This window comes from Chitinophaga pinensis (assembly GCF_007896845.1).
GTDB lineage: Bacteria > Bacteroidota > Bacteroidia > Chitinophagales > Chitinophagaceae > Chitinophaga > Chitinophaga pinensis_C.
In genome coordinates this window covers 115,344-173,014 of the sequence record NZ_VOHS01000002.1, presented here as the reverse complement: position 1 = coordinate 173,014, position 57,671 = coordinate 115,344, and the positions used below count along the sequence as shown (strand labels likewise).

The 57,671-nt window shown below is 45.5% G+C and carries 44 protein-coding genes (1 of these 44 only partly in view); 21 read left to right on the top strand and 23 right to left on the bottom strand.

From position 1 onward, the window contains the following. Window positions 1–77 precede the first annotated feature (77 nt). The 6 genes from FEF09_RS02640 to dprA all read right to left on the bottom strand — a co-directional run bounded on the left by FEF09_RS02640 (window position 78) and on the right by dprA (window position 9,721). Window positions 78–2,726, bottom strand: a complete 2,649-nt coding sequence (locus tag FEF09_RS02640; protein ID WP_146303549.1) for a PKD domain-containing protein — start codon at window positions 2,724–2,726, stop codon at window positions 78–80. Between the two features lie 2 nt (window positions 2,727–2,728). Continuing rightward, window positions 2,729–3,121 (bottom strand): alpha/beta fold hydrolase, encoded by a 393-nt coding sequence (locus FEF09_RS02635; protein WP_186774171.1) that lies wholly within the window; start codon window positions 3,119–3,121, stop codon window positions 2,729–2,731. Next, entirely contained in the window at window positions 3,114–3,512 is a 399-nt protein-coding gene (locus tag FEF09_RS02630; RefSeq protein ID WP_186774170.1) for an alpha/beta fold hydrolase, read from the bottom strand. Before FEF09_RS02630 ends, FEF09_RS02635 begins: the two co-directional genes overlap by 8 nt. Window positions 3,513–3,555: 43 nt before the next feature. Next, a complete protein-coding gene (gene lnt, locus FEF09_RS02625; RefSeq protein WP_146303546.1) occupies window positions 3,556–5,172 on the bottom strand; it encodes an apolipoprotein N-acyltransferase in 1,617 nt (538 codons plus the stop codon). Between the two features lie 282 nt (window positions 5,173–5,454). After that, window positions 5,455–6,927 (bottom strand): IMP dehydrogenase, encoded by a 1,473-nt coding sequence (guaB, locus tag FEF09_RS02620; RefSeq protein ID WP_146303545.1) that lies wholly within the window; start codon window positions 6,925–6,927, stop codon window positions 5,455–5,457. A gap of 1,681 nt (window positions 6,928–8,608) precedes the next feature. Beyond that, entirely contained in the window at window positions 8,609–9,721 is a 1,113-nt protein-coding gene (gene dprA, locus FEF09_RS02615; protein WP_261387300.1) for a DNA-processing protein DprA, read from the bottom strand. A 55-nt stretch (window positions 9,722–9,776) separates the two neighbouring features. Between dprA and FEF09_RS02610 the strand changes: the two genes are divergently transcribed. Then, window positions 9,777–10,595 (top strand): 5'-nucleotidase, lipoprotein e(P4) family, encoded by an 819-nt coding sequence (locus FEF09_RS02610; protein WP_146303543.1) that lies wholly within the window; start codon window positions 9,777–9,779, stop codon window positions 10,593–10,595. Window positions 10,596–10,788: 193 nt separating this feature from the next. On the opposite strand, the gene FEF09_RS02605 is transcribed toward FEF09_RS02610, so the two are convergent. The 4 genes from FEF09_RS02605 to pckA all read right to left on the bottom strand — a co-directional run bounded on the left by FEF09_RS02605 (window position 10,789) and on the right by pckA (window position 16,165). Further along, window positions 10,789–12,633, bottom strand: a complete 1,845-nt coding sequence (locus FEF09_RS02605) for an OmpA family protein (RefSeq protein ID WP_186774169.1) — start codon at window positions 12,631–12,633, stop codon at window positions 10,789–10,791. A gap of 129 nt (window positions 12,634–12,762) precedes the next feature. Next, window positions 12,763–13,392 (bottom strand): 7-carboxy-7-deazaguanine synthase QueE, encoded by a 630-nt coding sequence (locus tag FEF09_RS02600; RefSeq protein WP_146303541.1) that lies wholly within the window; start codon window positions 13,390–13,392, stop codon window positions 12,763–12,765. Window positions 13,393–13,522: 130 nt separating this feature from the next. Beyond that, on the bottom strand, window positions 13,523–14,407 hold the full coding sequence (gene folD / locus FEF09_RS02595) for a bifunctional methylenetetrahydrofolate dehydrogenase/methenyltetrahydrofolate cyclohydrolase FolD (RefSeq protein WP_146303540.1): 885 nt from the start codon (window positions 14,405–14,407) through the stop codon (window positions 13,523–13,525). 156 nt (window positions 14,408–14,563) lie between these two features. Then, complete coding sequence (gene pckA / locus FEF09_RS02590) at window positions 14,564–16,165, bottom strand: phosphoenolpyruvate carboxykinase (ATP) (RefSeq protein ID WP_146303539.1); 1,602 nt, start codon at window positions 16,163–16,165, stop codon at window positions 14,564–14,566. 491 nt (window positions 16,166–16,656) lie between these two features. Here pckA and FEF09_RS02585 point away from each other — a divergent pair, with 491 nt between their 5' ends. The 5 genes from FEF09_RS02585 (at window position 16,657) to FEF09_RS02565 (ending at window position 21,800) form a co-directional block, all read left to right on the top strand. Continuing rightward, complete coding sequence (locus FEF09_RS02585; protein ID WP_146303538.1) at window positions 16,657–17,949, top strand: aminopeptidase P family protein; 1,293 nt, start codon at window positions 16,657–16,659, stop codon at window positions 17,947–17,949. A gap of 82 nt (window positions 17,950–18,031) precedes the next feature. Next, window positions 18,032–18,805 carry a CDP-alcohol phosphatidyltransferase family protein gene (locus FEF09_RS02580; protein WP_146303537.1) on the top strand — a complete coding sequence of 258 codons (774 nt, stop codon included), beginning with the start codon at window positions 18,032–18,034 and terminating at the stop codon, window positions 18,803–18,805. Between the two features lie 48 nt (window positions 18,806–18,853). Beyond that, on the top strand, window positions 18,854–19,099 hold the full coding sequence (purS, locus tag FEF09_RS02575) for a phosphoribosylformylglycinamidine synthase subunit PurS (protein ID WP_146303536.1): 246 nt from the start codon (window positions 18,854–18,856) through the stop codon (window positions 19,097–19,099). A 107-nt stretch (window positions 19,100–19,206) separates the two neighbouring features. Next, window positions 19,207–19,875, top strand: a complete 669-nt coding sequence (rsmI, locus tag FEF09_RS02570; protein ID WP_146303535.1) for a 16S rRNA (cytidine(1402)-2'-O)-methyltransferase — start codon at window positions 19,207–19,209, stop codon at window positions 19,873–19,875. Window positions 19,876–19,913: 38 nt separating this feature from the next. After that, window positions 19,914–21,800, top strand: a complete 1,887-nt coding sequence (locus FEF09_RS02565) for a M1 family metallopeptidase (protein WP_146303534.1) — start codon at window positions 19,914–19,916, stop codon at window positions 21,798–21,800. Window positions 21,801–22,245: 445 nt separating this feature from the next. Here the strand turns inward: FEF09_RS02565 and FEF09_RS02560 are convergent, their stop codons facing one another. The 5 genes from FEF09_RS02560 to FEF09_RS02540 all read right to left on the bottom strand — a co-directional run bounded on the left by FEF09_RS02560 (window position 22,246) and on the right by FEF09_RS02540 (window position 25,456). Next, on the bottom strand, window positions 22,246–22,455 hold the full coding sequence (locus FEF09_RS02560) for a hypothetical protein (protein WP_146303533.1): 210 nt from the start codon (window positions 22,453–22,455) through the stop codon (window positions 22,246–22,248). Between the two features lie 38 nt (window positions 22,456–22,493). Beyond that, window positions 22,494–22,892, bottom strand: coding sequence for a hypothetical protein (locus tag FEF09_RS02555; RefSeq protein ID WP_012794486.1), 399 nt, complete (start codon window positions 22,890–22,892; stop codon window positions 22,494–22,496). An 11-nt stretch (window positions 22,893–22,903) separates the two neighbouring features. Next, entirely contained in the window at window positions 22,904–23,461 is a 558-nt protein-coding gene (locus FEF09_RS02550) for an RNA polymerase sigma factor (protein ID WP_146303532.1), read from the bottom strand. 134 nt (window positions 23,462–23,595) lie between these two features. Beyond that, on the bottom strand, window positions 23,596–24,219 hold the full coding sequence (gene rsmG / locus FEF09_RS02545; RefSeq protein ID WP_146303531.1) for a 16S rRNA (guanine(527)-N(7))-methyltransferase RsmG: 624 nt from the start codon (window positions 24,217–24,219) through the stop codon (window positions 23,596–23,598). Window positions 24,220–24,322: 103 nt separating this feature from the next. After that, entirely contained in the window at window positions 24,323–25,456 is a 1,134-nt protein-coding gene (locus FEF09_RS02540) for a glycosyltransferase (protein ID WP_261387299.1), read from the bottom strand. Window positions 25,457–25,650: 194 nt separating this feature from the next. On the opposite strand from FEF09_RS02540, the gene tgt reads away from it, so the two are divergent. The 12 genes from tgt (at window position 25,651) to FEF09_RS02480 (ending at window position 43,890) form a co-directional block, all read left to right on the top strand. Then, window positions 25,651–26,781, top strand: a complete 1,131-nt coding sequence (gene tgt / locus FEF09_RS02535) for a tRNA guanosine(34) transglycosylase Tgt (protein ID WP_146303529.1) — start codon at window positions 25,651–25,653, stop codon at window positions 26,779–26,781. Between the two features lie 22 nt (window positions 26,782–26,803). Next, complete coding sequence (locus tag FEF09_RS02530) at window positions 26,804–27,883, top strand: LptF/LptG family permease (RefSeq protein ID WP_146303528.1); 1,080 nt, start codon at window positions 26,804–26,806, stop codon at window positions 27,881–27,883. A gap of 147 nt (window positions 27,884–28,030) precedes the next feature. Continuing rightward, window positions 28,031–29,398: a citrate (Si)-synthase, eukaryotic gene (locus FEF09_RS02525; protein WP_261387298.1), complete on the top strand. Its 1,368-nt coding sequence runs from the start codon at window positions 28,031–28,033 to the stop codon at window positions 29,396–29,398. Window positions 29,399–29,498: 100 nt separating this feature from the next. Further along, a complete protein-coding gene (gene recG, locus FEF09_RS02520; RefSeq protein WP_146303527.1) occupies window positions 29,499–31,610 on the top strand; it encodes an ATP-dependent DNA helicase RecG in 2,112 nt (703 codons plus the stop codon). Window positions 31,611–31,917: 307 nt separating this feature from the next. Next, on the top strand, window positions 31,918–35,550 hold the full coding sequence (locus FEF09_RS02515; RefSeq protein WP_222596910.1) for a PKD domain-containing protein: 3,633 nt from the start codon (window positions 31,918–31,920) through the stop codon (window positions 35,548–35,550). 4 nt (window positions 35,551–35,554) lie between these two features. Further along, window positions 35,555–36,580 carry a PorP/SprF family type IX secretion system membrane protein gene (locus FEF09_RS02510; protein WP_146303525.1) on the top strand — a complete coding sequence of 342 codons (1,026 nt, stop codon included), beginning with the start codon at window positions 35,555–35,557 and terminating at the stop codon, window positions 36,578–36,580. 185 nt (window positions 36,581–36,765) lie between these two features. Then, the gene (locus FEF09_RS02505; protein WP_146303524.1) at window positions 36,766–37,347 is read left to right on the top strand and encodes a hypothetical protein; all 582 of its coding nucleotides are present in this window, start codon (window positions 36,766–36,768) and stop codon (window positions 37,345–37,347) included. Window positions 37,348–38,096: 749 nt separating this feature from the next. Further along, window positions 38,097–38,795, top strand: coding sequence for a TIGR00730 family Rossman fold protein (locus FEF09_RS02500; RefSeq protein ID WP_222838171.1), 699 nt, complete (start codon window positions 38,097–38,099; stop codon window positions 38,793–38,795). Between the two features lie 36 nt (window positions 38,796–38,831). Beyond that, window positions 38,832–39,476 (top strand): O-methyltransferase, encoded by a 645-nt coding sequence (locus FEF09_RS02495; RefSeq protein WP_146303523.1) that lies wholly within the window; start codon window positions 38,832–38,834, stop codon window positions 39,474–39,476. 85 nt (window positions 39,477–39,561) lie between these two features. Beyond that, window positions 39,562–41,313 carry a glucosaminidase domain-containing protein gene (locus FEF09_RS02490; protein WP_186774168.1) on the top strand — a complete coding sequence of 584 codons (1,752 nt, stop codon included), beginning with the start codon at window positions 39,562–39,564 and terminating at the stop codon, window positions 41,311–41,313. 22 nt (window positions 41,314–41,335) lie between these two features. Continuing rightward, the gene (gene hpt / locus FEF09_RS02485) at window positions 41,336–41,884 is read left to right on the top strand and encodes a hypoxanthine phosphoribosyltransferase (protein ID WP_146303521.1); all 549 of its coding nucleotides are present in this window, start codon (window positions 41,336–41,338) and stop codon (window positions 41,882–41,884) included. Window positions 41,885–42,123: 239 nt separating this feature from the next. Further along, complete coding sequence (locus FEF09_RS02480) at window positions 42,124–43,890, top strand: von Willebrand factor type A domain-containing protein (RefSeq protein WP_146303520.1); 1,767 nt, start codon at window positions 42,124–42,126, stop codon at window positions 43,888–43,890. Between the two features lie 6 nt (window positions 43,891–43,896). On the opposite strand, the gene FEF09_RS02475 is transcribed toward FEF09_RS02480, so the two are convergent. The 3 genes from FEF09_RS02475 to FEF09_RS02465 all read right to left on the bottom strand — a co-directional run bounded on the left by FEF09_RS02475 (window position 43,897) and on the right by FEF09_RS02465 (window position 46,772). Continuing rightward, window positions 43,897–44,844 carry a class I SAM-dependent methyltransferase gene (locus tag FEF09_RS02475; protein WP_146303519.1) on the bottom strand — a complete coding sequence of 316 codons (948 nt, stop codon included), beginning with the start codon at window positions 44,842–44,844 and terminating at the stop codon, window positions 43,897–43,899. Window positions 44,845–44,961: 117 nt separating this feature from the next. After that, window positions 44,962–46,128, bottom strand: coding sequence for a molecular chaperone DnaJ (gene dnaJ, locus FEF09_RS02470; RefSeq protein ID WP_146303518.1), 1,167 nt, complete (start codon window positions 46,126–46,128; stop codon window positions 44,962–44,964). Window positions 46,129–46,193: 65 nt separating this feature from the next. After that, window positions 46,194–46,772, bottom strand: coding sequence for a nucleotide exchange factor GrpE (locus FEF09_RS02465; RefSeq protein ID WP_261387297.1), 579 nt, complete (start codon window positions 46,770–46,772; stop codon window positions 46,194–46,196). A 147-nt stretch (window positions 46,773–46,919) separates the two neighbouring features. Between FEF09_RS02465 and FEF09_RS02460 the strand changes: the two genes are divergently transcribed. Beyond that, entirely contained in the window at window positions 46,920–48,092 is a 1,173-nt protein-coding gene (locus FEF09_RS02460) for a class I SAM-dependent rRNA methyltransferase (RefSeq protein ID WP_146303517.1), read from the top strand. A gap of 84 nt (window positions 48,093–48,176) precedes the next feature. Here FEF09_RS02460 and FEF09_RS02455 read toward each other — a convergent pair whose 3' ends face one another. The 4 genes from FEF09_RS02455 to FEF09_RS34485 form a co-directional block, all read right to left on the bottom strand. After that, window positions 48,177–48,527, bottom strand: coding sequence for a T9SS type A sorting domain-containing protein (locus FEF09_RS02455; protein ID WP_177222872.1), 351 nt, complete (start codon window positions 48,525–48,527; stop codon window positions 48,177–48,179). 138 nt (window positions 48,528–48,665) lie between these two features. Beyond that, window positions 48,666–49,136: a redoxin domain-containing protein gene (locus tag FEF09_RS02450; RefSeq protein ID WP_146303515.1), complete on the bottom strand. Its 471-nt coding sequence runs from the start codon at window positions 49,134–49,136 to the stop codon at window positions 48,666–48,668. 66 nt (window positions 49,137–49,202) lie between these two features. Then, complete coding sequence (locus FEF09_RS02445; protein WP_186774167.1) at window positions 49,203–50,234, bottom strand: PorP/SprF family type IX secretion system membrane protein; 1,032 nt, start codon at window positions 50,232–50,234, stop codon at window positions 49,203–49,205. 58 nt (window positions 50,235–50,292) lie between these two features. Further along, window positions 50,293–55,167 (bottom strand): PKD domain-containing protein, encoded by a 4,875-nt coding sequence (locus FEF09_RS34485; RefSeq protein ID WP_146303513.1) that lies wholly within the window; start codon window positions 55,165–55,167, stop codon window positions 50,293–50,295. A gap of 247 nt (window positions 55,168–55,414) precedes the next feature. Between FEF09_RS34485 and FEF09_RS02435 the strand changes: the two genes are divergently transcribed. Continuing rightward, window positions 55,415–56,056 carry a rhodanese-like domain-containing protein gene (locus tag FEF09_RS02435; protein WP_186774166.1) on the top strand — a complete coding sequence of 214 codons (642 nt, stop codon included), beginning with the start codon at window positions 55,415–55,417 and terminating at the stop codon, window positions 56,054–56,056. Here the strand turns inward: FEF09_RS02435 and FEF09_RS02430 are convergent. After that, entirely contained in the window at window positions 56,051–57,568 is a 1,518-nt protein-coding gene (locus FEF09_RS02430; RefSeq protein ID WP_146303511.1) for a carboxypeptidase M32, read from the bottom strand. The two genes, FEF09_RS02435 and FEF09_RS02430, sit on opposite strands and share 6 nt — an antisense overlap. A gap of 44 nt (window positions 57,569–57,612) precedes the next feature. On the opposite strand from FEF09_RS02430, the gene FEF09_RS02425 reads away from it, so the two are divergent. Continuing rightward, a protein-coding gene (locus tag FEF09_RS02425) for a Nif3-like dinuclear metal center hexameric protein (RefSeq protein ID WP_146303510.1) crosses the window boundary here: on the top strand, window positions 57,613–57,671 show its beginning. Its footprint extends 1,036 nt past the window's final position; only the first 59 of its 1,095 coding nucleotides appear in the window; the start codon lies at window positions 57,613–57,615; its stop codon lies off the right edge, out of view.

Genomic DNA, 57,671 nt, shown 5'->3' with positions numbered 1-57,671 from the left:
AGTGTACACGCGGGTTTTAGAACTATCTGTAGAATAGTTCTTTACAATTGAAAGTATGTAATTAGATGTAGATTTTTCTATCTGACAAGCGTTACTGTACCTTTTCTTACCACGGTTTCATCATTGACATTTTTACCCTGAACTACCCAAACGTATGTACCAACGGCGGCCGGTGTGCCATTAAAATAGCCATCCCATCCCTGCATATACTTGTCAGTGCTATACATCAGTTTTCCCCAGCGGTCATACACCCTGAAAAAGTCCATTTGTACAATACCCACAGGTAGCGGTCGGAATATGTCGTTCTGGCCGTCCCCGTTAGGTGAGAAGCCGGTCGGAACATAGATGTCCGGTCCTGCGATGAAGCGTATTTTGATGTTATCCCTGCCCACGCAGCCTTCAGCCGTGTAGACGGTTACGGTATAAGTAAAATCGTGGTTGATGGTAGTGGTGGGATTATAGACATTCGGGTTATCCAGTCCGTCAACCGGCGTCCATATATAAGAGGTACCACCAGAAGCATTCAGCTGGAATGGCTGGTTCAGCATGGCAATGGTATCATTACCGGCAAAAGCAGGCACCGGAGGCACGACATTGATCTGTACGGTATCATAGATAGGTTTAGGGCAACCCAGTACATCCGTAACGGTAACAATATATTGTGTCGTGTCTGTTGGTCTTGCAGTGGTGGTCGAATTTCTGGGGCTACCCAGTGTATTGGTGGGCGTCCATTGGTAGCTGCTACCGCCTGATGCCCGCAGGATGACCTGTTCCCCATAACAGATGGTAGTATCTTCTCCTGCATAAGCAGCCGGAGGATCTACAACAGCTAGTTTTACATTATCAAAACCGCCACAACTACCCAATTCGCCACGTACGGTGTAAGTAACCGTAGGAGCCAGAGGCACGATGTTGAGAATGAGCCCTTCTCCGACTTCTGCATTGTTGGCGGCATTGTACCACGTAAGCGGGTAATTACCGTCAGGGAATGCACGCAGATGTACTTCATCGCCGGTACACACGGTACTGTCGGCAATGGTCCTGATGATAAGCGTATCTCTTACATCTATCGCCACCTGTTTGGAATTGGTACAACCTGTCGCATCTGCAAATGTTACTGTATAGGTGGTATCTCTTTTAGGCGATATAGTGGGTGTTGCCGTATTGGCATTGGTAATATTATAGGCCGGTGTCCAGGTGTAGGTACCATTTACGACATTGCCATCTACCACGCTTTCCGCAAATAACTGTAAGGAGTTGCGGATACAGAGCAGGGTATCTGGTGTGGATGTTAATGGCGGCTTATCATATATAATGATGTTGGTAGTATCAAAACGTTCACAACCCTGTAATGTCTTTATCTGTAGAATCACATCGTAGTTGCCTGGGCCAGGATACTGATAAGTTGCATTCTTCTGGAGGGATGTGTCTTCCTCGGTAGCTTCATTACCAAAATCCCAGCGATAATAATTGATGGCATCAGTAGTGCTGGATGTTGTTGAGCGATCGGTAAAAACGGTTGTTGTATTGGTACAGAAACCGCTGATGCGGGGATCAGGCCGCAACATCGGATATACATAAGCTGTTGCGATTGCACTGTCACCACAATTACTGTTTTTATCCACCCAGAGTTTTACCGTATAAGTACCATCTTTGGTGTACGTATGTGGCAGATCGGCGGTACTGGTAGTTGTCACTTTCTGTCCGTCTCCAAAATCCCAGTCATAGGTTTTACCTTCCGTACTATTGTTGATAAATGTGACCGTATAACCGGAGCAGTCATTGTATTTCTCCGGCATAGCGGCAACGACTTCCCGTACACAGGTGGTTACGTTGATGTGAAAATCTTTGCGGTGGATGCCAAGCAATGTGCCATTACGATATTCGTAAGCGCAGACGGTCACCACATATTTACCGGCATTGGGAGCGATACCGGAGATTACACCGGTTTTTGGATCAATTACCGCATCGACGCCCAGCGGACTGGAACCTGTGAATGGACTTTTATATGGAATGAAATTATAAGGTGGCGCATCTGAAGGACTAGGAATACCTGTCTGGTTGGTAGTATAACCACCACCATATGCATCACAGAAAGTATATACCAGACTATCACTGTTGGGATCTATGGCAGAAAAATCATAGGAGAATTTCTTATTGGCACACACCAGTACGGCTTCATCTTTAGCGAAGTAGGGACTGGAGTTGTCCAGGATACCTGTTGATCCCGGCAATTCTGTGAAGTAGGTGGCACCGTTGCCGGGAAATTGCTGTTCATTATTCGGATTGCGTGTATCCACGATATTCTGCATAGAATTATCGCGGCAGCAACTCTGGAATGACACGACATAACCGCTACCGGTGATCGGCACGGTGATGTTGTGTATATAGGTACCGATCTGGAAGCAGATATCCGGCGGATTTACAATACAGGGATCTACTTGTCCGAGGCTTTTGGTTTCCTTTGTTGCTCTGCTCACCAAAGGGGCGTCAAAGGGTGTATTGCTTGCTTTATTGAAAATGGAAAAATAGACCTTATCAGGCAACTCTGCTATATTCTGTCCGCTACCGCAGATACGGAACAGCTTTAACGTCACCTGATAGGTAACATTGTCACCACTGCGGGAGATATACTTATAAAACATCTCACCTCCGATAATATGGGAGGCTTTCGTAACGTTTCCAATCAGGAGAATAAATAGCAATAGTCTAAGGGTCCTTTTCACGTTCAATAGTGTTGGCAAAAAAGAATAAACTGTTCTAACAGTTGTTTACTGGCTTCGGGCATTTCCCACATGCCCATATGTCCCGTTTCTTCAAAGATGTAAATACTGCTGATGCGTGGTATGGATACCTGCGGTAGCACATGCTGCATGGGTACTGCTGTATCATCTTTTCCGATTACAAACAACACGGGCACGGTGACAGATGATAAGACTGCTGTGCGGTCGGGGCGTTGTATCATCGCTTCATAATAAGCGATCTGCGACGACTGCGGGCACTTCAAACACATCTGAATATACGACTCAATTTGTTCAGGATGCTGCTTTTTATATACAGGACTGAACATATTAGGCATTGTCTGTTTTACAAAAGCTTCATTGCCATACTTCTCAATCATATTTATTGATTTCCGGCGGGCTTTTTTTTTCTTCTGTATCCGCAGCTGCAGTGGAATGGAATAATCCCAGTCCCTGTACCAGTGCAGGATACTTCTCTGCAAGTGCAAGGGCGACATAACCTCCCATAGAATGTCCGATCACTGTTGCCCTGGGTATACCTTCTGACTGTAAAAGGCCGTATACATAATCGGCCATACTTTCCATACTCAGAGGAGTGGTAACTGGCGTATCGCCTGTACCCGGAAGATCGGGTACGATCACATAAAACTGTTCGCTCAAGGTATCCAGTTGTTGTTGCCATATCTGGTTATTCTCAGAAAAACCATGGATTAACAGCACAGCCGGCTTGTCCTTTAGATTGTTATTTTGGGTCGAAGGTTTATTTGACACGAGAATTAATTTTTTTAGTTACAAACGACGAAATAGGATGTGCTCAATTACCATTCGTGATCTTCAGTTTTCTGGTGAACTTCAGATAGTAGCTGTATAAGATGACCATAAGACAAAAGACAATGGCTGCTTTGGAAATCAGATCCCCGAATCTTACATAGAACGTAAAAGTATCGTCCGGTGTTACAGTTGCGGATATAACTCCTTCTTTCCAGTAGGGGAGTGGTTGCTGCAGTTTTCCCATAGGATCTACTACACAGGAGATCCCGGTATTTGCGCTGCGGGCCACCCAGCGACGGGTTTCAATAGCGCGCAGGCGGGCATATTGTGCGTGCTGACGATGACCTTCTGTATCGCCCCACCATCCGTCATTCGTGATAATAAACAACAGATTGGCGCCCCGTCTCACATGTTCAGCTACATATTCTCCATACACTGATTCATAGCAGATAGTAGGTAATACTTTAATATGAGTGTGTACATCTTCCAGTAATTCAACACCCGGCACAAGACCATATCCACCGCTGATACCGCCCATATCCAGTGCCAATGACTTCATAAAAGACATATAGCGTGCATAGGGAATCAGTTCCACACCCGGTACCAGCTTCGCCTTATGATATATCTGTACAGCATAAGATGTATCCAGTTGTATAGCACTGTTGAACACATCATAACGTATGTTACCGTCTTCCGAACTACGGGAAAGAGCTGGTGCTTCGTCTGCCACATCATAGCGTTTCAGGGTGGTAGCCCCACTGATCAGCGTGGCCTGCGGATAATTGCGCAGGAACTGTCTGATCCGCTCCGTTTCATTTTCATAACTCAGTTTATGTTCCCACACCCCATGTGTGAATAAAGCCGTTTCCGGCCAGACAATGTATTTGGTGGTGCTGTCAGTTTCCTTTGCTGAAAGTGACAGCAGTTTATCCAGTTGTTGTTGTTCGTTCTCTTCTGCGAATTTGTCATAAGGATCAATATTCGGTTGTACGATCACCACTTTCGCTACCGGACCGGATGGTGCTTTAAAACTATATTGAATCAGAGAACTGAGCAGCAATGGAATAATAATCAACGCAGCAGGTTTCCAGATTGTTTTCCACAGGAATGTTGAAAAAGGTACCGGATATTCTTTACGTTGCCGCCAGGTTTCATAGATCATGATATTGGATAACAGTACCCATAAGGTACCACCACTGACACCTGTGTATTCATACCATTGTACCCAGGAAGGATGCATGGCGAAGACGTTTCCGAGACTGAGCCATGGCCAGCTGAATTCCCAGTTCAGGTGTACATATTCAAACGTCAACCAATATACTATGAGCGCAAAATATCCGGCAGTTCTGCCTAATCTTGTTCTTGACCGGTGATATCCCATAAGCGGGACGCTCATCACCAGCGTGTTGATCAGGTTTGCTGCAAGTCCGCTGGCTGGTACGGTGGTATTACCTACCCACCATGTAGTAGCGAGGTTCCAGAAGAATAATGTCAGGAAAATACATCCATAAAACCGGCCGCCGTGTGGCACAAGATCAGCCAACCGCAGCAACGGAATAAAAGCAATGAATATCAGGAAGGTAAAGGGCGCGGTTGGCCATGCGGCCCATAACAGCAAAGCTCCGGCAAGGCTTAATAGTATGGGTAACCAGCGTTTCATAGTCGTGTTGTTTTGTGTGCGGACATCTATGCTGATACATGGATGTTCGTAGTGATTATTGTCTGATCGCCTGTGGACAGGCAGGGAAAAAGCGAATATAAAAGTACTCCCGCAAATAAATTATTAAATAATAATAAAGCCTCCTGCTCAAGTCAGGAGGCTTTATCATTATTGTGAACTGCGATGGTCAATCGTCAATTATCTGTCAACTGTATATTATCACACATCAATCACTTCAGCACATTATTATTGTCCGTTTCACCATCAGTTGTCAGCGAAATATTATTTGCTGTAGTTCGGTGCTTCTTTGGTGATTACCACGTCGTGCGGGTGGTTTTCTTTAACCGTAGCAGGAGAGATCTTGATGAACTGTGCTGCCTGCAGCGTCTTAATATCTTTAGAACCAGTAAGACCCATACCAGCACGCAGACCACCAACAAACTGCTGAATCACTTCAGACAGCAGTCCTTTATAAGGAACGCGGCCTACGATACCTTCCGGTACCAGTTTCTTGATATCATCTTCTTCCTGAAAGTAACGATCTTTACTACCTTCTACCATTGCTTCCAGAGAGCCCATACCACGGTAAGACTTAAATTTACGTCCTTCGTAGATGATTGTTTCTCCAGGGCTTTCTTCCACACCAGCGAAGATAGAACCAGCCATGATAGAGGAAGCACCTGCAGCGAGGGCTTTCACCATATCACCTGTATAACGGATACCACCATCAGCGATCACAGGAACACCTGTTTTCTTCAGTGCTTCAGCAGCTAGTAATACGGCAGACAGCTGAGGGAAACCAGCACCTGTTACCACACGGGTAGTACAGATAGAACCGGGGCCAACACCTACTTTAACCGCATCAGCGCCTGCTGCAGCCAATGCTGCTGCACCTTCGCCTGTAGCTACGTTACCAGCGATCACTTCCAGTTTAGGGAATGCTTTTTTCAGTTTCTTAAGGCTGTTGATAACCGCGATGGAATGACCATGTGAGCTATCCAGACAAACCACATCCACACCTACATTGATCAGTGCCTGTGCCCTGTCAAGAACATCCGGTGTGATACCCAGTGCTGCACCTACCAGCAGACGGCCATAAGCGTCTTTTACTGCATTAGGGTAGTTGGATACCTGCAGAATGTCTCTGTAAGTGATGAGTCCTACCAGTTTGCCGTTTTTGCCAACTACAGGCAGTTTTTCGATTTTATTCTGCTGAAGGATCTTTTCTGCTTTCTTCAGGTCGGTACCTTCAGGCGCAGTGATCAGGTTTTCAGAAGTCATTACTTCGCTTACCAGACGTTTGTGATTTCTCTCGAAACGCAGGTCGCGATTGGTGAGGATACCAACCAGTTTGCTGTTCTCATCCACAATAGGAATACCACCGATGCTGTTTTCTTTCATCAGGCGGAGTGCTTCCCCGATTGTCGCATTGGCGTGCAGGGTAACCGGATCGAGAATAAGGCCGTTTTCACTGCGCTTTACTTTTCTCACCAGTTCTGCCTGTTTCTCAATGCTCATATTTTTATGCAGAATACCAATGCCTCCCTGACGAGCCAGTGATATGGCCAGGTTAGCTTCAGTAACAGTATCCATGGCCGCAGAGACCATTGGTATGTTAAGGCGTATGTTTTTGGTAAGTTGCGTTGAGATGTTTACGTCTCTGGGAAGTACCTCAGAGTAGGCTGGAACCAGGAGTACGTCATCAAAGGTAAGTCCGTCCTCTACAAATTTCGGTTTTGATTTTCCGGCAGGCATGTTGCAACTATTTGTCAGTTATTAAATAATTGCACGCAAATGTACGGCTATTTAAGGAAATAGAAAAATGTTGCTGCGAAGGAATGTGCTTAACGATGTTCTCCGGGAATGGAAATGCCGCGGATATTAGTGTGAACTGGTATTGTTAATTGTTAGTTAACCGCTAATCTGTTGCCAACAGGTGGAATGGCAGTGTTTTCTTTGTTGAAATGGTTGATTTCTTCTTTTAAATCCTTATCAGGCCGCGATTACACCGTTGTTTCTTCGTTCATGGACGAAGGGGTAGTGGGGTAATGGCGGTGTGGTAAGGTGCTGATGCAGGGGGATGTTTAGGGTGGTTATGTTGTTGAAAAACAATGATATAGGTAGGGTTTGATGTGGTGTTTGTCTGCAAATTCTTCGCTTTGTTTCTATGTCTTTGGGGTGGTGAGAATGATGTGCAGGGGGATACGTTGCGGTTTCAGATAGTACCGCGGACTGACGCCCGTTAAGGGTATGATTGTGCTTCGTTTGAAGGGCTCAGGATTGGGACATTGGTGGGCATTGGCTGTATGCAGGGGACGGGCTAAGGTCCGCTTTACCATCTGAAAACCTTCGCTTTATTCCTGTGTTTCTATTATGTTTTAGGGTGGTGAGAATTATGTGCAGGGGGATACGCTGCGGTTTCAGATAGTACCGCAGACTGACGCCCGTTAAGGGTATGATTGTGCTTTGGGTGAAGGGCTTGCTATTGGGGCATTGGTGGGCATTAGCTGTATGCAGGGGACGGGCTAAGGTCCGCTTTACTATCTGAAAACCTTCGCTGTATTTCTGTGTTTCTATTGGTTTTTGGGGTTGTGAGAATTATGTGCAGGGGGGTACGCTGCGGTTTCAGATCGTGCCACGGACTGACGCCCGTTAAGGATATGATTGTGCTTTGGGTGAAGGGCTCAGGATTGGGTCATTGGTGGACATTAGCTGTATGCAGGAGACGGGCTAAGGTCCGCTTTACCATCTGAAAACCTTCGCTGTATTTCTGTGTTTCTATTGGTTTTTGGGGTTGTGAGAATTATGTGCAGGGGGGTACGCTGCGGTTTCAGATAGTACCGCGGACTGATGCCCGTAAGGATATGATTGGGCTTTGTTTGAAGGGCTCAGGATTGGGGCATTGGTGGGCATTAGCTGTATGCAGGGGACGGGCTAAGGTCCGCTTTACTATCTGAAAACCTTCGCTTTATTCCTGCGTTTCTATTGGTTTTTGGGGTGGTGAGAATTATGTGCAGGGGGATACGCTGCGGTTTCAGATAGTACCGCGGACTGACGCCCGTTAAGCGTATGATTGGGCTTTGGGTGAAGGGCTCGATATTAGAGCATTGGCGGGCATTAGCTGTATGCAGGGGACGAGCTAAGGTCCGCTTTACCATCTGAAAACCTTCGCTGTATTTCTGTGTTTCTATTGGTTTTTGGGGTGGTGAGATTTGTAGGTGAGAGGAAAGGAGTGGTTTGTTTTTGTTTCGTTTGGTTTGGATTGGATCGAACGATATCGGGGCGGATGGAGAGGACAAAGGTTTACCGTTCCGGAGATACGGGTTTCGTTTCTTCGGATAATCAAATCAAAGTGAATACAAGGGGAAGTGTTAGGGTGTCTGCAAACAAAGATGATTGATAGCAAATGAATATTGCTGTCAATTGATAACTGATATTAATTGACCAGCTGGTATTTCTGTCCGGGTAAACTTTTTAATACATGCAGCATTTCCAGTTTTAGTACCAGTGCGTTTACCTGACTGCCGGGAAGATGACTCTCTCTGCGCAGTTCATCGATGTGTTTTTCAGCATCTCCGCTGAAGAGCGTTACAATATGTCGCTCTGCATCATCAAGTGTAATAAATAATTCTTTCTGCGGATTGAACTTTGTAGCAGCTTTATTGCCGTCAGTCTGCCATCCCATGGCCTGAAGAAAATCAGCAGCACCCGTGATCAACATGGCCTTATTGGTTCTGATCAGTTCATTACAACCTGCAGCATGTGGATCATTAACACGGCCGGGAACGGCAAATACATCTCTGTTGTAGCTGTTCGCAATATCTGCAGTGATCATTGAGCCTCCCTGCGTACCGCTTTCAATAACGATCGTTGCGTCTGCAATACCAGCTACAATACGGTTACGCATGGGGAAATGCTGTTTGTCTGGTTGTGTATAACTCAGAAATTCAGTGAGCAGACCGCCATTATTGATCATCTCTATCGCTGTACTTTTATGCTGCTGCGGATAGATACGGTCCAGACCATGAGCCAATACACCTATCGTGGGAATATGATGTTGCACAGCGCGTTTGTGTGCAATAATATCGATACCGTAAGCCATGCCGCTTACAATCACGACATTGTGTGCAGTAAGTGCTTCTACCAGTTCTGCACACATCGCTTTACCATACTCTCCCGGTGCACGGGTGCCGATAATACTTATGATTCTGGCTGCATTCAGATTAGTGTTGCCTTTGTAATAAAGCATCACAGGACTGTCAGCACAATGATGTAGCCTCTGCGGATAATCAGTACTTGTGTAGAAGATTGCCTGTACATTGTGTTTTTCCAGAAAATCAATCTCTTTGTCTGCTCTTCTGTAATCACGAAATTGAAAGATGGCATCCGCTCTGACAGTGCCGATGTCAGGAATATTGCCGAGCTCTTTTCTTGAAGCATTTAATACGTCGCTGGCAGAACCGAAGTGTGCCAATAACTTTTTTGCGACAATATCTCCTATTTGTGGAATTTGTGTAAGTGCAATCTGGTGGCGTAATTCCTCCTGCATATTGCTTATTTTTGCGGTTAACATATCTAAGTTAAAACATCTTCTCATTACTCCCATGCAACATAAAAATATTTTACTCACATGTGTATTCTTTGCCGGCATGATCGCCTGCAAAACAACACAGTCAACTGTTTCGACCACACCAGCTGCACCTGTTACCGTATTACAACCTTACGGACCTGCATGGGCTGCCTTGTGGCAGCAAAGATCATCTGAATATAAAGCACTGTGTTTTCAGGCATATAATATTGCCAGAGTACGACTGGATGAAACGCTTTCACAGCCGGGCTCACAGCCATTGGCCATAGTCACGGATATTGATGAAACCGTGTTGGATAATAGTCCGTATACCGTACATACATCATTGAAAGGACAAGGCTATTCGGAAAAAACATGGGCAGAGTGGACTGCAAAAGCAATGGCTGATACCGTACCCGGTGCATTGTCTTTTTTACAATACGCTGCTACTAAAGGTGTACACGTCTTCTATATCAGTAACCGCGCAGAAACAGAGCGGAATGTTACTTTACAGAATCTGCAACGTTGGCATTTTCCGGATGCAGATAATGAACACCTGCTGTTGAAAACTACAGGATCAGGAAAAGAAAGCCGGCGTGCGCAAGTGGCTCAAACGCACAAGATCGTATTGCTGATGGGAGATAATTTAGGCGACTTCGCAGAGATATTTGATAAACAAACTGTGGATAAACGTACTGCATTAACACAACAATCAGCTGCTGATTTTGGTAACAGGTTTATTGTATTGCCTAATCCGATGTACGGCGATTGGTTACCGGCTATGTTTGAGTATAATTACAGGCGTAGCGCTGGAGAAATGGATTCATTGTTGAAGAAACAACTGAGAGATTATTGAGAAAACACACAGAAATTAAAATACAATAAAGATCAATTTGAAATGATCTTAGTATGCAATAACTGTATAGCATAAAAAAGGACGGCGCATCAGTGATTTGAAGCGCCGTCCTTTTTTATGTTAAAATCTTAAAATTAATCAGTCAATATTTTCAGCAAAAGAAATTGTTCGATACTAACTTAATCAGCCATTCCTAAAGACTAAGAATTTTCAACTCCGTTCTCCTGTTTTCCGCTCTTCCTGCAGCCGTCATATTATCTGCAACAGGTTTGGTTTCTCCATAACCTTTGGCTTGTAATCTTTCAACAGCAATACCTTTATCCACCAGATATTTCACAACAGCCTGTGCACGACGTTCAGACAGTAATATGTTGTCTTTGGTATTACCGATATTATCAGTGTGACCACTGATCTCAATAGTAACAGTCGGATTTTCTCTCAATAATGCAACGAGTCTGTTCAGCTCCAGCTCAGAACCCGGTTTGAGAGAGAACTGTCTGGTGTCAAAGAATATGTTATGCAGTACGAGTACAGCACTTGTATCCAATGGCTGTAAAGCGATTTCTCTGTAGAAGGATGAATCCGGAGAAACATTTTTCAGCGAGAAATTATCTGAATAGAACAGATAACCCTTGCGGTTTACACTAAATGCATAGTCTTTCCCGGTGGGCAATGGTGCCATGAAGTTACCTACCTTGTCAGTACGTATAGTCGCAGCTACCTGTCCTGTTGCGAGGTCATAAGTTTCGATATTGGCTATCAGTCGTTTCTTACTCTTGGCATCATAAACAAATCCACTTACGTACAATGTTTTCAGCGGTCTTACTTCCGGATACAGTTCGAAACTGTAAAGGTCCAGTTGACCACGGCTGTCAGATCTGTCAGAAGCAAAATAAGCGGTTTTACCATCCGCAGCTACGATCAGACTGGCGTCTTCATCAGCTGTATTGATAGGATAACCTAAGTTAACCGCTGGTCCCCAGCTACCATCAGCCTGACGGCGGGATACGAAGATATCCATATCACCAAAGCCCTGATGTCCGTTGGAAGAAAAGTACAGGGTCTGATTGTCTGGATGTATGAAAGGCGTTGCTTCACGTCCGTATGTATTGATATTGGAATCAAGTCTTTCCGGATAGCCCCATTTCCCATTAGGTTGCATTTTGCTCATGAAGATATCAGAACCGGCGTCCTGTGTTTCACGGGCAAAGTAGAGGGTTTGTTTATCTGCCGACAGGCTTGGTTGTGATTCCCATGCACGGGTATTAATCGGGGATCCCATATTCATAGGCTCCACCCATAAGCCTTCTTCTGTACGGATCGTAAAGTAGATATCACAGCTTCCTCTGCCGCCGGGGAAGTCGCATCCGGTGTATACCAGCATATTACCATCGAGGGATACATTCTGAGCGCCTTCATTATTCGAAGAGTTTACAGGTGCACCGATACTGTAAGCCGGCATCCAGCCAAGGCTATCATCTTTTTCGGAAACATAAAAATCTTCGTTTTTGCTATTTACACGGCGTGTAAAGACGAGCATGCGACCATCTATGGTGAGTGATGGGAAATATTCCGGATCTTTACTGTTGATGCTGTCACCCAGATTCCGTGGTTTGAAAGGAACGGGTTTCGCAGCCGCTTTGGCAGCGAAAGTATAGGTTCTGATAAGCGCTTCCGCTTTTTCACTTCTTGTTTTACCGGTCTGACTGTAGAGTGTAACCGCAGTGAGTGCTTCCGCAAAACGTCCTTCTCCTGCCAGTGCTTTGGAATAAGCGAGTAGTGCAGGCCGGATAGAGGCACTGTCCAGACTTTTAAGTGTTTCGAAATTTGTGATTGCTTCCTTATACTTTTTCAGCTCAACGTAAGTGATCACCATTTGTCCATAGGCATCTGTAAAACCGGGCTCCTGTCTTACAGCGTCTTTCAGCAGATCAACCGCGTCTAACATCCGATATTCCCTTACGGCCATCTGAGCATCATCAAAACTTTTCTGTGCTTTTTTCTTCGCATTATCATAGGTGATAACCTGGGCATTCATTTCCAGGCATAACACCAAACAACTGCATATCAATAAGAGGACTCTCATCATAACTTAGATTGGCTTGAGCGCCAATATATGAAAAAAAGCACAAATGTAATGTGTTAAAATGATGTATGGATGGGAATCTTAAGGAACATTGATGTATTTGTGCGTCTGCAAAGAGAGCTGCCACTTTGGATTTTCCTTGATATAGTCGATGATGAGGGGAGTGACCTGCGCGGACTTCTCCCATTCAGGTTGGAGGTATAGTTTGCAATGCGGACCAGCCAGTGCAGCATACTTTTCTGCCCAGGCAAAATCGCTTTTGTTGAAGATGACTACTTTCAGTTCGTGAGCCACCTCGCACACTTCAGGCAATGGGGCCTTGAACTTCTTGGGTGACAGGGTAATCCAGTCCCAATGACCGCTGAGCGGAGAAGAACCGGAAGTCTCCATATGCGTGCGGAAACCTGCTCCATGCAGAGCAGCTGTCAGTGCATCAAGATTATGCATCAGTGGTTCACCACCGGTGATCACTGCAATACGCCCCGGATGTACGGCCGCATCGCGCACCAGTTCGCTGATAGCAATAAGCGGGTGACGGGAAGCGTCCCAGCTTTCTTTTACGTCACACCAGTGACAGCCTACATCGCATCCGCCAAGACGGATGAAATAAGCGGCCTGCCCCTGGTAGTTACCTTCCCCCTGAAGGGTATAGAAACGTTCCATGACAGGAAGCTGAAGAGATGTGGCGGTATCGGCTGTGATAGTTGACATATTGCAAAGTTACGAAAATGCAGAACGCTTAACGCGCTTTGCCGGCGGCAGCATTCGCTCTCTGCTGTTTGACAGAAAGTGAACCTATACTGGCATTGCAAAAGGCGTTAAGCGTTTTACAGGATATTGTTTAATTCATATTTACTTTCTGGCTTGCAGCGTTGTATGTGTTTTTCAACAGGGCTGCAATGGTCATCAGACCTACTCCTCCCGGAACTGGTGTGATGAAGCTGGTTTTGGGTGCTACTGCATTGAAGTCTACATCGCCTACCAGTCTGAAACCAGACTTTTTGCTCGCATCTTCGATACGGTTAATACCTACATCGATTACAACTGCACCTTCTTTTACCATATCAGCTGTTACAAAGTTCGGGCGACCGATAGCTGCAACAATGATATCTGCCTGTAAACAAAGCTCTTTCAGATTAGCTGTCTGTGAGTGTGTAAGCGTCACAGTACAGTTACCCGGATTTGCGTTACGGCTCAGCAGGACACTCATTGGTGTACCCACGATGTTGCTGCGGCCGATCACTACTGCATGTTTTCCCTTCGTAGGAATGTTATAGTGTTCGAGCATCAGCATGATGCCATAAGGAGTCGCAGGAATATAGGTAGGTAATCCGATTACCATCTTACCTACATTCGTTGGGTGAAAACCATCTACGTCCTTGCTGGGATCAATGGCGTTGATCACCAGTTCTTCGTTGATATGTTTTGGAAGAGGAAGTTGTACGAGGATACCGTCAATATCTGCATTTTCATTGAGCAATGTGATATTGTCCAGTAAGTGTTTTTCAGAGATTTTCTCGTCGAAACGTAAAAGGGTGGAGTGGAAACCAATTTCGGCGCAGGATTTAACCTTTGATGCCACATAAGTTTCGCTGGCGGGATTATTACCTACCAGGATGGCTGCCAGGTGAGGGACTTTTTTGTCCAACGCTTTCAATTCAGTTACCTTATCTGCCAATTGGGCTTTAACAGCCGCTGAAACAAGTTTACCGTCTAAAATTTGCATGCGCAAAGGTAGGTATTTCCTTTCAAGTTCTGCAAAACAAGTTCCCTGCCATAGGTAATGAATAGGTCACTTGTTTTGCTACAGGAAAACCTGTACACATCAGAACTTGTAATAGTAGTGGAAATTTTAAAGGCAGGCTAAGGTTGCCCAATATAACTAAATTCTTGGAGATGCGGATAAAATTTCCGGCGTTGCCTGTGACGCATATTTCTCAAAATTGCGTACAAACTTCACTCCCAGCTCATTAGCCCGCTGGTCATAGGCGGATTTATCAGCCCATGTATTGCGTGGGTCCAGTATATCGGAAGGCACACCCGGACAGGATTCCGGAATAGACACACCAAATACCGGATGATCTTTGTACGCCAGTTTATCCAGCTGTCCGTTCAGGGCCGCACTGACCATCGCTCTTGTGTAGGACAATCTGATACGCTGACCGGTACCATACGATCCACCAGTCCAGCCGGTATTGATCAGCCATACAGTAGCCTTATGTTTGCGTAGTTTGTCACCCAGCAGCGATGCATATTTTACAGGATGCAGCGGCAGGAAAGGCGCTCCAAAGCAGGTACTGAAGGTAGTGGTTGGTTCTGTAACGCCGGTTTCTGTACCCGCTACTCTGGCAGTATATCCGGAGATGAACTGGTACATCGCCTGCTCCGGCGTAAGCCGGGAAATAGGCGGCAGTACACCGTAAGCATCACAGGTCAGGAAGAAGATATTATCCGGTACGCCGCCAACGGAGGGTATAACGGCGTTATCGATATAATTCAGGGGATAAGATACCCTTGTGTTTTCCGTGATACACTTGTCTGCATAGTTGACATCGCTGGTACCCGGATAGCACATGATATTCTCCAGTAGCGCTCCTTCGCGGATGGCATGGAAAATCTGCGGTTCCTTTTCTTCGCTGAGGTCTATACACTTGGCATAACAGCCTCCTTCGAAGTTGAAGACATTATCAGCGGACCAGCCATGTTCATCATCCCCGATCAGTCTTCTTTCCGGATCTGCACTGAGCGTCGTTTTACCCGTGCCACTCAATCCGAAGAAAATAGCTGTATCGCCTTTGGCGCCCAGATTGGCAGAACAGTGCATACTCAATACGCCATGTTCGTGTGGCAGAATGTAATTGAGGATGGTGAAAATGCCTTTCTTGATCTCACCGGTGTAGGCGGTGCCTCCGATAAGGATCATTTTACGGCTGAAATTGACTACCGCAAAATTTGACTGACGGGTACCATCAGAGGCTGGATCTGCAAGACATCCCGGCGCCTGAATGATGGTCCAGTCTGCATGAATGTCTTCCAGTTCTTCCTCTGAAGGCCGCAGGAACATGTTGTAGGCAAACAGGTTCGCCCAGGGCGTTTCTGTGATGACGCGGATATTGACACGATAGGAGGGATCCGCGCAGGCATAACCTTCACGCATCCAGATGTCTTTGCCCGCAAAATAACGGGTGATCCGGTCGTACAGTTTGTCAAAGCTTTCCGGGCCGATGGGAATGTTAAAATCGTTCCAGTTGACAGTGGACGCTGTGAGCGCGTCTTTTACAATAAATTTGTCTTTGGGAGATCTTCCGGTAAATTGTCCGGTGTTCACTGCAAGGGCGCCGTTGCTGAGGATAGCGCCCTGTCCGAGAGCCACAGTTTGTGAAATAAGTTCTGTTGGCTCGAGTTGGTAGAAAATATGACCCGTTTGCCGAATACCCAGCTCTATCAGGTCGGCAACAGGATTCCTTACACTGCTAACTTGCATGGTAAGATTGTTTTGGTGTAGTAAGCAAATCTAGTGCTTTTTTGATATTATCAAATTAAAGCCCGCAGTTTTGAATAAATTTAGAAAATGTAACTGCTAAATGGTTGTTTGTTTGATGGATTTCTAAAATGGATCTGCCTGTTTTGCAGGAATCAGTAAAAAATTAAGTGCGTCGCATACGCTTATTCCCGGGAAAGCCCCTGCATATTTCGTTATATTACAGTCCGGTAGATGTTACGCTATATTTGTTATTATTAATCGTTCTTTTTCCGTGAGAAAATCTGGCCGGCTTTGTCCCCTGCCAGTTAAAATGACTGGCAAAAAATGACCGGACGAAGAGTGGACGAACAAGCGACGAACTAGCGACGAATCTGCGACGGCCAAATGGCATCTAAACATTAACAGTTTGACTACATAATAGACAAGGGGGCGTTTTGTGAAATTTCAGTAGGTTTGACGCGCATTTTTGAACGCCACCGTAAAAAAAGAATATGAAAAATTTACCATTAGACTCTCAGATCTTCATTAAGAATCGCCAGCGCTTTATTGCTGCCATGCAGCCGGATTCCATTGCCATCATCAATTCCAATGACGAATTGCCGACCAATGGGGACGCCCTGCATAAATTCCAGCAGAATGCAGATCTGTATTGGTTGACCGGTATTGAGCAGGAGGATACGATGGTCATTTTATATCCTGATAATCCGGATCCGAAGTTCCGGGAAGTACTGGTACTGGTTCGTCCGAATGAACTGAAGGAAAAATGGGATGGACACAGGCTGCGTAAGGATGAGGCGTTTGCTGTTTCAGGTATCACCACTGTTGTGTGGCTGGATAGTCTGGATGCGATGCTGCAACCATGGATCCATGATGTTACCAACATCTATCTGAATACCAACGAAAATAACCGTAAGTCAAGTCTGGTGCCTGTAAGGGATTACCGTTATGCGGAAGAAATGCGCAGCCGTTATCCTTTGCATAATTACCTGCGTGCAGCCGTTATATTCAAAAAGCTGCGTGCCGCGAAGACACCGGAAGAAGTGCAGGTGTTACAGCACGCGATCGATATTACAGAAAAGACTTTCCGTCGTTTATTACAGTTTATTACGCCGGGGGTATGGGAACATGAGATTCATGCCGAGATCCTGCATGAATTCCTGCGTAACCGGGCTGACGGAGAGGCATACGGCTCTATTATCGCCAGTGGCGACCGCGCACGTATCCTCCATTATATATTCAATAATCAGGAGTGCAAAGACGGTGAACTGATCCTGATGGACTTTGGCGCCGCCTATGGTGGTTACAATGCCGATCTTACCCGTACAGTACCGGTAAATGGTAAATTTACCGCCCGCCAGCGGGAGGTATACGATGCTTGTCTGCACCTGCATAACTACGCCAAAACCATCCTTCGTCCGGGTATTACCATTGCGAAATACCATGAAATGGTGGGTGTGGAAGCCGGTAAGCAGTTTGTGAAGATCGGCCTGCTGAAAGAAGAAGATATTAAAAATCAGGATCCTGAAGTACCTGCCTACCGTAAATATCTGTACCACGGTATTTCCCATCATCTGGGCGTAGGTGTACATGACCTCGGACCGTCCTTCCACCAGCCGATTCCTGAGAATTCCGTGATGACAATCGAACCCGGTATCTATATTGAGGAAGAGAAAATGGGTATCCGTATAGAGAACAATATATGGTTAACTGCAGGTGGTAATGTGGACCTGATGAGGAATATTCCTATTACTGCTGACGAGATAGAGTCGTTGATGAAGAAATAGTATATATATTTACTAAATATTTAATGCTAAAATGTGCGATCGTCTATGGAGAACCCTTCATAGACGATCGGCTTGAATACAGATGAAGCAACTTCCTAATATCCTGACGCTCGGCAACCTGTTTTGTGGTGCTCTTGCCGTGATTTACATTCTGCATTCTCCTGAATACAGAGCGGAATTCAACGGGGGAGAGTATCTGGTTACCAACCCTGCACCTATGTACTGGGCCTCTGCCATGGTAGTACTGGCGGCCTTATTTGATTTTACCGACGGACTGGCAGCCAGATGGCTCAAACTGCAATCGCCTTTTGGCCGTGAACTGGATTCACTGGCTGATATGGTCAGTTTCGGATTGGTACCGGGCATGATGCTGTTCCGCCTGTTGAGAAGTGCATACATGAGTATGCCTGATGTATTTGATGTATCTTATGTGAATCTGGCGCCGGCACTACTGGTACCTTGTTTCGCAGCGTACAGACTGGCTAAATTCAATCTGGATACCCGTCAGTCAGAGAACTTTATTGGTATACCAACACCCGCTGTAGGTTTGCTGGTAGCCTCTTTCCCGATGATCATCATGTACAATCCGTTCAATCTGGCGCATTGGCTACAGAACATATGGGTGTTATATATCATTATCGCCCTGCTGTGTTACCTCATGGTAGCAGAAATTCCAATGCTCAGTCTGAAATTTAAGAGTTTGCAGATCAAGCCTAACTGGGCCCGTTTCCTGCTGGTTGTGCTGTCATTGATCGGCATTCCGTTTCTGCAGTTTGCGACTGTTCCGTTCGTTTTTGTGTGTTATGTGTTGCTGTCACTGGTAGCAAAACCTGTGACCGGAAGCGCCGCTAAGTAGTGGTTTTTTGCGATTTATGTCTTAGGTTTGCGTCAAATTTTTCAAAACATGACGTTTACTGCACATATAAATGTGATGCCGCTGAAAGAATTACTGGACCCTCAGGGCAAAGCTGTAATGAGTGGTTTAAAGAATCTCGGCATCAGTAATGTACATGACGTGAGAATTGGCAAACACATCACCCTTCAGATAGAAGCTGCTACTAAAGAAGAAGCACAACAACTGGCGGAAAATGCCTGTCAGAAACTGTTGGCTAACCAGGTGATGGAATCTTTTGAAGTCAGCATCCACTAATAAAACAGCAATTACGAATTACGAATGTCGAATTACGAATGAGCTTATAGCATCTATCATCATCGCTGCATTTCATTCGTAATTCGTAATTTGTAATTCGTACTTGTATGAAGTTATATCTTGTTCCTTCTCCCATAGGCAATCTGGCCGATATTACTTACCGCGCAGTAAAAGTGTTGGAAGACGCTGCACTGATATTGGCGGAAGATACCCGCACCTCGGGATTCTTATTGAAACATTACAATATCAATAAGCCGATCACTCCCTACCACCAGCATAATGAACATAAGGTACTCCAGCATCTCCTGCAGCAATTACAGGCTGGTAAAACGATGGCACTGATCACAGACGCCGGTACACCGGGCGTATCTGATCCGGGCTTCCTGCTGGTACGTGAGTGTATCCGCACAGGTATACCGGTGGAATGTCTGCCGGGAGCAACTGCGTTTGTACCCGCATTGGTCAACAGCGGTATTCCGATGAACCGTTTCTCCTTTGAAGGGTTCCCTCCACTAAAAAAAGGACGGCATACTTTGTTCACACAGCTGGCTACGGATGAGCGTACACTGGTATTTTATGAATCGCCTATGCGTTTGGTAAGAACACTCGCCGATCTGATCACTTATTTTGGTCCGGAACGCCAGTGTTGTGTAAGCCGGGAGCTGACCAAAATGTTTGAAGAAAATAAAAGAGGTACTTTACAGGAGGTACATGATTATTTCGCTGAAAAAGGGGTGAAAGGAGAAATCGTGCTGATCGTAGAAGGGAAATCATAAACCATTAAACAACTCAATTAACATAAACAGAATTCAGGATGACGCAAACGACAGTAACAAAATGTCTGCTGGCTTGCCTGCTTATCGCGGGTTGGCAAGGTGCGAAAGCCCAGTCAGACCGCTGGCAGCAGAGAGTAAAATATGCAATGGACATCAATATGGATGTTGCGGCTAACCGCTTCAGTGGCAAGCAAAAACTGCAATACACCAATAACTCGCCTGATACGCTTTACAAAGTATTCTATCACCTGTACTGGAATGCATTTCAGCCGGGTAGTATGATGGACGTGCGCAGCCGCGAACTTGGACAAACTGTATTATACAGAGATAAGAACGGTAATGAAAGACGTGACTGGGATGGACGTGTCACTGATCGTATTTCTAAACTGCAACCTGACCAGATCGGGTATCAGAAAATACTCTCCCTGAAAAGAGATGGTGCCACGCAGACATATAACGTGATCGGAACCATTCTGGAAGTACCTCTGGCTAAGCCAATTCTGCCACATGCTACTGCTACGTTCGATATGGAATTCGAAGCACAGGTGCCTGTTCAGATCCGCCGCAGCGGCCGTAATAACTCCGAAGGAGTAGACTATTCCATGGCACAGTGGTACCCTAAAATGTGTGAATACGATTATGAAGGATGGCATCCTACTCCTTACATTGCACGTGAATTCTACGGCATATGGGGGGATTATGATGTGAAGATCTCTATCGATAAAAAATATGTTGTTGCAGCTACCGGTTACCTGCAGAATCCTAACCAGATCGGTTATGGTTATGAAATGGCGGGTAGCAAAGTATTACGTCCGGCGGGTAATAAACTGACCTGGCATTTCTCTGCACAGAACGTACACGATTTTGTATGGGCAGCAGATCCTGATTACAAGCATATCACACAGCAGGTGGATGGTTTCACGGCTCACTTCTTCTACATAGAGAATGAGACAACAAAAGAAACCTGGCCGACCTTCGCTAAAATGATTCCGACTGCTTACAAATACATCAAAGAACATTACGGTCCTTATCCTTATAAAAGCTATTCATTTATACAAGGTGGCGACGGCGGTATGGAATATCCAATGGCTACGCTGATCATGGGTAATGGTAAGCTGGAAGGACTGTATGGTCTGGCTGCACATGAGTGGATGCACACCTGGTATCAGGGTATGCTGGGCACCAATGAAAGCCTGTATCCATGGATGGATGAAGGTTTCACCACCTTCGCAGAAAATAATGTTGTATATCACACACTGGATTCAACAAAATCACCTTCCGCACAGACAAGCGCCTATAATGGTTACTTCGCACTGGTGAGAAGTGGTTATGAAGAGCCCATGAGCACACACTCTGATCACTATAATACCAACTATGGCTATAGTCTGACTGCTTACTCAAAAGGTGCTGTATTCCTGGAGCAACTGGGTTATATCATCGGTGCGGAAGCACGCGATAAAGGGCTGTTGAAATACTATTGGGAATGGCGTTTTAAACATCCGAATGTGAATGATTTCATTCGTATCATGGAGAAAGAAAGTGGTCTTCAGCTGGATTGGTACAAACAGTACTTTGTATACAGTACAAAACACATTGATTACAGCATCGATAGCGTGTTTGAAAACAATGGTAAAACAGTTGTGAGATTGCGTCGTGTAGATAACATGCCGATGCCAATCGATCTGCTGATCACAGGTAAAGATGGCAAACAGGTGATGCACTATGTTCCGATGTCGCTGATGTTTGGTGCGAAACCAAATGAAGATGCAGCAGTACAACGCGTAGTACATGATTACTGGCCATGGACAAACAGAACATACGATGTGGAAATTGATATGCCGATGAGTGAGATCAAAAAGGCGGAGATCGATCCGAGTGAACGTATGGCTGATCTGAACAGAAGTAATAATGAGTTTGAGCAATAGTGATTGCTGATGATAAAATTGAAACGCTGCTTCGCAATGTGAAGCAGCGTTTTTTTATATAAGAAAAATGAGGGCATTAACCTGCTGACTCCTGCCGGATGACCTCAGATGAGAAAATAGTAAACATAATAGCATATGAAGTATCGTAAGTTAAAAATTGTGTTTAGCGATGGTTATTCACTTAAGAGGCCCAGGAGTTTATCTGGCGTAAAGGCTAAAAGGGCAATTATTTTTGAGCGCTAGTTATAAGAGACATGCAGAGGGATTGGCTTTTCTGTATGGTAGTGACGAAAGAAGACGATGTGTATAATGAATTCGACTATTGGAATGCTGGCGGACAGAAACAATAAAGAAAATTAAAAAAGATAAAGGCGGCTCTTTGCAGTGCCGCCTTTATCATGGAAACAAATGAACAATAGTCTATCTATCAAAAAAAACGAGCTTGTTATTCTAAGACATCGCAATCAAAGCCCTTATCCTTCACAAAACTGATCACTTCATCTTCCTGGACTTTCATTTCTGTGATACGTAATACCTTATCACAATCTTCGAGATCTACGTGACACTGACCTACTTCAAACCGGCTACGAATCGCTTCCAGAATAGTTTGCCGGTCTTCCTTCGTCGCGATATTGGTTTTGAATATACCTATCATGTCAAACGGTATTAGGTGGTTTATGGCTATGCTATGCATTACAGATTGGTTTCGGTTTTAGACTCCTGTTTTTCATCATCGAATGGGCTTTGTCCCCAACGAGGACCTACGGTGCATCTACGCAGCTTTTCACGCAGTTTCTCTCTTTCTTCTTCTGACATATGCTGCATCTTCTCCATCATACGTGCACGCCATTTTTGTTTGGCTCTTGCTCCCCATGGTGCTCCGCCGCTACCATGCCAGCCGAAGATCAGTTTACCCAGCAGACAAAGGCCCAGTGCCTGCCAGAAGGTGATGACAGGACCATGAAACAGTTCCGGAATGAGCCAGTTCCACAGATATTGTACAGAAAAACCGACTGCACAACAAAATATGAAGGCCATCAGGATAAACTTGAATACATGTGCAATCTTGGATACATTGGGTGCACGTCTCATATATAATATTTTTAATCTTGTAAAAGGTCTTTATACAGTTCCGCCAGCCGTTCCCGGAGGAAAAGCACTGCATATCTTTTTCTGGATAATAAGGTGTTGACGGACACACCTGTTTCAGCAGACATCTCCTTAAAGGACTTGCCTTCAATTTCATGTTGCAGAAACACAAAACGTTGCTCTTCCGGTAATTCATCGACAGCTTCCATAATAGACTCTGCTATTACTTTACGGGTCATGGGCGCATCACTCAGCGCACCCGGGTCAGCTATCACTTCTGAAAGGAATAAGGTTTCTTCACCATCATTTTCACGGGTATGCTCACTGAAAGTGGATTCACGTTTTTTACGGAACCAGTCGGTGATCTTATTCCGGGTAACCGTAAAAAGCCAGGCAGTGATAGAATCTATCTGACTACCCACACGTGAATATTCTGTAAACTGGTAAAATACATCCTGCAGGATATCTTCTGCATCAGCCACATTGTTGACCCGTTTCCGGATAAAATGAAGCAAGCGTTTGCGCTCCTGTCGCACCGTTTCCTGGATGCGCTCGTTTTGTTCTGCAGCCATAGCCAGAGGCGTTTTTTTAAGGAGCAATTCTTTCATCTTAATAAGGGAGACGAAAAAACAGTATCGATATTTTACAGTTTTCTAAGTTTTTATAAGATTTTTGGCGCTATTTCAGTATGTAGGTTGATTATCAGTTATTTATTTACCACAACAATATGCTTTTCCTGGAAAAATTCTTCCGGGAATAATTTATAGATGTTGGTAAGGTGGGGACGAACACCACTTTCTGAGATTTCTTCAGTCAGATCACCGCCTTTGAGACATATTAGTCCGGGTTGCTGCTCATGCGCAGGGGCTTTTTTCAGTACCGGCTTGCTCCAGTGCCATAAATCTTTCAGGGGGGCTACTGCACGGGATACAACCAGATCAAACTTACGGTCCTTGATATCTTCTACACGGGAGTGCTTGTAGGTTACATTTTTCAATCCCAGTGCTTCAGATACACCTTCCACTACTTTGATCTTTTTACCAATGGAGTCTACCAGATGGAATTGTACTTCCGGGAAAAAGATCGCCAGAGGAATACCCGGAAAGCCACCACCTGTGCCAAGGTCAAGTATCTGCATACCGTTAGGGAAGTCTGCCACAGCGGCAATACTGAGGGAATGTAAAACATGTTTCTCGTACAATGAATCAATATCCTTACGGGATATTACATTGATTTTCTCATTCCATTCCTGATAAAGCCCGCTCAATGCCTCTAATTGCTGTATTTGTGTATCCGTAAAGTCTGAAAAGTATTTAAGTACGATCTCCATGATATATGCGCTGTAAATTGGTGCAAATGTAAAGAGCTTGCTGCAATAAAAAACGGCTGTCCTTTTTGAGACAGCCGCTGATATAAAATTTTTATAGATAACCTTACCATCTGTTCTTAGACTTGAACATCAGGGCCGGTGTCAGAAACAGGTAATAAACGAACATAAAGAAGTCCATAAACCAGCTGAATTTGAAGAGGTCGCCTTCATCCAGTTTACGCATGGCCATAAAGGAGATAACAGACTGCAACAGCAGTTTTCCTCCGAAAACGCTCAACGTGTAGATCCGCAATGGCTCGTAGAACAGACAGCCGATGAACAGCGGATAAAACAGGAAATGTGTCAGCGAGAACAATCCCAGCAGCACTTTGTGACTAAAGCGGTAGTGCTTGCCGGTAGACATATGCCTTGTTTTTTGCTGATACCATTTTCTCCAGGTGGTCTTTGGCTCAGAATAGGTAAATGCCTGTTTATCGATCACTACACTCACATTGTGACGGGTAGCAGCTGCGTTTACAAACAGGTCATCATCACCGGAAGCAATATGATGGTGGGCGGTAAACCCTTTATGACGGTTGAACAGTTCACGTTTATAAGCCAGATTACGGCCTACTCCCATGTATGTAATGCCGCTGAGGGCGAAGGATAGATATTGTAGTGCGCTGAAGTAAGTCTCATAACGGATCACTTTGTTCAGCAGTCCAGGTTTCTTCTCATACGGACTGTAACCAAGTACGATCTCTTTCCCATCGGTAAAACCCTGACTCATGAGTGACAGCCAATACGTACTGGACGGTTTGCAGTCCGCATCAGTCAGCAGTATGTTTTCGTGTTTGGCAGTCCGGATACCCATGGAGAGTGGGAATTTTTTGCCGGGAATGAACTTGGCGGCTTGTTTGATCTCTATATGGCGATAATGAGGATAACCGGGTTCGATAGAGCGAAGGTAATATTTGGTGTCATCTTCGGAATTGTCATTTACCACAATCACCTCGTAGGCTGGCTTCTTTTTACCGTGGTAGCGCTGTTGCAATACAGCCGGCAGGTTTTTCTGAAGATTCAGCTCTTCGTCTTTGGCGCAGATGATAACGGAGCACTCCGCGTCGGGATCGACTTCACTTTCGAAGGTACGGCGATAAAAAGCTACGCGGGAAAAGAAGATCAGGTAATACAATATTTGTATGGCTGCCACGGTAGCAAAAGCGTAAAAGGCTATTAAGCCCAAGTTATACAACATAGCATAGCAAATATATACGTTTTTGATTATCTGTATAGTCCTGTGGAAAAAAAGATTTTTAGGGCCCGACAGGGGCTTTTCCCCGATAGCCGTCTGATTGCGTGACAGCCTCCGATGCGGCGTTCTGCATAATTCCCCTTATTTTTGCCCCCTGAAAAACGGCTGGAACAGCCTCAAGCTTTCAGTATACCAAGATGATTTTTGAACTTACTACAACAGATAGCAACAGTAAAGCCCGGGCAGGGTTGATTACCACTGACCACGGGAAAATTGAAACGCCTATTTTCATGCCGGTAGGCACGGTAGGTAGCGTAAAAGCAGTGACGCAGGAGCAGTTGCGCGATGATGTAAAAGCGCAGATCATTCTGGGAAATACATATCACCTGTACCTTCGTCCGGGAATGGAGGTGTTGTCACAGGCCGGCGGACTGCACAAGTTCAACGGCTGGGAAAGACCTATGCTGACGGATAGTGGTGGTTATCAGGTGTTTTCGCTGGCTGCTAACCGTAAAATAAAGGAAGAAGGCTGCCTTTTCCAGTCCCATATTGATGGTTCCCGCCATCTGTTTACGCCGGAAAATGTAATGGATATCCAGCGTACCATTGGCGCCGATATCATTATGGCGTTTGATGAGTGCCCGCCATACCCTTCAGAGTACCGCTACGCCAAAAAGTCGATGGAACTGACCCATCGCTGGCTGGACCGTTGTATTAAACGTCTGGCAGAAACACAGCCGGTTTATGGCCATGAACAGACCTTATTCCCGATTGTGCAGGGTAGTACCTATAAAGATCTGCGTACTATTTCGGCTACCGAAATCGCTGCCCGCGAATGTGCCGGTAACGCTATTGGTGGATTGAGCGTAGGTGAGCCGGAACAGGATATGTACGAAATGTGTGGACTAGTATGTGATATTCTGCCAACGGAAAAACCACGCTACCTGATGGGCGTAGGTACCCCCTGGAACATACTGGAAAACATTGCCCTCGGTGTGGATATGTTTGACTGTGTAATGCCAACCCGTAACGGACGTAATGGAATGTTATTCACCTGGAACGGGGTGATCAATATAAAAAATAAGAAGTGGGCGACCGATTTCACACCAATTGATGAAAATAGTCCCTGCTTCGCCAGCAATCGCTACACCAAGGCTTATCTGAGGCATTTATTTGCTGCCGGTGAGATCCTGGGTATGCAGCTGGCAAGTATCCATAATATTGCTTTTTATCTGGAACTGGTACAAGAAGCCCGGAAACAGATCCTCGCAGGAAACTATGCCTCCTGGAAAAATAGTATGGTGCCGCAGTTGAAACAAAGACTTTAGATTTATATTATCTTGCCGTTATATGACAAAGATAGACTGGTATATCCTACGTAAGTTCATAGGTACCTTCATTTACTCCCTCATGATCCTGCTCGTCATTTCCGTGGTGATAGACGTGACGGAGAAGATCGATGACTTCATGAGCAACAACCTGTCTTTTTACACGATTGTGGTTGATTACTACTTCGGTTTCATCCCACATATCGCTGCATTGTTGTTTCCCCTGTTCATTTTCATTTCCGTGATCTTTTTCACTTCCAAAATGGCCTATCGTACAGAGATCGTTGCCATCTTGTGTAGTGGGGTAAGCTTCCGCCGCTTCCTGCGTCCATACTGGGTGGGCGCCTTCCTGTTTGGCGGCCTGCTGTGGCTGGGGAACCGCTGGACAGTACCCGTTGCCAATAAGATCAGGACCAAATTTGAAGCGGAATATGTTCATAAGAAGAAGGCACAGCTCAACATGTATGATAAAACCATCCGTGTAGACAGCTTTACCTATGTGACCTTTGGCTCTTATGACCCTAACTATAAAAGCGGCAGTAACTTCCTGTATGAAGATGTACGTGGTCAGAACATCAAATTCAAGATGAAGGCCGACAGGATCAGCTGGGACTCTGTCGCCGGTAAATGGAAACTGGATTATGTGACCATGCGCCGCATCAATGGTCTGAAGGAACATTGGTGGTCTAAAACGGATACTACCATCAAGATCCCGCTGAATCCGAAAGAGATGTATGAGGAGAAAAATATTCAGGAGGCGATGACAACTCCCGAACTGGATACCTATATTGCGAGAGAGGAACTGAAAGGAGCGGAAGGCTTAAATACATTCTACGTTGAAAAATACAGACGAACGGCTTCCTCCGGAGCAGTGGTGATCCTGACCCTGATCGGTGGGATTATTGCCTCCAAAAAAGTGAGAGGCGGTAGTGGTCTGCACCTTGCGGTAGGAATAGTGATCAGCGCCAGCTATATTATCTTCCTGCAGTTTTCCACGGTATTTTCTATTAAAGCAGACCTGAATCCCTTACTGGCAGTGTGGATTCCGAACTTCCTTTTCGGCGGATTAGCCTTCTGGCTATACCTGAGAGCGCCGAAATAGAAAATTTCACATTTCTTTAATTTATTGCGTAATCATTAATATTCACTTATTTGTATATTGGTAATCAGTTGTTTGAAAGTTATGAAGTTTATTGCTACCTGTAAAACTATGATTGTAAGCAGCTAAGTTTTCAACAAATCATTACTTTTGAGACTTGATCCGATTTTTGTTACATTACCTAATCAACAGTTTAAAATGGGGTATATAAAAGAAAAATTCAAGGTAAAGGCCGATGAGCTCAATGCGGAAGTAAAGGACCTCGTGAAGAACCATGGCGATATGAAGATAGAGGATGTTACACTGGCACAGGTTTACCAGGGGATGCGCGGCATCACTGGTCTGGTGACAGAAACATCATTACTGGACGCAAATGAAGGGATCCGTTTCCGCGGATATTCAATCCCTGAACTGCGTGAGAAAATGCCAAAAGTAAAAGGTGGCGCTGAGCCCTTACCAGAAGGATTATTTTACCTGATGTTGATAGGAGAGCTGCCTGAAGAGGCAGATGTGCAACACCTGTCTAACCAGTGGGCACGTCGCTCTCATGTACCTAATCATGTATTTGCCGCAATCGATGCACTGCCGGTTAGTGCACACCCGATGACAATGTTCACCGTAGGTGTAATGGCATTACAGACTGAATCTACTTTCGCAAAAGCTTACGCGGAAGGGATGAATAAAAAAGACTACTGGAGCTATATGTATGACGATTCAATGGACCTCATTGCACGTCTGCCACGTATAGCCGCTTATATCTACCGCCGCAAATACAAAAACAACGTTCACATTCAGCCAAACGGTCTGCTGGACTGGGCTGGTAACTTCGCTCACATGCTGGGTTATGAAGACGAAGGGTTCAAAGAACTGATGCGTCTTTATATGACTATCCATGCTGACCACGAAGGTGGTAACGTAAGTGCGCACACTACTCATCTGGTAGGTTCTGCACTGAGTGATGCTTACCTGTCTTTCGCAGCTGGTATGAATGGTCTGGCTGGTCCTCTACATGGTCTGGCTAATCAGGAGGTGATCAAGTGGATCCTTGAAATGCGTGAAGAACTGGGTGGTGGTTCTCCAACCAAGCAACAGATCGAAGATTATGTACGTAAGACCCTGTCTGAAGGTAAAGTAGTACCCGGTTATGGTCATGCCGTACTGCGTAAAACGGATCCCCGCTTCACCGCTCAGATGGAGTTTGCGAAGAAACATCTGGCTGACGATGAACTGGTGGAAATTGTATGGCTGGTGTATGAAACTGTACCACCGATCTTAGAAAGTCTGGGTAAGGTGAAAAATCCATGGCCTAACGTAGATGCACATTCCGGTGCATTACTCGTTCATTATGGTCTGGTGGAATATGAATTCTATACCGTATTATTTGGTGTATCACGTGCACTGGGTGTACTGGCTTCCCTGTGTTGGGACCGTGCCCTCGGATTCTCTCTGGAAAGACCGAAATCTGTTACAACCGAATGGATGAAACAGTTCGTTGCCGGTAAAGTAGAAGCTGAATAAGCGACATTTACCAATAAATTGCTGAAAGGTAAATAGCATATGCTATTTACCTTTTATTTTTGTAGCCTGCTTAAGAGAAACAGTTTGTGGATCGTAGACAATGGACTTTAGGAACGCCATATTATCCAACCCGATAGAATACCTGAAAGGAGTAGGACCGCAGCGGGGCGAATTGCTCCGCAAAGAGATCGGTGTACACACTTTCAGAGACCTGTTGTATTATTTCCCATTCCGATATGTGGACCGCACCAACGTGGAAAAGATTATCACGTTGCATATGCAGATGGATTACGTGCAAATCCGTGGAAAGATCACCCGTATGGAAGTGATTGGTGATAAACGCGCCAAAAGGTTAGTCGCTACCCTGCGGGATGAAACAGGGGAAATCTCCCTTGTCTGGTTTCAGGGCTGGCAATGGGTGGAGAAATCCCTGCAGACAAATGTAGCCTACCTCGTATTCGGAAAGATCGCCGTTTTTAATGGCTATCTCCAGATGTCTCATCCTGAAATGGATCTGGTGACGGAAGAAACAGCAACGGGAAAACAGTTCCTCGAGCCCGTGTACTATACTACTGAAAAGCTGAAAGCCCGCGGACTGACAGCAAAAGCGATCGGTAAGCTGACAAAAAACCTGCTCGAACAATTATCCCCGGGAGAAATCCCTGAAAATATTCCCACATCTATCCTGCAGCAATACAGGTTGATGGACAGGGCAAAAGCACATTTTAAGATCCATCTGCCGCTCAATGAAGAAGATGCCAATCTGGCCCGCCGGAGGCTGAAATTTGAAGAGCTGTTTATTGCCCAGATCAGGATCTGCCGCCTGAAAATCAGACGGCAGCAGTCCTCCCGTGGTTTTGTGTTTAACACCGTGGGAGATGCTTTTAATATCTTCTACAACGAATACCTGCCATTCTCGCTGACCGGTGCCCAGAAAAGGGTGTTGAAAGAGATCCGGCAGGATACCGCTACCGGTCGTCAGATGAACCGGCTGATTCAGGGAGATGTAGGGAGCGGGAAGACCATGGTCGCCCTGCTGACGATGTTGCTGGCTGTCGATAATGGTTTTCAGGCCTGTCTGATGGCTCCTACAGAAATTTTGTCTCAGCAGCATTATAAAAGCATTTCCGAACTACTGGCGCAGATGCCGGTCAAAGTAGCCCTGTTAACCGGTAATGTAAAAGGGAAAGCACGTAAACAGATCCTGAAGGCAGTAGAGGAAGGAGAAATCCACATCCTGATAGGGACACATGCCCTGCTGGAACCACAGGTGGTGTTCAAAAACCTCGGGATGGCCATTGTAGATGAGCAACATCGTTTTGGTGTGGCACAGCGCGCCCGGCTGTGGCAAAAAAACACGATGCCACCCCACATACTTGTCATGACAGCTACCCCGATTCCCCGCACACTGGCTATGACCGTGTATGGTGATCTGGATGTCTCTGTCATCGATGAACTGCCACCTGGTCGTAAACCGATCACCACCGTGCACCGTACGGAATTCCAACGACCGCAGGTGATGGATTTTATAAAAGAAGAAATACGCAAAGGACGACAGGCATATATCGTGTATCCGTTGATTGAAGATTCAGAGACGCTTGATTATGAGAACCTGATGAAAGGGTATGAAGAAGTGAAAGCCTTTTTCCCTGAGCCTCAGTACTATATCAGCATGGTACACGGCAGACAGCCCGTGGATATGAAGGAAACCAACATGCAGCGGTTCGTAAAAGGAGATACACAGATCATGGTCGCTACCACCGTGATCGAGGTGGGCGTGAATGTGCCGAATGCCTCAGTGATGGTAATCGAAAGTACCGAGCGCTTCGGACTGTCCCAGCTCCACCAGTTACGCGGACGTGTGGGCAGGGGGGCAGAGCAGTCATTTTGTATCCTGATGACCGGCAATAAGGTCGGTGCTGACTCAAAAGAGCGGATACAGGTGATGGTACAGACAAACGATGGTTTTGTGATATCCGAAAAAGACATGGAACTGAGAGGCCCCGGAGATATCGAAGGTACCCGCCAGAGCGGTCTGATTGACCTGAAACTGGCCGATATTGTAGAAGATCGCCCCATTCTGGAAGCCGCCCGCGCCAGCGCAGAGAAATTATTGCAGGAAGACCCGGACCTGTCAATGCCTGAAAATCAATCCTTACAGCAGTTTCTTGTGGCACAACAAGGAAAATCTCAGTGGAGTAAAATTTCCTGAGCCACTTTTACGTTTATTATTCAAATGCGCCCCGGTTAATTAGTATATAGACTTCTTTTAAACTCCGGCACGTTTCCGCCATCTATATTAATGCCGGTGTTTTTGGGGATGATACTACAAAGATGAACTGCAAACTGCATTGCAAAGTGAATTGGCGCTGTTATTGCGGTAACAAATGTACCGTCGTCTGCGTTATTACGTATTATAATAGTGATAAAGAACTAGGAATAAACATTTTAAATCTACTCCGTTGAATTTTACTTTCCCTATAGGCTGCTTAGCTTTCCTTTTTTCGCTTTTTACAGGCGTGACGGCTAGTGCACAGGCGCAGGTACAGGAATTTTACGATAATAAACCGCTTCAGTTCACAGAAAATAAAGGACAGTGGAATGGTGATTTCCTTTATAAGACTGATATGGGCGGAGGCGCTGCTTTCCTGAAGCGCACTGGTTTTACATTTCTGCTGCAGGATAAACAGCAGCGTTATGCACTCGCCGAAAAAATGCATGGTCATTCCCATGGCGATACGACCTGGCAACATGACCCGGCGCCGCGGAATGACAACGCGCGTACTACAGCCGCTGCCAGCAGCACTGAGAACTCCGGTAGTGAGAATGTTGACGTGCCCGTTCCCACCGTGCGTGGACATGCTTATGAAGTGACATTTCTGAATGCAGGTAATCCTGAAATTTCTGCGGAAAAAGCCTCCGAAACTTATTTCAATTACTTTATCGGTAATGATCCTACAAAATGGCAGTCCAATGTCAGGTCTTATCAGCTGGTAAATTATAAAGGCTTGTATCCCGGTATTGATATGCAGGTCTATTCAGAATCTTCCGTATTGAAATATGATCTGATTGTGCAGCCAGGCGCTGATCCTTCCCTGATACAACTACAATACACCGGTGCAGATAAACTGGAAATCAAAAAAGAACAACTGATCATTACAACTTCAGTAGGTACTGTTACAGAACAGATGCCTTTTGCATATCAGTATATTGATAATCAGCGTGTATCCGTGAAAGTGTCTTATGTGCTGAATGGTCAGAAACTGCGTTTTAAAGTATCCGGTAAGTATGATGAGAATTATCCTCTGATCATCGATCCTTCTTATATCTTCTCTACCGTATCCGGTTCAACTGCTGACAACTGGGGCTTTACCGCTACCTATGATGGTGCAGGTAATTTCTACGGTGGTGGTATCGTGTTCAATGTCGGTTATCCGGTTACGCCGGGAGCTGTACAGAGCACTTATGCCAACGGCGGATTTGACATCGGTATCAGTAAGTTCTCCTCCAACGGACGTAATCTGATTTATGCTACCTATATCGGTGGTGGTGGTAAAGAACAGCCTCATAGTCTGTTTGTAGATCCTGCAGGTAACCTCGTGATTTCCGGAAGGACGAATTCAGGTAACTATCCGGGACCTAATGGCGGACAACCTACACTGGTAGGTTCGCGTGGGGGATGGGATATTGCTGTCACAAAACTGAATGCAACAGGTACCGGTATTATCGGTTCTATGATTGTTGCCAGTCCGGGAGATGATGGTATGAATATACGCGAAGACAGAACTCTGGGCGCTTCTGTATTGTTGCGCAACTATGGAGATGATGCCCGTAGTGAAGTGGTGATAGATGGTGATGGAAATATTTACGTTGCCAGTTGTACGCGTTCTGACAGATTCCCTGTGACAGCTGGTGTTTTTCAGGCAACTTTTGGTGGTATACAGGATGGTGTATTGCTGAAGATAGATCAGAACTGTGCGAACCTCTTATGGGCAAGTTATATCGGAGGTAGCAGAGAAGATGCCGCTTATGTGCTCGCACTGAACGGAACGAATACCGTATATGTGGCAGGTGGTACGGCAAGTAACAACTTCCCGATAAGAGGTAATCCTTTGTATGGGACTTATCGTGGTGGTATTTGTGATGGTTTTATTGCGCATGTCAGCGGTGATGGAACTACATTGCTGCAGAGCACTTACCTCGGCGCCAATACTGTTGCTGCAGATCAGGTATATGGTATTCAGCTTGACTCACGCGGTTTTGTTTACGTGATGGGTACAACTGAAGGTACATGGCCTATTGTACAACCAGCAGGTACTGCAACATTTTATAATAACGATTCAAGACAATTTATAGCAAAGCTGCAACCTAATCTTTCCGCTTTCGTATACTCTACGACGTTCGGTAAAGCAGCTTCGACACCAAGTATTTCTCCGGTGGCGTTCCTCGTAGACCGTTGCGAAAATGTGTATGTATCCGGATGGGGTGGCGGTATTGATATACAGCTGCATTATCCGAACTCAAATACAGGCGGACTGCCATTGAAAAATCCATTACAGCGTACAACAGATACACAGGATTTTTACTTCTTCGTATTACAGCGTGATGCAACAGACATTCTGTTTGGTAGCTACTTCGGAGGTAATGGTACCTACGAACACGTAGATGGTGGTACCAGCCGTTTCGACCGCAATGGTGTGATTTATCAGGGAATCTGCGCATGGTGCCCTACTTCTGAGTCAGGTTTCAGACCGCGTTATCCGACTACACCGGGCGCATATGCAACTACTGCACCACCAAATTGTAACCTTGGAGCACTTAAGATCGCTTTTAATCTGGATGGTGTAAAAGCAGGTATCAAAACACTGGAGAGAAGAACAAACTATTGCGTACCAGCTACCATTGAGTTCATCGATACAACTGGTACACCAGCGCAGACATGGACATGGAATTTTGGTGACGGTTCCGCTCCGGTAGTAGGTACCGCCGATACAACACGTCACACTTATAATGATCCCGGCAACTATAGGGTTACACTGATCAAATGTGATCCTGCCAGCTGTAACGGATGTGATACTGCTGTTCTGGATCTACGGATCCGTACAGACCGTGCGAACTTTGACATGGATGCTGTACGTCAGCCGCCATGTGAAGCGCTGAGCTATCAGTTTACCTTCACCTCAACGCCGCTCCCGGCAAGACCATTTACATCGACTTCTTTTGAACTGAACTTTGGAGATGGTACACCAACCGTAAAAGTAGGTCCGGATGACTTCCCGTATCTGCACCGGTATCAGGCAGAAGGTGTGTATAATGCCACACTGACATTGGTAGATACCAACTATTGTAACTCACCGGAAATAGACACTGTACCATTACGCGTGGCTGCGAATGTAAGCGCATCTTTCATAGCGCCTGACAGCACCTGCGTACCAGCCACTATCGAGTTCCAGAATACTACTCGCGGAGGTGAAACATTCAGCTGGACTTTCGGTGACGGTGGTACATCTACTGATATCAATCCGGTGCATACGTACAATACACCGGGTGTGTATACAGTAACTATGCAGGCGGTGGATAACAACACCTGTAACAGAACAGATGATACCTCGATGGTGATCACTGTATTTGCTCCGCCAACAGCAGACTTTACCTATTCACCAACAACGCCGACAGAGAATACGCCAACTACTTTCAATAACCAGTCTTCTCCGGACGCCATCAGCTTCCTTTGGGAATTTGGAGACGGTGATGGTTCAACAGCAGTAAATCCTGTATACCAATACAACAGGACCGGTGTATATGATGTATATCTTATATCCACAAACAGCGCGGGTTGTTCGGATACAGCCCACAAGCAGGTGAGTGCTATCGTAATACCGTTGTTTGATATTCCATCAGCATTCTCGCCAAACAGAGATGGAGTTAATGATGTTTTCTTGGTAAAAGGGTTTGGTATCTCCAGGTTTAATATGAAGATCTATAACCGCTGGGGACAGATGGTATTTGAAACAAATGACGCTTTAATAGGATGGGACGGAACATTCAAAGGATCGCTTCAACCTATGGACGCCTATGCATTTGTGATCAACGTAGAGTTTAGTGATGGTACTTCAGCCACAAAGAATGGAAGCGTAACCTTGTTAAGATGATGATATGAAGCATATTTTAAAACATATCGCCGGTTGTTTGATGTTGTTAGCCGCAGCATTGGAGAGTCATGCACAGGATCTGCACTTTTCGCAGTACTTCAACTCTCCGCTTACTACCAACCCTGCCAATACGGGATTCATTCCGGACGGAAACTACCGTCTTGGTGTGAACTACCGTAACCAGTGGTCCAGTATCCCGGTGCCTTATAAAACAATGTCGGCCTTTGGCGACTTTCAGCTATTCCGCGACAGACTGGAATACGGTTGGTTAGGTGTAGGAGGGGTGATATTGAGAGACGTGGCCGGTAGTGGTAACCTGACCTCTACCAAAGTATATGGTTCCATTGCGTATCACCAGTTGCTCGGACAGAGCAGTCTGTTATCGCTTGGTTTCAATGTAGGATCCGCCAGTAAAAGGGTAGATGTCTCCAAACTGACCTTCGGTGATCAGTGGAATGGTAAGTTCTTTGACGCACAGGTACCTACTGCAGAGCCTTTCAGCCAGACCAGCATTGGCTACTTTGATATGCAGGTGGGTATGAACTACGCTTATTTCCCGACAGATAACATTTACATCAATGCCGGATTTTCTGCACAACATGTGAATACTCCAAGAGAATCCTTCTATGAGGGTAACAACCAGATTCCCCGTCGTTATATAGGGTTCCTGAACGCCAGTATAAAGATGAGTGATATGGTGATCCTGAATCCTTCTGCTTATTATGGCAGACAGGCAGGTGCAACAGAAACGGTATTTGGTGGTAATCTGGCTTATAATCTTTCCGGTGATGGTGAGAGCCAGCTGTATGGAGGCGCGTATTATCGTATGAAAGACGCGGCCGTATTTCTGGTAGGATATGAGCTGAAAAGTGTAAAGATCATGTTCAGCTACGATGCTACCACATCCTCACTGGCCCAGTTCAATGGTCGCCGTGGCGCTTATGAGATAGGTATTGTGTACACCGGACTTTATCCAAACCGTAGCTTCTCAGGAGGCCGCAGATCGGTTATTTGTCCTTCGTTTAAATAAACTGCCCCTGACCCGTTTTACAGGAAATAATTTTATAGAGAACTTAGAAGGCCCTAAAGCTGTTAAAGAGGAAGAGACACAATTAATGTGTCGTTCTTCCTGACTGATCAGCAGTCCGGTCCGGACAATATAGAGAACAGCAGATTTTTTGATTGATGATAAAACCATTTAAAAGGAGCAGTACTATGAAACGTTTACTGTTATGTATTTTACTGTTATCAGCCGCTCAACTGACGCAGGCGCAGTATTATAAAACAGACACCACAAGGAAGAAAAGTTTTGACGCATCCCGTTTGATTATCGGAGGTTCTCTGGGCTTATCATTCGGAGATTATACCAATATTAACGTGTCGCCCCTGATAGGATACCGTATGTCACAGTTGTTTGCGGCTGGTCTGGCGATTAACGCACAATATGGATCTGAGCGTTTCCGTGATTACTATGGTAATACAGGTCAGCGCAATCAATACAGCATATTTGGTGGCGGCTTATGGGGCCGTGTATATCCGCTGGATTTTATCTTTGTGCATGTTCAGCCGGAATATAACTACGTAAGCCTGAAAAGCACCTATTACGACACCGATCCGAAAACAACCGTAAAAGACAGTTATGGTGTACCCAGCCTGTTAATGGGTGGTGGTTACTCACAACCATTGGGTGAACGGGCTTCTTTCAGCATAATGGCTTTATACGACGTATTGCAGGACAGCAGATCGCCCTATCAGAATGGACTGATTCTGCGCGTAGGCGCATCCTTAGGACTGTAAAAAGATCAGGGATCGTCATGCTGTCAGTATTGATGCAACTAATATATTGAATAATTATTAATGTCTTATAAAAGGAGGTGCTTTCTTCACAGAAGCACCTCTTTTTTTGAACTATTATCGTTGTCTGCTAATATTATCTTCGAAACATCTATTAATCAGCATTCCGAATTCCTGATTCGTAATTATCTTGTTAGGAATTCCGAAAGATTATCTGTATTTTAAGTTAAAATTGGCCCTCTCCCCAATCAAGGGGCCAGTGAGAGAAACTAAACCACGTTATATGAAAACACTGTACTGTGTACACGACTGCTATTGCAGGCAACAATTATTACATCACTAAACTTGGAAGGGAACAAAAGCATTGACGTTATGCGTTATGGCCAGCTATGGATAAAAATTATGTGGTATGTCAAACAACGGCAACTACATGTTCATAACGTGTTAAATGTTAAGCGGGTTTCTTTCAAGTTACCTGCTTCTTTTTAAACTAACCATTGGATACCCTTTTGCTGCAAGGTTTTGACCGTTGCCTATATTGCTATTGCTCCAATTGATATCTCTTCTGCCCTTTTCGCTGTCATGAATCCCGGTATACAGACCGTATAAAGATGCGGTATCACCACTACGGATCAGCACAGAAATTGACTGCATTAACGCTTATTATGACAATAACTTATAGGGTAACCCGGCGTGTTACCAGTGAGTTTTTCAGTATTTTAGCCCAATTATTGAACAAACAACTCTCAGTAATGAACGATCGTTTAATGCATTTGAAAGAGAGAGACTGGACAGAAACAAAAGCACATTCCAGCTGGCAGATATTCAAGATCATGGCCGAATTCGTGGATGGCTTTGAGTCTCTCGCAAAAATTGGCCCCTGCATCTCTATATTCGGATCCGCACGTACAAAAGCAGGTAGCAGATATTACGAACTGGCACACGATATTGCCAAACGTCTGGCTGAAGAAGGCTTCGGTATTATCACCGGCGGTGGCCCCGGCGTTATGGAAGCTGCCAATAAAGGTGCGCAGGAAGCCAAAGGGAAATCTGTAGGTGTAAATATTACACTGCCCCATGAGCAATACCCCAATCCATACATTGACCACGATAAGAATATGCACTTTGACTATTTCTTTGTCCGCAAGGTCATGTTTACCAAATATTCCCAGGGATTTATAATGATGCCGGGTGGTTTTGGGACCATGGATGAATTCTTTGAAGTAGCTACACTCATTCAGACAAAAAAAATGACCGATACACCAATGGTGCTGGTAGGTCGTGAATACTGGAGTGGGTTGCTGGATTGGATCCGCAGTACTATGATGGAAAAGGAAAGTAATATCTATCCGGAAGATCTCGGACTGCTGAAACTCTTTGATACTGCGGATGAAGTGGTGGAATACTTCAGGGTATTCTATACCACCAATAAGCTGCGTCCCAACTTCTAAGGATTTATTGACATATTTTTGCAAAAATTATACAACATGGATATAATTCCTGCTGCTGTAGAAACGTTTGCAGAAAGATATACAAGCCCTGAAACAGATCTGCTCAGGCGTCTGAACCGGGAAACGTACCTGAAGGTAGACCAGCCACATATGCTGAGTGGTCACCTTCAGGGACAGTTCCTGAGCCTGGTCAGCCATATGCTGCGGCCGCAACGTATACTGGAGTTAGGCACATATACCGGTTATTCGGCCATCTGCCTCGCACAGGGACTGAAGGAAGGAGGGATCCTGCATACTATCGACATCAATGAGGAAAGAGAAGATATGTGCCTCCGCTATTTTGAAGAAGCCGGATTGTCAGAAAAAATCAAAATGCACATCGGGAAGGCTGCTGATATAATAAATGGATTGGATGAAGTGTTCGACCTGGTATTCATAGATGCCGATAAAGCTGGTTACGAGCGCTACTATGATCAGGTATGGGATAAAATACGCCCCGGGGGATTTATACTTGCTGATAATGTGCTCTTTCACGGAGAGACACTCGTAGAACCATCAAAACAAAGTAATAACGCTAAAGCAATGATCAGTTTCTGCGAAAAAGTAGCGGCTGACGGAAGGGCGGAACAGTTATTGCTCACGCTCAGAGACGGTCTGCTGATCATAAGGAAGATAGGCTGACCTTACCAGACTAACCACACCCATTAAATTCACCATAATGCAACTAAGGAGAACCGTTTTAGTGTGCAGCTTTTTGTTGGGCTGCATGTCATTGTTGAAGGCACAAACCCAGACAACGCAACAATATATTGCGAAGTTCAAGGATATTGCCATCGATGAGATGCAACGCAGCGGCGTACCTGCGTCTATCAAGCTGGCGCAGGGGATCCTCGAAACACAGTCAGGTAACGGCTGGCTGGTACAGAACTCCAATAATCACTTCGGTATCAAATGTAAAAATAACTGGACCGGCGAAAGTGTGCGATATGACGACGATGCCCGTCAGGAATGTTTTCGTAAATACAACTCCGCCGCCGATTCTTATAAAGACCATTCGGACTTTCTGAGAAATAATCCCCGTTATGCATTCCTTTTCCAGTTTCAGGAAGAAGATTACAAATCATGGGCATATGGTCTTAAACAGGCCGGATATGCTACCAGCACAACCTATCCACAACAGCTGATCAAACTCATTGAAGATTATAATCTCCAGCAATATACTCTCGACGGGGAAGGGGTGACCAAAGCAGGTACCAGCGGCGCCAAAACAGGAGAAGAAATGGTAGGTTATAAACCTGTTAAACCAACAACGCCTGTTGCTTCTGCTACTAAACCTTCCGGCGTTTCAGCTGTTAATGCCCCTAAAGGTATATTCCAGATCAATGATCGTAAAGTGATCGTAGTACCGGCTGGTACTTCATTGATTCAGGTAGCCAATGACCGTGATATCAAACTCAGAAATCTGGTACATTACAATGATCTTGAGAATGATAATCCGCTGAAGAAAGACAGTTACATCTTCTTACAGAAGAAAGCTAAATCCGGAAAGAATGATTATCATACCGTTGCTCCCGGAGAAACAATGTATGACATCGCACAGGCAGAAGGTATACAGCTTCGCTGGTTACGCCGCCGCAATAAGATGAAGGAAGGACAGGAGCCGGAAGCTGGTGAAAGACTCGCATTGTCAGGCTATGCTAATAAAGCACCTAAACTGGGTAAAAACCCGCCTCCCGAAGATCCTACTATAGGTGATCTGGATCCCGGAAAGATCATGGATGATGTCAAAGCAGAGATTGAAAGAGAACGTCAGGAAGAAATGGCCATGCAAAAGGCAGATGAAGAACGCCGCCAGCAACAGGCTGCTGCGCAGGGAGGTCTTCCTGCAGGTATGATGGATGATCTCAAAAAGATCGGAGATGTGAAACCTAACGGCACGCCGGCACAGGGTACACCTGCTGCATCAAAACCAGCTACCACACAACCTGTCGCTACACAGCCATCTGCACCGGCGCAGACAAAACCTGCTCAGACAACACCCGCTGCTACGCCACCTTCCCAGACAACGCCTTCCCAGACAACGCCTGCGGCATCACAACCTGTTTACTCGTCAAGACCAGAAAATACAACACCCTCTAATACGGAGCCTGCTCCACCTGTACAGACAACACCGGCAACGACACCTGCCAGTACGACGCCTGCACAGCCAGTCAATACTTCCCGTCCGGCAAATACACCACCGGCAGAAGAACCAGCCAGTCCTGCAGGAACAAAACCTGCGGCACCTGCTTCAACAGCCCCGGCACAACCAGTTACTACACAACCAGCTGCAACACCGTCAGAATCAAAAGGACCGATCAGGGAAGGGAACTCGTTGTACCATGAAGTGCAGACAAAAGAAACGCTCTACGGTATCGCCAAACGTTATGGTATAACAGTAGAACAGCTGCAACAATGGAATCACCTTGAATCATTTGATATTAAAATAGGACAACGACTGCTAGTCGGCAAAATCTAAAACAATCGTAAATCGGAATCGCATGTCAGTTATACAGGTACATGATAAACAGTTTGAACCTTACATCAGCGCTGAACAATTACAACAGCGGATTAAGGAATTAGCTACAGCGCTGAACAATGATCTGAAAGGTGAAAAACCTTTGTTCATTGCCATTCTTAATGGCTCCTTCATGTTTGCCGCTGATATGTTCAAATACCTCACTATTGATGCAGAAATATCTTTCATAAAACTGGCTTCCTACAAAGGCATGAAGTCAACTGGTAACGTGGTGCAGGCCATCGGTCTCGATGAAGACCTGTATGGACGTACTGTAGTGATCCTCGAAGATATCGTGGATACCGGTAAAACACTGAGCCAGTTCCTGCCACAACTGGAACACCAACAGCCTAAAAAACTGATGGTCGCGGCATTGCTGACAAAACCGGAAGCCATGGTGCATCCTATTAAGATCGATTATCTCGGATTCTCCGTACCGAATAAATTCCTGTTGGGTTATGGACTGGATTATGATGGTCTGGGAAGAAATCTGCCGGAGATCTACAAATTAGTAGAAACCACTAACCAGTGATCAGGCACCTGAGTATTGGAAGCCTTTGCGAATATCGCATGGCAATAACCAATGTTAAATAAGCTTATCAGAACGGGTGTTTCAGATCCTGAAACACCCGTTCCTGTTTAATAGAAGCATTTCCAACCGGTATCATGTAGCGTTTATGAGCCACCAGCAAGCCCCCTGATACTCCGATTCTTAATCTTTAATTGTTAATTCCTAATTGCTTATATTTATATTCAACTGATGCAAAACTGATGCAAAGGCTCCTTACGCTGTTTGTCAGCTTAATTATCCTTGTACCTGGGAGCGCTCAGAAGATATGGATTTCAGGGGCTGTAGAAGATAGCATCTCTCATAATCCCCTTGCAGGAGTGATCATCACTGTCGTCAATGATACCGCCACGGTTATTACCAATCAGTACGGGCTTTTTCGGATTGCGGTGCCCTCTCAGGACGCAACATTATTATTCCAACACAGTAAATACTTTCCCAAACAATTATCTGCGGGAGCTTACAGTCGTATGCTTGTGCAATTGAATGCCCTTGAAGAACAGGCAGAAGATGCCGTGAAAAAGGCAAAGGCAATTGCACGTGAGCGCTCTTCCAATGGATCTAATCCCAATTATGGTAATGCGCTGATGGGAACCCGGGCTTTCTTTGATGAAACCTATGGTACACTGTATGAAAACAAATTCATCGCAGCAGATGCTGAAATACCTTCTTTGTTTGCTGTAGATGTGGATCGCGCGGCCTATAGCAATATCCGCCGTTTTGTGAAACTGAAAGAGCGTATTCCTGCGAATGCAGTACGCATAGAAGAAATGGTAAACTACTTCCATTATAGTTACCCATTACCTCCCGCCGGACAAACACTCGCTATTTATAGCAATTATGCCACCTGTCCATGGGCGGAAGATCATCGCTTGCTACAGATTGCAGTACGGGGAAAAGCAGTCAATCTTGATAGCCTTCCGCCCAGTAATCTTGTTTTTCTGATCGATGTTTCCGGTTCTATGGCTATGCCTAATAAATTACCGCTCTTACAGGCAGCCTTCCGCATTCTGGTGAATAACCTGCGTAGCAATGATCATGTGGCCATTGTGGCTTATGCAGGTGTACCCGGGGTGATACTTCCCAGTACACCGGGAAGTGCAAAGAGTAAGATCCTGAATGCGATCGACTATCTCAGTGCGGGAGGGGCTACTGCTGGTGAGGCTGCGATTAAACTGGCTTACCAGATCGCAGAAGAGCACTTTATCAAAGATGGGAATAACCGGGTGATATTAGCGACGGACGGTGATTTTAATGTGGGGCAGACCAGTGATCACGACATGGAACAACTGATTCTGGGCAAAAAGGAAACGGGTGTATTGCTTACCTGTCTCGGGTTTGGAATGAAGAACTATAAAGATTCCAAATTAGAGACACTCTCCAGCAAAGGGAATGGCAATTTCGCCTATATAGACAACCTTGAGGAGGCCAATAAGATATTTGCGCGTGAGTTCGGTAGTACCCTGTTTACGGTAGCCCGGGATGTACAGGCTGATGTTGTATTCAATCCGCGTACGGTGAAATCATATCGGTTGATAGGATATGAGAATAAAGTAATTAAAGATGATGATTCTGCCCGTCAGATAGGAGGAGGAATTATAGGCGCCGGACACTGTGCGGTGGCTATCTATGAAATTGTACCCCAAACAGGACTGACACCTGCTGATAGTATGCTGGCGGCCGTACATCTTGCTTACAGGGAAACAACAGACACAAGTATAAAAAGACTGTTCTACAATGTACCCGGTCATCTGACCAGCTTCCAGCAGTCCTCCGATGATTTCCGTTTTGCAAGTGCAGTAGCGCTGATGGGGATGCTGCTCAGAAAGTCAGGTTATAAAGGCAGCGGTTCCTGTGATATGGTGATGGATATTGCCAGACGTTCTTTGGGTGATGACCCCGGAGGATATCGCCGGGAGTTCATCACACTATTGAAAGACCTGAAAAAATCAAAGAATTTAGAAAAATAAACGACCCTAGCGCACAATCCTGTAGCACTTTCTGATCAGCTTTTGCTGAAAGTCGAAAGGGATGGTTTGTGAAGTAATGTCTTTAATCTCAGTAGCCAGTATACGGTCTGCTTCCAGTACAAAGCGACGGTAGTTGTTGCTGAAGTATATGATACCACCCGGTTTGGTTGCTGCCAGTACTTTGTTAAGAATGCTGACATGATCCCGCTGGATATCCAGAAATTCCTTCATACGTTTACTGTTCGAGAAAGTAGGCGGATCCAGTACAACAAGGTCAAACGTTTCTGCGGGAAGCGTATCCAGATATTGCAATACATCAGCATGAACAAATTGATGCTTGCTGACATCAAAGTCATTCAGCCGCATATTCTCTTCTGCCCAGCCCAGATAGGTTTTTGACAGATCTACAGAAGTCACCTGTGCGGCATTACCTGCTGCTGCGTATACTGAAAATGAGCCGGTGTAACAGAAAAGGTTCAGCACCTTTTTACCTGCACACTGTTCTTTTACCATACCACGGGTAATACGATGATCAAGGAACAGACCGGTATCCAGATAATCGGAGAGATTTACTTTGAACTTCAGTCCTGCTTCGTGTACAACCATCTCATGGCTTTCGAAGGACAGTTTCTCATATTGTTCCTGTCTGCTGGCTTTTCGTTGCCGTTGCTTAACGAACACCTTTTCAATAGGCACTTCCAGTATTTTGGAGATCACTTCCAGACAAAGGTCCAGCCATTCTTCATGCGCTTCTTCTTCCATACCATGCTGGCGATGATACTCTGCCACGTAGATATGGTCCTCATACAGCTCAATACTGAAGGGGAATTCTGGAATATCGTCATCATATACCCGGAAGCAGGTGATATTCTGCCGGCGTGCGGTTTTACGAAGGTGTTTGTACACCTTTACCAGCCGGTTCTCTAGCATCTGTAATTTGGAAGGATCGAACATGTAACCTGTAAAAAGTAAAAGTGCAAAGGTAAGCTTAGCAGGGGGAAAAGATAAAGAAAAAAGCTGTCGCGCCTTTCGGCGGACAGCTTCCTCTATGATGTGTAAAGTACAAAGTACTTAGCTGAAAATATCTCTTACCTTTTCGAAGAAGCCTTTTTCAGACTTTTCCGGGTTTGGTTTGAAGTTGTCGGATGACTGTACCTTTTCCAGGAATGCTTTTTCTTCACCGTTTACCTGCTGAGGCGTCCATACATTTACATGGATCAGCTGATCACCTTTCTCGTAAGAGTTTACGGAAGGGAAACCTTTGCCTTTCAGACGGAAAATCTTTCCGCTCTGTGTACCGGCTGGTATCTTGATCTTTGCTTTACCATCAATGGTTGGTACTTCCAGAGAGGTGCCAAATACGGCATCCGGGAAGGATATATACAGATCGTAGGCAACGTTCAGTCCGTCACGCTGCAGCTCAGGATGCGGTTCCTCTTCGATAAGTATAAGCAGGTCACCGGGAGCGCCGCCTCTTTCGCCGGCATTCCCCTTACCACTCAGGCTCAGTTGCATGCCTTCCTGTACACCTGCAGGGATATCGATGTTCACCATTTCCTCACCATATACGCGTCCTTCACCTTTACAGTGACCGCATTTGCTGGTGATGGTCTGACCTTCACCGTGACAGGTAGGACAGGTAGTTACTGTCTGCATCTGTCCCAGGAATGTCTGGGTTACTTTCCTTACCTGACCGGAACCACCACAGGTACCACAGGTCTGGAATGCGTTTTTATCTTTTGCCCCAAGGCCACTACAATGGCTACAAGGAACATATTTTTTAACCTTGATCTTTTTGTTGGCGCCTTTGGCTATCTCTTCGTATGTGAGTTTGATCTTAACACGGAGGTTAGAGCCACGGGTACCTCTGCCACGTCTTCCGCCAGCACCACCGCCACCGCGGTTACCACCGAAGAAGCTACCAAAAATATCATCTCCGAAAATATCCCCGAAGTTCGAGAAGATATCATCCATGTTCATACCGCCGCCACCGCCAAAGCCACCGCGGTTACCCATTCCGGCATGACCGAAACGGTCGTATTGTGCCCGTTTGTCGGTATCGCTTAATACTTCATAGGCTTCGGCTGCCTCCTTGAACTTTTCTTCCGCCTCTTTATTATCGGGGTTCCTGTCAGGATGGTACTGCATGGCTACCTTACGATAAGCCTTTTTGATCTCATCCTGGGAAGCGGACTTGGCAACACCCAGTATTTCGTAGTAATCTCTTTTGGTAGACATATATCACACTAAAGCCGGCAAATTGCCGGCATGGTTAATGAAAAGCATTTCTGTCAGAACGTCACCTATTTTCCCACTATTACCTTGGCGTGACGTATCAATTTGTCATTCAGGTAATATCCTTTCTGCATATCATCGATCACCTTTCCTTTCAGATCCTCAGAAGGTGCGGGAATCTCAGTGATGGCATCGTGGAGATCGGGATTAAATTCGGTGTGCAAACTGTCCATAGGTTTAAGGCCCTTAGCTTGCAGGGTCGATTTTAATTTATTGAAAACCAGCGCAACACCATCTTTTACGGCATTGATATCAGCGGCGCTTTCTATCTGTTTTGTGGCACGTTCACTATCATCCAGCACATCCAGTAAAGAGATGATCACCTCTTTATTGGCAGTCTGCATCAGTTCGATACGTTCTTTAGCAGTACGTTTCTTGAAATTATCAAATTCTGCAACCAGACGAAGGTATTTATCCCTCATTTCGTTCAGCTCCTGCTGTTTTTTATCCAGTTCGCTTTCATCCGCCAAGGCATCGTTAAGGTTTGTGGTGCCGCCCAGGTTCTCATCAGCGTTAATATCCGGCATGCCTTTACCATTTTCGGTGTCCTGTCCGTTTGTCTGCATATCGTTTTTGTTTTCTGTCATGAAGTAATATTGTCTGCAAAGGTACACCAGACAATTAACTTGCCAAGCCGGGAAAAGGAGACAAATTGACACAAGAATGCCCACATCAGTAATTCCCGTATGCGTAATACTGAATTGTCCTACCTTTGCAGCCTGGAAAAAATTGTAATGACCAAAGTTTTTTTAAAGAAAAAGATACAAAACCGTGTGCTGCAGGGCCACCCTTGGGTGTTTGGGAATGAAGTCGGACAGATCGAAGGGCCTGTAACAGCCGGTGATACGGTAGATGTATTTACCCATCAGGGGTTCTTTGTTGGTAGAGGATACATCAACCCCCAGTCACAGATCCTGGTACGCCTGCTGACCCGTGACAAAGACGAGCAGATTGACGCGGAATTCTTCTACCGCCGTTTGCTGAAAGCATGGAAATACCGTCAGCAACTGGGATATGTGGAAAACTGCCGTCTCGTATTCGGAGAGGCCGACGAAATGCCGGCACTGGTAATTGACAAGTTCAATGACCACTTCGTATTGCAGACACTGGCATTGGGTATGGATCGCTGGAAAGGCGCTATCGTGGACGCCCTGAACAGGATCTTCTCTCCAAAAGGTATCTACGAGCGTAATGACGTTCCGGTACGTGAACTGGAAGGACTGGAACAACAGAAAGGATTCCTGAGTGCCCCTTTTGATACCAACGTGATTATCAATGAGAATGGCCTCAAATTCCATGTAGATATCGAAAATGGCCAGAAAACAGGCTACTTTCTGGATCAGCAGGATAACCGCCGCGCCATTCAGCATATAGTTAAAGATGCAGATGTACTGGAAGCGTTCTGCTATACCGGTACTTTCTCCTGCCACGCTGGTCACTATGGCGCTAAAAGCGTACTCGGACTGGATATATCAGAGCATGCCGTGAACACCGCCCGCAGAAATGCTGAGCTGAACAACCTGCAGGATATCTGTAAGTTTCAGGCAGTGAACGCATTTGATGTGCTGAAACAGTGGACCCGTGAAGAGAAGAAGTTTGATACCGTGATCCTCGATCCGCCAGCCTTTACCAAAAGCCGCGAAAATATCCAGAAAGCCATCACCGGTTATAAAGAGATCAACCTGCGTGGTATGAAGCTCCTGAAACCGGGTGGATTCCTCGTAACCGCATCCTGTACCAACCTGGTGCCACCGTCTCTCTTTTTGGAGATTATCGACATGGCAGCAAAAGATGCGAAAAAGAAACTGCGTCAGGTAACCTTCCAGACACAGGCGCAGGATCACCCGATCTTGTGGAATATCGAAAATACCACCTACCTGAAATTCCTGATCGTGGAAGTACAGTAATGGTGCATAACGATAAACGAAAAAGGGCCCGTTTTTTAAACGAGCCCTTTTTTATATTCTTTAAAGGAGAATTATTTAGTCATATTACTTGACGACATTGAACTTTCCGGACTCCACAAGGTTACCCTGTTTGTCTCTCAGTTGGAAAATATATAGACCGCTATAATATTTATCCAGTTCAACTGTAGTACGTGCGTTCAGGTTTTTTATCTGATCGATCCTCTTTCCAAGAAAATTGAATACAATAATCTCGTAACCTTGCTCGTTATTGTTCTGTAATTCGAAATTGATCCTGCTACTAGCCGGATTGGGATACGCCTTCACGAGTTTATTGCCCCCATCGGAGAATGGAGTGGTTTTGGCGCTTTGTGCTTTACCTACGAGGGATAATAGGCAAAAGAAGCAAGAAAATAAGAGTGTAGAGGTTTTCCACATACTCGCAAAGATAAAGATTTTTTCAAATATCACCTGATTTATTCCACAATATCGTCTTATGTAAAAATAACAAATGGCAAGCCAAATAAGAAGGCTTGCCATTATTTTTTGAAAAAATTTAACGCTTTAGGTTATTTTTTATTGCAGACCGTTCAGCGTGTTTTTAACTGCTTCAAAATCAGGCAGGTCACCTGCAGACTCTAACACCTGCGCATATCTGACAACGCCTTCTTTATCTACCACAAACGCTGATCTTTTAGATACACCCTTCAGATCCAGCACGAAATTCTCATAAAAAGCACCATATGCCTGAGAAATGTCTTTATTGAAGTCAGACAGGAGCGGGAAGTTCAGGTTCTGCTCAGCCTTGAATTTACCCAGCGTGAAAGGAGAGTCTACAGAAATACCGACAACGGCTGTATTCAGGTCGTTATAAGTACCAATGTTATCTCTGATACTGCAGAGTTCTGCAGTACATACACTTGTAAATGCCAATGGGAAAAACAGAATTACCAGGTTCTGACCTTTGTAGTCTTCCAGGGATACTTTCTGTTTTTCGGTATTCAGCAGTGAAAAAGAGGGTGCTTTTGCGCCAACTGTTACGTTCATCTGTTATTCGTTATAAAGGTTATAAGTTTATCAAGTCGGTGTAAAGATAGCAATTGGTACATAAGTTTAGAACCTTGGACAGTGTACAGCATCCATTGTACTGTTACGACTGTTCAGGAACCCTTTGAATACCAATGACACTTCAAAGCCGCCAAAACCATTCGTAGCCGGTTTCAGACCAGAAATATTGGCGTCATAAGTGAATCCGACCTCATACTTTTCCATATCCAGCCGGAAAGAAGGAATAATCGCATCCTTATAACGCATATACGCACCCACATAAAATGCCCGGGTACTTTCCAGCCCTTCATCATAAAGACTGTAACCCAGTAAGGCGCCTCCCAGATACTCGGCATATGTGCCCATATGGATCTCATTATACTGTGCGATCAGTTTCAAACGCTCCTGTAAGGGGAAGGTAATACCGGCATTGATCGTGAATTTCGGATCCAGCGCTACTGTTGCATCCTTATAGAACGACAGCTTTGGCCGGTTAAAGTGGAAGATAGCCGCACCTATATAATAGTTAATGTCTTCATTCTCTCCGAGACTACTGTTAAAGCTCAGACCCGCACCGGCGTCCAGATAGGAATATCCCCTCAGGGCCAGTCGCCCATCTTCTCCGGTAGGTGCCGTCGGATCAAACTGTCCGCCGGTATACTGGTTGTTAAATGTCACTTTTGTCTGATCAAACTGTCTCTGTACAATACCGCCGGTAAAGCCCACCGAGAGGAACATGTTCCTGTCCTGACTCAGTGACTTATGATAGTTGACTGCCGGTAATACCTGTACAGACTGCAGCCGGGCAGTACCCGCCCTGTCATACGTGAATTGAAGCCCCGCCGTAACAAAGTCTTCACTGTTGCCTACAGGAAATTTCAACTCAGCACTTAATGCCCCCGTCTGATAAGGAATAGTGACACTGTTCCACTGATTGCGGTATACCGCCTGAATACGATAATCCCCATGGAATAAACCGATCAGGGCCGGGTTACGTAAAATGGGAGTTTCATAGAACTGGGACAGGTGTATGTCCTGCGCGACCAGTGTTTGTGTGCTGCATAGGCACAGTGCCACTAACAATTTTCTACAGTTCATTCTCATGCTGGCAAGTTTTTTAGTCATATGGATTCGTGTGGGAGATGCTGACAGGTTACTACCTGATCAGCATCACATTTCCTTTTAACATAAATTCTTCATTGGAATCACATACCAGTTCTGCTACATAAACAAAGACATCCGGATTTGCCGGCTGACCGTTCATACGGCCATCCCAGCCATAGGTTGGATCCTCTATGTTAAAGTTGGTCCTTTCGAATACCAATTGTCCCCAACGGTTATATATCTTAAATGATTTTGCCACTTTGATACCCTTACCTCTGATGTAGAAAAGGTCATTCTGTCCATCATTGTTAGGGGAGAAGGTGTTAGGCAGGAACACCACACCTGAAGAACATACCAGATTCACCGTTACCGCATCCGAACTCGTACAACCAAATGCGTTGGTCACCGTTATCTGATAAGTAGTATTCTCTCTTGGCGAAGCCGTCGGTGTCAGACAGTCCGCGCAATTCAGGGAGGCTGCCGGTGTCCATTCAATCTTCGTAATATCTGTGCTACCAGTAACCGGTAACTGTATCGTCGTACCTACCGGTACAGAAAGATCATCTCCCGCATTAACGATAGGCGCAGAATGCACCGTTACAGTTGCTGTTGCCGTATCCGTAAAGCAATTGTCATTGCCATACCCAATGATCTGATAACTGATCGTTGATTCAGGTGTTACCATCGGATTGTCAACATCAGATTTATCCAGTCCTGTTTCAGGTGACCATTTATAAGTGACAGCACCACTTGCATGTAACTGTACAGAACCGCCTTCGCAGATATCTGCATTGCTCGCCTGTATCGTAAATGGCTGGGATACACTGATCTTCACGCTGCCTTTTGCCGCACAACCGGTCGCATTCACCACCGTTACGCGGTAAGTGGTATCGATATCAGGAGTTACTACCGGTGTGGCACTCTTTGGATCTGAGATGTTATAATTAGTCCACGTAATATCCGCACCCGGTTCTGTAAATACCTGCAGGTTCACCGATGCACCGCGACAGATAGAAGATTCTGCCGGTGTTGGTGTAAGGGTCGGATAAGGCGCTACAGTAATATCTCTGGTCACTGTACTGCTACAGGTACCTTTCGCACTGGTGATCGTCAGCTGAACCGGATAAATACCGGGTTGGGTATAAGTGACTGAATCTGGTACCCGTCCCGGATAATCCTGTCCATTGGTTGTCCAGTTCCAGACCGTTCCCGGCAGATTCCTGATTTCCTTTCCTGATAATTGAATAGCAGTCCCTACACACACCGGTGGTACGGTGTCAATTTCCGGATACGGACTTGGTTCTATAATGATCGTCTTCGTTATTTCGTCTACACATCCATAATGACTCGTCACGATCATTTTCACGAAATAAGTGCCGGGTGCATCATATAAGAAACTTGGATTAGGCCCTGTTCCAACATCATCTGTACGACCCGGAATCCCAAAGTCCCACAGATAAGTGGCCGGAACACCGTCCTCAATAGATACTCCTTTTGTTGAATCGGAGAACTGTACGATACCTCCGTCACAGGCATTGGAAAGATCAGCGCCGAAATCGGCTTTGATCTGATCTACTATCACTTTCGGACTGCCAATAGCCGGTACTGTACATCCTCTCTGGTCTTCCAGCAATACCGCAGGGAAATAGATACCCGGCTGAGTATAAGTGTAAGACGGTGAAGCAGGAGTGGTAGTAGTCACTGTATAACCGTCTCCAAAGTCCCAGATGAATTTCTGTGCGGTAGGAGATACAGCTGTCATGGAAGTGGTCAATGGTACACAACCAGTTTCGCGTGTGATAGCAAAGCTACCATCCGGACCAGAGATAGAAATGTTCTTAGGTCCGGCTGTCGGACTGGCACATCCGCCTTCTGAATAAACCGTCAGGGTTACCGGGAAAGTACCGGGTCTGATATAGTTGTGTAAAGCATTGTCTTCATCTGAACTGCTGCCATCCCCAAATGACCACGATACTTTCACGTAGTCAGAAGAGTGGTTGGTGAACTGCACTTTTACCGGCGGACAGATATCACCTGCTACTGCAGGTACTTCAAAGTCAGCTATCGGATTAGGTACTCTCAGGAAATCTTTTGTTTCAATATGACCGGTACAACCTGTGGTGCTGGTAACATCCAGTGTCACCGTATAAGTACCCGGTAGTGTGTAAGTATGTGTCGGGTTTTTGTCTGTGCTGGTAGCGCCATCTCCGAACTGCCATGCATAGGTCAGCGGTTCTGTAATAGATTCATTATTGAATCTGAACGGCGTATTCAGACAGGCAATGCTATCTGGTGCACTGAACTTTGCTGAGATGTTGTCAATGGTGATAACATGCGTGACAGAATCTGTACAACCTGTATTATCAGTTACGATCAGGGTAACAGAATAATTATTGATGACGCCATAGCTATGTGGCACAGCTATTGGCTGAGTAGTAAATGTCTGTCTTGGCGTCCCATCACCGAAATTGAATGTCCACGAAGTAATAGTGTTACCTGCGCGGGTAGTAGATGCATCGGTGAATGTAATAGCAGTGTCTCTGCATCGGCGTGCCGAAGCGGAGAAGGCTGCAACGGAACCATTCACGTCAATGGTAAGAGAATCTGATACGTGTGTACAACCATAGATGTCGATAGTAGTCAGTGCTGCTTTATAGGTACCCGGCTGATTGTAGGTATAAGCCGGTGTTGGTGAACCTGTATTCGTGCCGCCATCGCCAAATGTCCACTGATAAGAGGTGGTAAGACCCGGTATCAGCGATGTAGTAGCAAAATGTACGGTGGTACCACGACAGATCACGTTTTGATCTACAGTGATGGCCGGTTTATCATTCAGCAACCTTACCGTAGTGGAGTAAGTTGATGTACAACTACCGTTATCAACCGTCAATACTACGGTATAGGTACCTTCATTCGCCCATGTATGGGTTGGATTAGGTGTATTGTCTGTGGTACCGTCTCCGAAATCCCATGAGTAACTCCTTGGTGTAGGTGTAGTACCCCATGCAGTAGCGTCTGTAAATGATCTTGTCAGTGGTGTCGCACAGTCCATATCTGCGATGGTGAAGAATGCTGCCGGAGGATATACTTCAACAAAAGCCAGTTTGGTAATAGTACGTGTACAACCATTATTATCTACCGTCAGGATGACGTCATGTGTTCCGATAGTGCTGAATACATAAGAAGGATTCTGTACGGAAGAACCGCCATTGGCTGCGCCGTTTTCCACAAATGTCCATTGCCATGTCATGCCGGGCACCTGTGGTCTGGACAGATCGGTGAAATTGAAGACGGTTGGCTGACAACCATTGGGTTTATCAACAGAAAAATCCGGTATTACAGGTGTACCCACTCTGATCGGGTAAGTAGCTGTCTGTGTACAACCACCTCTGGTAGTGATATTTAATGTCACGACATAGTTACCCTGAGCGGTGTAAGTATGAGTGCCTACTGAATTGGTAGAAGAACCGCCATCACCGAAATCCCAATCGTAAGACACAATCGGATCTGCCACGTCAATATTGGCAGTCAGACTGGCATCAAAAGGTATACAACCCCGATTCAGACCAGCGATGGTCAGTACGGGTTTTCTGATAGTGATGGAGTTAATGGCTGAATCGAGACAGCCGGCAGTATTGCTAGCTACCACTTTCACCGGGAAGACGCCTTCCGTGGTAAAGTTGTGTAATGGATTCTGGATAGTAGAAGTAGTACCATCTCCAAATGTCCATGCCCAGCCATTTGCATTTGTGCTGGCAGTGGTAAACTGAACATTTATCGGCACCGCACAGGCAGATGTAGGGTTCATGGTAAAGTTGATGCCTGGTGGCGTTGACACCGTAAAACTTCTGGTAACCAATGCATCACAACCATCCTGTGTTACCGCATGCATAGTGACAGTATAGTTACCTGCAGTAGTGAAGCTTCTTACAGCATCCACGTTGTTGATGACCGTACCATCAGAGAAGGTCCATGTTGCAGATACCGGTGCTGGTAATGTGGTGTTCCTAAACGTGATATTGGTACCGGTACAGGTTTTTTCGAGGATGTTGAAATTCGCCTGCATGGTAGCAATCTTTATATAATCAGGCATGTCGATGGTCTGGGTACAGCCATCGGGAGTAGATGCCGTTAGTTTCACGGAGAAGTTACCCGTCGTAGTATAATCGTGTGTAGGGTTTTTGTCTGTACTGGTACTGCCATCACCGAAATCCCACAGGTAGTTCACGGTCGGTACTGGTCCGGCAGTGTTCATAGTGGTGGTATTGGTGAAGTTGACAGTGACCGGTGTACGGCAACCACCTTGTGTATTAGTTGTAAATGATACTTGTGGCGTAGGTTTGATATCCAGAATCTGTTCGGCACTGGAGGTACAACCAAAGCTGTTGGTGACGATAGAAGTAGCGATCATGCCGCCGCCTTTGTTGTAGGTATGGCTGGCAGTTGCGCCAGTTGCGCCGGTACCGTCTCCGAAGTCCCAGTTGATACCGGTAATCGTACCGTCTCCCGCAGTTGACTGGTCGCGGAAGTTAATCGTCAATGGCGTACATCCGGTAGTAGGAGTGGCGGTAAAGACAACATTGGGTCTGCGATAGACGTTTACAACATGTTGGGTGCTGCTTACTTGTCCGTTTGGAAAGGTGACAGTCAGCACTACGTTGAAAACACCAGGTCTGTTGAATGTTCGGCTGGGGTTCCATAACGTTGATCGTGCTCCACCGTCTCCGAAATCCCATGATGCGGTACCAACGGGTGTTGACTGGTTTACAAATTGAACGAAGGCTGCGCCGCAACCGCTCCAGTTGTCAGCAGTAAAAGCTACGGTATTTTGTGCCTGTGTCTTAGCACCGCATAGCAGGAGAAACACAACCAGATATGCTGTGGCATGGAGGAAGTGCTTGAATTGGCTTAGGTAATGGTGTCTCATTTTCCGGATATGGCCAGGACATAACGACCAGGCTCAGGTTGAAAAAAAGGAAAAAAGTATAAAAAAATAATTATGTGTTAATATTGGTTGTCCGTAGCTCAAACGTAGTCTTTTCACAAAAGGTCGGGGGGCTGTCCCTGCATCTCACAAAATTTATTCCAGCTTAGGCTGAAAATGAAAGACTTACGAAAATAAAAGCTCAACAATATAAAACAAAAGTATGATTTATAAATATTATATATGCCTAGTGCTCGGAACCATATTGTTTTCGGTTTCAAACAGTGTTAAAGGGCAGGAAGTAAGCGCCGCAGTTTTTAATGACTCCATCCGGAATGGGAATGTGCAGGTGTTTGATGTACGCACTGCCGGTGAGTACAATACAGGACACCTGTCCAATGCTTTGCTGGCGGATTACACAAAGAAGGAAGAGTTTACAGAAAGAGTAAAGTATCTGGATAAGGATAAAACGGTCTATATCTATTGTCTGAGTGGCGGACGTAGTGCAAAAGCTGCCAGCTGGATGCGTGAGAACGGTTTTAAAAAGGTAATAGAGCTGGAAGGTGGGATTAATGCGTGGAAACAGGCAGGTCAGCCGGTAGAAGGTGTTGCTGATGTAAAACAGATGACGGTTGATGCATTCCGTTCAGGTATTGATAAAGGAGAAGTATTGGTGGATGTAGGAGCTGAGTGGTGTCCTCCTTGTCGTAAGATGGCGCCTGTACTGGAGGCGTACCTGTCTAAGCATAAAACAGTACGCCTGTTGAAAGTGGATGGTGGTCGTGATCAGGATGTCATGCAGTCTATAAAAGCGACTTCCCTGCCTACTTTCATTTTGTATAAAGATGGCAGGGAAGTGTGGCGCAAACAGGGAGTATCCGAACAGTTATAGTCCGTAGATATCTCCGAATTTCTGCGTCGCATAGTCCAGAAAATATTTGAAATTCAGTGGTTGTCCGGTTATTTTCTCACATAGTTCATTCGAAGTAAAGGTACGGCCATGGCGGTGTACCTGTTGACGCAACCATGTCAGCAGCGCATTGTATTCACCTTTGGCAATCTGTCCGCTCAGGTCAGGTAACTGTTCCTGTGCGGCGGCAAAGAATTGTGCCGCATAAAAGCTACCAAGGGAATAAGTGGGGAAATAACCGAAACTGCCATGAGACCAGTGTATATCCTGTAATACGCCCTGCGTATCATTCGGTACTGTTACATGCAGGAATTCTTTATAATAGTTGTTCCAGACATCGCGAAGCTCAGATGTCTTATAGGTACCGTCGAGCAATCCTTTCTCAATTTCATATCTCACCATTACATGAAAATGATAGGTCAGTTCGTCTGCTTCCGTACGGATCAGTGAAGGCTGTACCAGATTAATGGCTTTGTAAAAGTCTCTCAGACTTACATTACCAAGATTGTCCGGAAATACCTGCTGTAACTGTGGATAATGATGTTCCCAGAAGGCAATGCTACGGCCAACATTATTCTCCCATAATCTTGATTGTGATTCATGAATACCCAGACTGGTAGCTTCGCCGGATGGAAGTCCGTAGGCCTCCGGATCCAGCCCCTGTTCATATAATGCGTGTCCGCCTTCATGAATACAGCTCCAGGTCATATTACCAAAATCATTTTCGTCGATACGGGTAGTCACCCTGACATCCTGCGGATTAAAGCTGGTGGTAAAAGGGTGTTCTGATACATCCTGCCTGCCGGCATTCATATCGTACCCCATGGCTTTCAGCAGTTGAATACCGAATTCCCATTGGCTATTGCGTTCATAGCGGAGGTGCAGGAAATCTTTCTGTACGGGTGGTTTTTGTTCGATATTACGCAGGAGCGGCGTCAGTGCTGTTTTCACATCATTAAAGATGGTGTCCAGCATGGTCGTGTTGGCGCCTTTTTCATATTCGTTCAGGAGGGCATTATAAGGATGACCTTCATAGCCCAGTATATCGGCTTCCTGTTTTTTCAGTTCCACCATTTTTGCCAGTACCGGTTCGAATACGGCATAGTTGCCTTCTTTTCTGGCATTGATCCAGGCATGATAGCATTCATTGGTGGTTTTGGATAACTCCGCCACGAAGCTGGCCGGGTATTTTGCATTTTTACGATAGTCCTCCAGTGAGAGGGTAATGTTTTTGGCAGCGACAGAGTCCAGAGTTTGTCTGTCATTGTCCAGCGATTCCAGCAGTGTTCCCAGGTCGGCAGAAGTAAACAGCTCATGCGCGATGGTGCTGAGTGTTGTCATCTGTTGTCCGCGGAACGCAGCCCCTTTCTCCGGGAGATAGGTTTCCTGGTCCCAGCTGAGTACGGCGATCGCATTCCGGATGTCAGCGATCTGCTGCATCTTTCCTTTGTAGGTTTCGTATCGTTTTGCTGCAGAATAGGTAGTCTGTGCCATGCTGTTGATTTTGTGCAAAAGTAGGGGTAAATTACCGCTCAATTATGAAGATCAGGGATATTACCAATGCCATAGCGGCATTTGCACCATTACAATATCAGGA

Bases quoted from the DNA above. Each gene is read 5' to 3' on its own strand.
- FEF09_RS02635 (WP_186774171.1), bottom strand. From the start codon at position 3,121: ATGATTGAGAAGTATGGCAATGAAGCTTTTGTAAAACAGACAATGCCT.
- lnt (WP_146303546.1), bottom strand. From the start codon at position 5,172: ATGAAACGCTGGTTACCCATACTATTAAGCCTTGCCGGAGCTTTGCTG.
- guaB (WP_146303545.1), bottom strand. From the start codon at position 6,927: ATGCCTGCCGGAAAATCAAAACCGAAATTTGTAGAGGACGGACTTACC.
- dprA (WP_261387300.1), bottom strand. From the start codon at position 9,721: ATGCAGGAGGAATTACGCCACCAGATTGCACTTACACAAATTCCACAA.
- FEF09_RS02610 (WP_146303543.1), top strand. From the start codon at position 9,777: ATGCAACATAAAAATATTTTACTCACATGTGTATTCTTTGCCGGCATG.
- FEF09_RS02605 (WP_186774169.1), bottom strand. From the start codon at position 12,633: ATGAATGCCCAGGTTATCACCTATGATAATGCGAAGAAAAAAGCACAG.
- FEF09_RS02600 (WP_146303541.1), bottom strand. From the start codon at position 13,392: ATGTCAACTATCACAGCCGATACCGCCACATCTCTTCAGCTTCCTGTC.
- folD (WP_146303540.1), bottom strand. From the start codon at position 14,407: ATGCAAATTTTAGACGGTAAACTTGTTTCAGCGGCTGTTAAAGCCCAA.
- pckA (WP_146303539.1), bottom strand. From the start codon at position 16,165: ATGCAAGTTAGCAGTGTAAGGAATCCTGTTGCCGACCTGATAGAGCTG.
- FEF09_RS02585 (WP_146303538.1), top strand. From the start codon at position 16,657: ATGAAAAATTTACCATTAGACTCTCAGATCTTCATTAAGAATCGCCAG.
- FEF09_RS02580 (WP_146303537.1), top strand. From the start codon at position 18,032: ATGAAGCAACTTCCTAATATCCTGACGCTCGGCAACCTGTTTTGTGGT.
- purS (WP_146303536.1), top strand. From the start codon at position 18,854: ATGACGTTTACTGCACATATAAATGTGATGCCGCTGAAAGAATTACTG.
- rsmI (WP_146303535.1), top strand. From the start codon at position 19,207: ATGAAGTTATATCTTGTTCCTTCTCCCATAGGCAATCTGGCCGATATT.
- FEF09_RS02565 (WP_146303534.1), top strand. From the start codon at position 19,914: ATGACGCAAACGACAGTAACAAAATGTCTGCTGGCTTGCCTGCTTATC.
- FEF09_RS02560 (WP_146303533.1), bottom strand. From the start codon at position 22,455: ATGATAGGTATATTCAAAACCAATATCGCGACGAAGGAAGACCGGCAA.
- FEF09_RS02555 (WP_012794486.1), bottom strand. From the start codon at position 22,892: ATGAGACGTGCACCCAATGTATCCAAGATTGCACATGTATTCAAGTTT.
- FEF09_RS02550 (WP_146303532.1), bottom strand. From the start codon at position 23,461: ATGGCTGCAGAACAAAACGAGCGCATCCAGGAAACGGTGCGACAGGAG.
- rsmG (WP_146303531.1), bottom strand. From the start codon at position 24,219: ATGGAGATCGTACTTAAATACTTTTCAGACTTTACGGATACACAAATA.
- FEF09_RS02540 (WP_261387299.1), bottom strand. From the start codon at position 25,456: ATGTTGTATAACTTGGGCTTAATAGCCTTTTACGCTTTTGCTACCGTG.
- tgt (WP_146303529.1), top strand. From the start codon at position 25,651: ATGATTTTTGAACTTACTACAACAGATAGCAACAGTAAAGCCCGGGCA.
- FEF09_RS02530 (WP_146303528.1), top strand. From the start codon at position 26,804: ATGACAAAGATAGACTGGTATATCCTACGTAAGTTCATAGGTACCTTC.
- recG (WP_146303527.1), top strand. From the start codon at position 29,499: ATGGACTTTAGGAACGCCATATTATCCAACCCGATAGAATACCTGAAA.
- FEF09_RS02510 (WP_146303525.1), top strand. From the start codon at position 35,555: ATGAAGCATATTTTAAAACATATCGCCGGTTGTTTGATGTTGTTAGCC.
- FEF09_RS02505 (WP_146303524.1), top strand. From the start codon at position 36,766: ATGAAACGTTTACTGTTATGTATTTTACTGTTATCAGCCGCTCAACTG.
- FEF09_RS02500 (WP_222838171.1), top strand. From the start codon at position 38,097: ATGAACGATCGTTTAATGCATTTGAAAGAGAGAGACTGGACAGAAACA.
- FEF09_RS02495 (WP_146303523.1), top strand. From the start codon at position 38,832: ATGGATATAATTCCTGCTGCTGTAGAAACGTTTGCAGAAAGATATACA.
- FEF09_RS02490 (WP_186774168.1), top strand. From the start codon at position 39,562: ATGTCATTGTTGAAGGCACAAACCCAGACAACGCAACAATATATTGCG.
- hpt (WP_146303521.1), top strand. From the start codon at position 41,336: ATGTCAGTTATACAGGTACATGATAAACAGTTTGAACCTTACATCAGC.
- FEF09_RS02480 (WP_146303520.1), top strand. From the start codon at position 42,124: ATGCAAAGGCTCCTTACGCTGTTTGTCAGCTTAATTATCCTTGTACCT.
- FEF09_RS02475 (WP_146303519.1), bottom strand. From the start codon at position 44,844: ATGTTCGATCCTTCCAAATTACAGATGCTAGAGAACCGGCTGGTAAAG.
- dnaJ (WP_146303518.1), bottom strand. From the start codon at position 46,128: ATGTCTACCAAAAGAGATTACTACGAAATACTGGGTGTTGCCAAGTCC.
- FEF09_RS02465 (WP_261387297.1), bottom strand. From the start codon at position 46,772: ATGACAGAAAACAAAAACGATATGCAGACAAACGGACAGGACACCGAA.
- FEF09_RS02460 (WP_146303517.1), top strand. From the start codon at position 46,920: ATGACCAAAGTTTTTTTAAAGAAAAAGATACAAAACCGTGTGCTGCAG.
- FEF09_RS02455 (WP_177222872.1), bottom strand. From the start codon at position 48,527: ATGTGGAAAACCTCTACACTCTTATTTTCTTGCTTCTTTTGCCTATTA.
- FEF09_RS02450 (WP_146303515.1), bottom strand. From the start codon at position 49,136: ATGAACGTAACAGTTGGCGCAAAAGCACCCTCTTTTTCACTGCTGAAT.
- FEF09_RS02445 (WP_186774167.1), bottom strand. From the start codon at position 50,234: ATGAACTGTAGAAAATTGTTAGTGGCACTGTGCCTATGCAGCACACAA.
- FEF09_RS34485 (WP_146303513.1), bottom strand. From the start codon at position 55,167: ATGAGACACCATTACCTAAGCCAATTCAAGCACTTCCTCCATGCCACA.
- FEF09_RS02430 (WP_146303511.1), bottom strand. From the start codon at position 57,568: ATGGCACAGACTACCTATTCTGCAGCAAAACGATACGAAACCTACAAA.